The sequence below is a fragment of the Undibacterium sp. 5I1 genome, assembly GCF_034314085.1.
Lineage (GTDB): Bacteria > Pseudomonadota > Gammaproteobacteria > Burkholderiales > Burkholderiaceae_D > Undibacterium.
Map to the genome: position 1 here is coordinate 4,555,878 of NZ_JAVIWI010000001.1, position 57,671 is coordinate 4,613,548.

The 57,671-nt window shown below is 46.5% G+C and carries 50 protein-coding genes, 1 pseudogene and 1 riboswitch (2 of these 52 cut by a window edge); of the genes and pseudogenes, 36 read left to right on the forward strand and 15 right to left on the reverse strand.

Annotated features, from left to right (window positions below):
• The 10 genes from holA to lpxC all read left to right on the forward strand — a co-directional run.
• On the forward strand, positions 1-283 hold the final stretch of the coding sequence (gene holA / locus RGU72_RS19905; protein ID WP_322121402.1) for a DNA polymerase III subunit delta. It extends 734 nt beyond the left edge of the window; the window shows 283 of its 1,017 coding nt (coding positions 735-1,017); its start codon lies off the left edge, out of view; its stop codon occupies positions 281-283.
• A 156-nt stretch (positions 284-439) separates the two neighbouring features.
• Positions 440-1,705 (forward strand): glutamate-5-semialdehyde dehydrogenase, encoded by a 1,266-nt coding sequence (locus RGU72_RS19910; protein ID WP_322121403.1) that lies wholly within the window; start codon positions 440-442, stop codon positions 1,703-1,705.
• 19 nt (positions 1,706-1,724) lie between these two features.
• On the forward strand, positions 1,725-2,147 hold the full coding sequence (locus RGU72_RS19915; RefSeq protein ID WP_322121404.1) for a CopD family protein: 423 nt from the start codon (positions 1,725-1,727) through the stop codon (positions 2,145-2,147).
• Between the two features lie 30 nt (positions 2,148-2,177).
• Entirely contained in the window at positions 2,178-2,780 is a 603-nt protein-coding gene (locus RGU72_RS19920) for a 2-hydroxychromene-2-carboxylate isomerase (RefSeq protein ID WP_322121405.1), read from the forward strand.
• A 155-nt stretch (positions 2,781-2,935) separates the two neighbouring features.
• Complete coding sequence (locus tag RGU72_RS19925; RefSeq protein ID WP_322121406.1) at positions 2,936-4,147, forward strand: class I SAM-dependent RNA methyltransferase; 1,212 nt, start codon at positions 2,936-2,938, stop codon at positions 4,145-4,147.
• Positions 4,148-4,310: 163 nt separating this feature from the next.
• Entirely contained in the window at positions 4,311-5,783 is a 1,473-nt protein-coding gene (locus RGU72_RS19930; RefSeq protein WP_322121407.1) for an NAD-dependent succinate-semialdehyde dehydrogenase, read from the forward strand.
• 50 nt (positions 5,784-5,833) lie between these two features.
• Entirely contained in the window at positions 5,834-7,114 is a 1,281-nt protein-coding gene (locus tag RGU72_RS19935; protein ID WP_322121408.1) for a multidrug effflux MFS transporter, read from the forward strand.
• Between the two features lie 354 nt (positions 7,115-7,468).
• On the forward strand, positions 7,469-8,545 hold the full coding sequence (locus RGU72_RS19940; protein WP_322121409.1) for a porin: 1,077 nt from the start codon (positions 7,469-7,471) through the stop codon (positions 8,543-8,545).
• 115 nt (positions 8,546-8,660) lie between these two features.
• A complete protein-coding gene (gene trmB / locus RGU72_RS19945; RefSeq protein WP_322121410.1) occupies positions 8,661-9,380 on the forward strand; it encodes a tRNA (guanosine(46)-N7)-methyltransferase TrmB in 720 nt (239 codons plus the stop codon).
• Between the two features lie 94 nt (positions 9,381-9,474).
• Positions 9,475-10,410, forward strand: a complete 936-nt coding sequence (gene lpxC, locus RGU72_RS19950) for a UDP-3-O-acyl-N-acetylglucosamine deacetylase (protein ID WP_322121411.1) — start codon at positions 9,475-9,477, stop codon at positions 10,408-10,410.
• Positions 10,411-10,503: 93 nt separating this feature from the next.
• Here lpxC and RGU72_RS19955 read toward each other — a convergent pair whose 3' ends face one another.
• Entirely contained in the window at positions 10,504-11,007 is a 504-nt protein-coding gene (locus tag RGU72_RS19955) for a DciA family protein (protein WP_322121412.1), read from the reverse strand.
• Positions 11,008-11,161: 154 nt separating this feature from the next.
• On the opposite strand from RGU72_RS19955, the gene RGU72_RS19960 reads away from it, so the two are divergent.
• From RGU72_RS19960 to RGU72_RS19980, 5 genes and pseudogenes are all read left to right on the forward strand, one after another.
• On the forward strand, positions 11,162-12,112 hold the full coding sequence (locus tag RGU72_RS19960; protein ID WP_322121413.1) for a M23 family metallopeptidase: 951 nt from the start codon (positions 11,162-11,164) through the stop codon (positions 12,110-12,112).
• A gap of 343 nt (positions 12,113-12,455) precedes the next feature.
• A complete protein-coding gene (gene secA / locus RGU72_RS19965; protein WP_322121414.1) occupies positions 12,456-15,218 on the forward strand; it encodes a preprotein translocase subunit SecA in 2,763 nt (920 codons plus the stop codon).
• 422 nt (positions 15,219-15,640) lie between these two features.
• Positions 15,641-16,822 (forward strand): annotated as a pseudogene (locus RGU72_RS19970) (cation:proton antiporter); the annotation flags it as partial.
• Between the two features lie 271 nt (positions 16,823-17,093).
• Entirely contained in the window at positions 17,094-17,855 is a 762-nt protein-coding gene (locus RGU72_RS19975) for a substrate-binding periplasmic protein (RefSeq protein ID WP_322121700.1), read from the forward strand.
• A gap of 14 nt (positions 17,856-17,869) precedes the next feature.
• Positions 17,870-19,525, forward strand: coding sequence for a diguanylate cyclase domain-containing protein (locus tag RGU72_RS19980; protein WP_322121415.1), 1,656 nt, complete (start codon positions 17,870-17,872; stop codon positions 19,523-19,525).
• Between the two features lie 10 nt (positions 19,526-19,535).
• Here RGU72_RS19980 and RGU72_RS19985 read toward each other — a convergent pair whose 3' ends face one another.
• Positions 19,536-20,360: an IclR family transcriptional regulator gene (locus tag RGU72_RS19985; RefSeq protein WP_322121416.1), complete on the reverse strand. Its 825-nt coding sequence runs from the start codon at positions 20,358-20,360 to the stop codon at positions 19,536-19,538.
• Positions 20,361-20,558: 198 nt separating this feature from the next.
• On the opposite strand from RGU72_RS19985, the gene RGU72_RS19990 reads away from it, so the two are divergent.
• The 3 genes from RGU72_RS19990 (at position 20,559) to RGU72_RS20000 (ending at position 24,815) form a co-directional block, all read left to right on the forward strand.
• On the forward strand, positions 20,559-22,136 hold the full coding sequence (locus RGU72_RS19990; protein ID WP_322121417.1) for a 3-hydroxyacyl-CoA dehydrogenase: 1,578 nt from the start codon (positions 20,559-20,561) through the stop codon (positions 22,134-22,136).
• Between the two features lie 205 nt (positions 22,137-22,341).
• Entirely contained in the window at positions 22,342-23,538 is a 1,197-nt protein-coding gene (locus RGU72_RS19995; protein ID WP_322121418.1) for an acyl-CoA dehydrogenase family protein, read from the forward strand.
• Between the two features lie 140 nt (positions 23,539-23,678).
• On the forward strand, positions 23,679-24,815 hold the full coding sequence (locus RGU72_RS20000) for an acyl-CoA dehydrogenase family protein (RefSeq protein ID WP_322121419.1): 1,137 nt from the start codon (positions 23,679-23,681) through the stop codon (positions 24,813-24,815).
• Positions 24,816-25,403: 588 nt separating this feature from the next.
• On the opposite strand, the gene RGU72_RS20005 is transcribed toward RGU72_RS20000, so the two are convergent.
• The gene (locus RGU72_RS20005; RefSeq protein WP_322121420.1) at positions 25,404-26,312 is read right to left on the reverse strand and encodes a hypothetical protein; all 909 of its coding nucleotides are present in this window, start codon (positions 26,310-26,312) and stop codon (positions 25,404-25,406) included.
• Between the two features lie 793 nt (positions 26,313-27,105).
• Here RGU72_RS20005 and RGU72_RS20010 point away from each other — a divergent pair.
• Positions 27,106-27,573 carry a hypothetical protein gene (locus tag RGU72_RS20010; protein WP_322121421.1) on the forward strand — a complete coding sequence of 156 codons (468 nt, stop codon included), beginning with the start codon at positions 27,106-27,108 and terminating at the stop codon, positions 27,571-27,573.
• A 78-nt stretch (positions 27,574-27,651) separates the two neighbouring features.
• On the opposite strand, the gene RGU72_RS20015 is transcribed toward RGU72_RS20010, so the two are convergent.
• Positions 27,652-28,143 (reverse strand): hypothetical protein, encoded by a 492-nt coding sequence (locus RGU72_RS20015; RefSeq protein WP_322121422.1) that lies wholly within the window; start codon positions 28,141-28,143, stop codon positions 27,652-27,654.
• 261 nt (positions 28,144-28,404) lie between these two features.
• On the opposite strand from RGU72_RS20015, the gene argJ reads away from it, so the two are divergent.
• The 7 genes from argJ (at position 28,405) to RGU72_RS20050 (ending at position 36,580) form a co-directional block, all read left to right on the forward strand.
• A complete protein-coding gene (gene argJ, locus RGU72_RS20020) occupies positions 28,405-29,643 on the forward strand; it encodes a bifunctional glutamate N-acetyltransferase/amino-acid acetyltransferase ArgJ (protein WP_322121423.1) in 1,239 nt (412 codons plus the stop codon).
• Positions 29,644-29,755: 112 nt separating this feature from the next.
• Positions 29,756-30,631 carry an ATP-binding protein gene (locus RGU72_RS20025; RefSeq protein ID WP_322121424.1) on the forward strand — a complete coding sequence of 292 codons (876 nt, stop codon included), beginning with the start codon at positions 29,756-29,758 and terminating at the stop codon, positions 30,629-30,631.
• Between the two features lie 227 nt (positions 30,632-30,858).
• The gene (locus RGU72_RS20030) at positions 30,859-31,275 is read left to right on the forward strand and encodes an NUDIX domain-containing protein (RefSeq protein WP_322121425.1); all 417 of its coding nucleotides are present in this window, start codon (positions 30,859-30,861) and stop codon (positions 31,273-31,275) included.
• Between the two features lie 481 nt (positions 31,276-31,756).
• Complete coding sequence (gene alr / locus RGU72_RS20035) at positions 31,757-33,031, forward strand: alanine racemase (protein ID WP_322121426.1); 1,275 nt, start codon at positions 31,757-31,759, stop codon at positions 33,029-33,031.
• The gene (locus RGU72_RS20040; RefSeq protein WP_322121427.1) at positions 33,028-34,323 is read left to right on the forward strand and encodes a D-amino acid dehydrogenase; all 1,296 of its coding nucleotides are present in this window, start codon (positions 33,028-33,030) and stop codon (positions 34,321-34,323) included. Before alr ends, RGU72_RS20040 begins: the two co-directional genes overlap by 4 nt.
• Positions 34,320-34,955: a hypothetical protein gene (locus tag RGU72_RS20045; RefSeq protein WP_322121428.1), complete on the forward strand. Its 636-nt coding sequence runs from the start codon at positions 34,320-34,322 to the stop codon at positions 34,953-34,955. Before RGU72_RS20040 ends, RGU72_RS20045 begins: the two co-directional genes overlap by 4 nt.
• Positions 34,956-34,975: 20 nt before the next feature.
• Complete coding sequence (locus RGU72_RS20050; RefSeq protein ID WP_322121429.1) at positions 34,976-36,580, forward strand: sigma-54-dependent transcriptional regulator; 1,605 nt, start codon at positions 34,976-34,978, stop codon at positions 36,578-36,580.
• 63 nt (positions 36,581-36,643) lie between these two features.
• Here the strand turns inward: RGU72_RS20050 and yacG are convergent, their stop codons facing one another.
• From yacG to ispB, 7 genes are all read right to left on the reverse strand, one after another.
• Positions 36,644-36,835 carry a DNA gyrase inhibitor YacG gene (gene yacG / locus RGU72_RS20055; RefSeq protein WP_322121430.1) on the reverse strand — a complete coding sequence of 64 codons (192 nt, stop codon included), beginning with the start codon at positions 36,833-36,835 and terminating at the stop codon, positions 36,644-36,646.
• Positions 36,836-36,944: 109 nt separating this feature from the next.
• Positions 36,945-37,700: a cell division protein ZapD gene (zapD, locus tag RGU72_RS20060; protein WP_322121431.1), complete on the reverse strand. Its 756-nt coding sequence runs from the start codon at positions 37,698-37,700 to the stop codon at positions 36,945-36,947.
• A gap of 92 nt (positions 37,701-37,792) precedes the next feature.
• The gene (coaE, locus tag RGU72_RS20065; protein WP_322121432.1) at positions 37,793-38,434 is read right to left on the reverse strand and encodes a dephospho-CoA kinase; all 642 of its coding nucleotides are present in this window, start codon (positions 38,432-38,434) and stop codon (positions 37,793-37,795) included.
• Positions 38,434-39,300: an A24 family peptidase gene (locus RGU72_RS20070; protein WP_322121433.1), complete on the reverse strand. Its 867-nt coding sequence runs from the start codon at positions 39,298-39,300 to the stop codon at positions 38,434-38,436. Before RGU72_RS20070 ends, coaE begins: the two co-directional genes overlap by 1 nt.
• A complete protein-coding gene (locus RGU72_RS20075; RefSeq protein ID WP_322121434.1) occupies positions 39,300-40,532 on the reverse strand; it encodes a type II secretion system F family protein in 1,233 nt (410 codons plus the stop codon). The genes RGU72_RS20070 and RGU72_RS20075 overlap by 1 nt, the downstream gene beginning before the upstream one ends.
• A 12-nt stretch (positions 40,533-40,544) precedes the next feature.
• Positions 40,545-42,272, reverse strand: coding sequence for a type IV-A pilus assembly ATPase PilB (gene pilB / locus RGU72_RS20080; RefSeq protein WP_322121435.1), 1,728 nt, complete (start codon positions 42,270-42,272; stop codon positions 40,545-40,547).
• 196 nt (positions 42,273-42,468) lie between these two features.
• Positions 42,469-43,398 (reverse strand): octaprenyl diphosphate synthase, encoded by a 930-nt coding sequence (gene ispB / locus RGU72_RS20085; protein ID WP_416200170.1) that lies wholly within the window; start codon positions 43,396-43,398, stop codon positions 42,469-42,471.
• Between the two features lie 365 nt (positions 43,399-43,763).
• Between ispB and rplU the strand changes: the two genes are divergently transcribed.
• The 4 genes from rplU to proB all read left to right on the forward strand — a co-directional run bounded on the left by rplU (position 43,764) and on the right by proB (position 47,014).
• Positions 43,764-44,075 (forward strand): 50S ribosomal protein L21, encoded by a 312-nt coding sequence (rplU, locus tag RGU72_RS20090; RefSeq protein ID WP_262835192.1) that lies wholly within the window; start codon positions 43,764-43,766, stop codon positions 44,073-44,075.
• A gap of 37 nt (positions 44,076-44,112) precedes the next feature.
• Positions 44,113-44,370: a 50S ribosomal protein L27 gene (gene rpmA, locus RGU72_RS20095; RefSeq protein WP_322121437.1), complete on the forward strand. Its 258-nt coding sequence runs from the start codon at positions 44,113-44,115 to the stop codon at positions 44,368-44,370.
• A 313-nt stretch (positions 44,371-44,683) separates the two neighbouring features.
• The gene (gene obgE / locus RGU72_RS20100) at positions 44,684-45,793 is read left to right on the forward strand and encodes a GTPase ObgE (RefSeq protein WP_322121438.1); all 1,110 of its coding nucleotides are present in this window, start codon (positions 44,684-44,686) and stop codon (positions 45,791-45,793) included.
• A gap of 102 nt (positions 45,794-45,895) precedes the next feature.
• Positions 45,896-47,014, forward strand: a complete 1,119-nt coding sequence (gene proB, locus RGU72_RS20105) for a glutamate 5-kinase (protein ID WP_322121439.1) — start codon at positions 45,896-45,898, stop codon at positions 47,012-47,014.
• A 488-nt stretch (positions 47,015-47,502) separates the two neighbouring features.
• Here proB and RGU72_RS20110 read toward each other — a convergent pair whose 3' ends face one another.
• A complete protein-coding gene (locus RGU72_RS20110) occupies positions 47,503-48,048 on the reverse strand; it encodes a CNP1-like family protein (RefSeq protein ID WP_322121440.1) in 546 nt (181 codons plus the stop codon).
• A 20-nt stretch (positions 48,049-48,068) separates the two neighbouring features.
• A complete protein-coding gene (locus RGU72_RS20115; protein WP_416200140.1) occupies positions 48,069-48,698 on the reverse strand; it encodes an RNA pyrophosphohydrolase in 630 nt (209 codons plus the stop codon).
• Between the two features lie 328 nt (positions 48,699-49,026).
• Here RGU72_RS20115 and RGU72_RS20120 point away from each other — a divergent pair, with 328 nt between their 5' ends.
• The 4 genes from RGU72_RS20120 (at position 49,027) to RGU72_RS20135 (ending at position 52,919) form a co-directional block, all read left to right on the forward strand.
• Entirely contained in the window at positions 49,027-50,763 is a 1,737-nt protein-coding gene (locus RGU72_RS20120) for a proline--tRNA ligase (protein ID WP_322121441.1), read from the forward strand.
• A 165-nt stretch (positions 50,764-50,928) separates the two neighbouring features.
• Entirely contained in the window at positions 50,929-51,489 is a 561-nt protein-coding gene (locus RGU72_RS20125; RefSeq protein ID WP_322121701.1) for a lytic transglycosylase domain-containing protein, read from the forward strand.
• Positions 51,490-51,547: 58 nt separating this feature from the next.
• Positions 51,548-52,216 (forward strand): hypothetical protein, encoded by a 669-nt coding sequence (locus RGU72_RS20130; RefSeq protein WP_322121442.1) that lies wholly within the window; start codon positions 51,548-51,550, stop codon positions 52,214-52,216.
• Between the two features lie 10 nt (positions 52,217-52,226).
• Positions 52,227-52,919, forward strand: a complete 693-nt coding sequence (locus tag RGU72_RS20135; protein WP_322121443.1) for a hypothetical protein — start codon at positions 52,227-52,229, stop codon at positions 52,917-52,919.
• A gap of 242 nt (positions 52,920-53,161) precedes the next feature.
• Here RGU72_RS20135 and RGU72_RS20140 read toward each other — a convergent pair whose 3' ends face one another.
• On the reverse strand, positions 53,162-53,542 hold the full coding sequence (locus RGU72_RS20140) for an SWIB/MDM2 domain-containing protein (RefSeq protein ID WP_322121444.1): 381 nt from the start codon (positions 53,540-53,542) through the stop codon (positions 53,162-53,164).
• Positions 53,543-53,824: 282 nt separating this feature from the next.
• On the reverse strand, positions 53,825-55,195 hold the full coding sequence (gene ffh, locus RGU72_RS20145) for a signal recognition particle protein (RefSeq protein WP_322121445.1): 1,371 nt from the start codon (positions 55,193-55,195) through the stop codon (positions 53,825-53,827).
• 438 nt (positions 55,196-55,633) lie between these two features.
• On the opposite strand from ffh, the gene RGU72_RS20150 reads away from it, so the two are divergent.
• Positions 55,634-56,791: an ABC transporter substrate-binding protein gene (locus RGU72_RS20150; protein ID WP_322121446.1), complete on the forward strand. Its 1,158-nt coding sequence runs from the start codon at positions 55,634-55,636 to the stop codon at positions 56,789-56,791.
• Positions 56,792-56,903: 112 nt separating this feature from the next.
• Positions 56,904-56,990, forward strand: a riboswitch (Fluoride riboswitch).
• Positions 56,991-57,181: 191 nt separating this feature from the next.
• Positions 57,182-57,671: the beginning of a voltage-gated chloride channel family protein gene (locus RGU72_RS20155; protein WP_322121702.1), read on the forward strand. 818 nt of this gene lie beyond the right edge of the window; the window shows 490 of its 1,308 coding nt (coding positions 1-490); it begins with the start codon at positions 57,182-57,184; its stop codon lies beyond the right edge, outside the window.

The window sequence follows — 57,671 nt, forward strand, 5'->3', positions numbered from 1 at the left end:
ACTATGGGCAGTTGCCGAAGAGATCCGGACTTTGCTTAAAATCAAGTCTGGTATGGCACAAGGCAAGTCGCTTGGCATGCTGCTGAAGGAATTTCGTATCTGGGGCGCGCGTGAAAAATTGATGGAGCCTGCGCTACGCCGGGTGAGTTTGGCGACCTTAGAGGCGGCACTGCAAGAGGCAGCGCAAGTCGATAAGATGGTCAAAGGTTTACGCGCCAAGGCATTTGCCGGTGACGCCTGGGATGCCTTGCTGCAATTAGGTCTACGTGTTGCCCGCGCATAGGATAAATACGTAAAAACAGGGGAGTATGTCTAATAAATGGCATTAACTTCCAGACAATATCTGGACGTTAAAATATACAGTGGGTAGTATATATCTTCTCTTAACTCACTTTTAAAGCGCAAGCAGACATAGACAGACCGAATTAAAAGAACTGATATGGATATCAAAACCTACATGAAAGACCTTGGCATACGCGCTCGTAAAGCGTCGCGCGCCATGGCAAAAGCAAATACGGCTGCAAAGAATCAGGCGTTGTTATTGATTGCCGCGGCGATCCGGCGCGACGCAGCGATTTTGCGCGGAGCCAATGAGTTAGATCTTGCTGCCGCCCGCACAAATGGGATGGAAGCGGCGATGCTAGATCGTCTGACCTTATCCGACAAAGCCATCGCCAGCATGGCGGAGGGACTGGAGCAAATCGTCAGTCTGTCAGACCCGATAGGCGAAATCTCGAATATGAAATTCCGCCCGACTGGGATTCAGGTTGGTCAGATGCGCGTGCCGTTGGGCGTGATTGGTATTATTTATGAAGCCAGACCAAACGTTACAGTCGACGCGGCAGGCTTATGCATTAAAAGTGGTAATGCCACAATTTTGCGCGGCGGTTCTGAGGCAATTCACTGCAATCAGGCACTTGCACAATTGGTCAAAGAAGGTTTAGCCGGTGCTGGTTTGCCATCCGACGCCGTTCAGGTAGTTGAGACTATCGACCGTGCTGCGGTGGGCGAGCTGATCACCATGCCAGATTATGTTGATGTTATCGTCCCGCGCGGTGGCAAAGGTTTGATCGAGCGCTTAATGCGTGAATCCAAAGTGCCAATGATCAAACATCTGGACGGCATTTGCCATGTGTATATCGACGATAAAGCAGATATGCAAAAGGCGCTGGATATTGCGTTCAACGCTAAATGTCATCGCTATGGCACCTGCAATACGATGGAAACCTTATTGGTGGCGCAAGCTATTGCAGCGCAGGTATTGCCCGCCTTAGCCAAACTCTACGCCAGCAAACAAGTCGAATTACGTTGCGACCCTGCTGCCGCAGCAATACTCAGCGACTATCCTCATTTGGCGGCTGCGAATGAAGAGGACTGGAGCACAGAATATCTGGCAGCGATTCTTGCTGTTAAAGTAGTCAAAGATATGGATGAGGCGATTGAACACATCAATCACTATTCATCGCAACACACTGAGTCCATCGTGACGGAAGATTACACGCGCGCCATACGCTTTCTGCGTGAAGTTGATTCAGCCTCGGTCATGGTCAATGCATCGACCCGTTTTGCAGATGGCTTTGAATATGGCTTAGGTGCAGAAATCGGCATCTCTAACGATAAACTACATGCACGTGGACCAGTTGGATTAGAAGGTCTGACTTCACTTAAGTATGTGGTATTTGGTAACGGCGAAGTTCGTCAATAATAAGTAACAGGAGAAATGCATGCTCTGGATTAAAGCACTACATATCGTTTTCGTGACGTCCTGGTTTGCAGGCTTATTTTATTTGCCGAGGATTTTCGTCAATCTGGCGATGGAGAATCAGCCGGTTACGACCGAGCGACTGCTGCTGATGGCCCGCAAGCTGTACCGGTTTATGACCATACTGGCCATTCCAGCGATAGGTTTTGGGTTGTGGTACTGGATTGCCACAGGTATCGGGCGTGGTCCCGGCAGCGGTTGGATGCATGCCAAGCTTTTTATTGTGGTGTTGCTGATTGGCTATCACCATGCCTGTGGCAGTATTCTGAAAAAGTTTGAACAAGGCAACAATAAACGCGCGCATACTTGGTTTCGCTGGTTTAATGAAGTGCCAGTCGTTTTGTTATTAGCTGTTGTGGTGTTGGTGGTAGTGAAGCCGTTTTAGTCCGCTCGTTAAATTCTCAAGGAAATATTGATGAACAGAGTTTGTGAATACTATTTTGCACCGCAGTCTCCTTGGGCGTATTTGGGGCATCAGCGCTTTGTTGATCTGGCAAAAAAACATGCAATCCGGATTGATCTTAAACCGATTGATTTAAGCAAAGTGTTCGCCACTTCGGGTGGTTTGCCTTTAGCTAAACGTGCAGCACAAAGACAAGCCTATCGTCTGACAGAAATGCAGCGCTGGAGTACGCATCTGGATTTGCCGATGAATTTGCAGCCGACCTTTTTTCCGGTCGCAGGCGATTCTTCTGCACACTTGATTATTGCAGCGCAATTGGCACACGGGACTGAGACCGCACTCAAACTGACTGGTGCGATCATGCGAGCGGTCTGGGCAGAACAAAAAAATATTGCTGATACGGATACCTTGGCCGCGTTAGCACTTGATTGCGAGCTCGACGGTAAAGCTTTAATCAAATCGTCAGAAACCGCCAGCGTGTTATCTGAGTATGAGCGCTTTACTAATGAAGCAATCGCCAACAATGTATTCGGCGTGCCTTGGTTTGTATTCAATGGCGAGAGCTACTGGGGGCAAGATCGCTTAGATTTTTTGGAGCGCGTTTTTCCGGAATAGTGGTTAGCAGTTGGCATTACGATCAATAGAATGAAGTAATGAGGCGAGCGAATGCTGCACGCACTCACCTTAGTTTTAGTGCTGAGAAGCAGATGTAAATACCGGCTAGGCAAGAGCTTTAGCCTTTAAAAATTAACTTGGATAAAAGGTTCCCCATGACACGTTACTCGTATTTTTGCCCTTGCCCCCGTGGCCTGGAAGTCGCTCTCGCTGAAGAGTTGAATGAAATTGCCCAGCTGGATAAAACTTTGCATGTCCACACGCAAGTTCCCGGCGGTGTGCATTGCTCTGGTGAATTGCGCGATGCCTATAGCATCAATTTGCATTCACGCATTGCTTCGCGTGTGTTATTACGGATGGCGCATTCTGGCTATCTCAACGAAAACGATATTTATGATCTGACCCTAGAGCAGCCATGGGAAGATTGGTTTGGCTACCACCACACGATTCGTGTCGATGTGACCGCAGTCAAATCGCCATTAAAAAGTTTGGAATTTACCACCCTCAAAATTAAGGATGCGATCTGCGATCGTTTCCGCGATCAATTTACACAGCGTCCTTCGGTTGATACCAAAAATCCGGATATGCGCATCGTCGGTTTTGTGGATGCACGCAACTTTACTTTGTATCTCGATACATCAGGCGAGCCTTTGTTTAAACGCGGCTGGCGCTTAGAGACAGGCGATGCCCCTTTGCGTGAAAACCTGGCAGCGGGTTTGTTGCGGACTGCAGGCTGGAAACCCGGCGTGCCTCTGTTTGATCCTATGTGTGGCTCGGGCACTATTTTGATTGAGGCGGCACAAATGCTTGCTGGTATTCCGCCAGGTTTGCGTCGTGAATTTGCGTTTGAAAAGTTTGCCGGTTATAAGCAAGACGAATGGCAAGCGATCAAGGACAGTGTTAAGCCAAATCACGTGCCGGAAGAGCCGACTATTTTCGGCAGTGATATCTCCGGCGACATGATCAGCATGACGCGTAATAATTTGAATAAGGCAGGTATTCGTTTTGACGTGCCGTTGAAGCAAATTGAAGCGCAAGAGATCAAAGCGCCAACTGAAGTACCAGGTATTTTGCTGACCAATCCGCCCTATGGCGAACGTATTGGCCTACGCGGTGATAGTTCGGTAGAGCCTGATGCGATGGCGACCGATTTTTTCAGTGCATTTAGCAGCACGTTAAAACAAAGGTTTGCTGGCTGGAGTGTTTTCTTGTTCACCGCTGATCTGGGTTTGCCAAAGATGCTGCGTTTAAAAGAGTCGCGCAAGACACCTTTCTTCAACGGTGCCCTGGAATGTCGCTTGTTCCGGTTCGATATGGTGGCGGGCTTTAACCGCCGTGAAGAGGCCAAGCCTAAAAACTTGTCCTAACTCCACATAAAAACGGGCGAACGCTGCACAGCAGGTTCGCCCGTTTTACTTTATGCTTTGCCATCTACGTCGCGTCATCAATCATAATTTACGCTGTTTTATATAATCCGGCCGAGATCTAGATTGGTCTCATCTAAAACAAAACACATCAGGAGATTAATCTATGTCTAACGCTTTCCCCCTCGATTTAAAAGACAGTAGTTTATTGCGTAATCAGGCTTACATTAATGGTGCCTGGTTTAGTTTTAGTGATAATTTTGAAGTCAATAATCCAGCGGATCAATCAATTATTGGTACCGTTCCCAACCTGAGTGCTAGCGCCGCACAAACGGCAATTGACGCTGCGCAAGCGGCTTTCCCAGCTTGGGCTGCCAAGACCGGCAAAGAGCGCGCTGCGGTAATGCGTAAATGGTTTGATCTGATGATTGCCAATGCCGATGATTTGGCGATGTTAATGACTGCTGAGCAAGGCAAACCTTTAGCCGAAGCCAAAGGAGAAGTAATTTACGGCGCCAGTTTTATCGAATGGTTTGCCGAGGAAGCAAAGCGGGTAACTGGCGATGTCATGGCATCGACCTGGACTGACAAACGCATGGTGGTGTTAAAACAGCCTATCGGCGTTTGCGCATCAATCACGCCTTGGAACTTTCCGATTGCCATGATTACGCGCAAAGTCGCTCCCGCGATTGCGGCTGGTTGCAGCATCGTAATTAAGCCAGCGGAACAAACCCCGCTATCTGCCTTGGCAATGGCGGAGTTGGCACATAGAGCCGGTCTGCCAGCAGGCATTATTAATATCGTTACCGCTGATTCAGAGCGTTCTATTGCCGTTGGTAAAGTATTGTGCGACAGCCCGGTTGTTCGGCATTTATCTTTTACTGGATCAACTCCAGTAGGGCGTATTTTGATGCAGCAATGCGCACCGACAGTAAAAAAATTAGCTCTGGAATTGGGCGGGCATGCGCCATTTATCGTATTTGATGATGCTGATCTGGACGCGGCGGTGGAAGGTGCGTTGCAATCAAAATTCCGTAATGCCGGACAAACTTGTGTGTGTACCAACCGCTTCTATGCTCATGAGTCGATTTACGACGCCTTCGTTGCAAAACTGGCTGCGGGCGCTAAGAAAATCCAGGTCGGTAACGGTATGGAGTCAGGCATCAGCCAAGGTCCGATGATTGATGAGCAGGCGGTAGCCAAAGTAGAAGAGCACGTTGCTGATGCGCTGGCGAAAGGCGCTACGATTTTAGCTGGTGGTAAAAAACATGCAGCCGGCGCTTTATTCTATGAGCCGACGGTACTGTCTAACATTACCAATACGATGAAAATTATGGTCGAGGAGACCTTTGGCCCAGTAGCTGCCGTCATCAAGTTTACAACCGAAGATGAGGTGATTGCGGCGGCTAACAATACTGATTTTGGACTGGCATCGTATTTCTATTCCCGTGATATTGGTCGCGTATGGCGCGTTGCTGAAAAGCTGGAATATGGCATGGTCGGTATTAATACTGGTTTGATTTCGAATGAGGTCGCGCCGTTTGGTGGGGTTAAGCAATCTGGCCTGGGACGCGAGGGTTCTAGCTATGGAATGGATGAATATCTTGAGATGAAATACTTGTGCATGGGCGGTATTTAAATTTCCCTTGATGATCCTGATGAATAAAATTCTGCTAATTGCGATTGAATATGTCTAATAGTCCTACACCAGAAGCGACTCCGCCAGCAGCACTGCCTTCTCACTTGCAAGTGGTGAGCGCTGGCGCTCTCGCAACGCTGCTCGCAGCGCTGGCAATGTTGGGGCCATTTTCAATTGATACTTATCTGCCCGCATTTCCGGCAATTCAGTCGAGTTTGCAGGCGAGTCCAATTGAAGTTCAGCAGACGTTGACTGCCTACATGCTGTCTTTTTCCATCATGACCCTATGGCACGGCGCTTTGTCGGACGCGTTCGGGCGCCGGAATGTAATTTTGGTGTCGCTGGCTGTTTTTGCCGTAGCTTCCTTTGGCTGTGCATCTGTCCATACGATTCATTATTTGTGGGGCTTTAGGATTTTGCAGGGTGTTTCTGCGGGCGCTGGTGTGGTGGTTGGACGCGCAATTATCCGTGACATGTACTCAGGTGCTCCCGCTGAGCGCTTGCTTTCTCTGGTAACAATGATTTTTTCTATTGCTCCGGCAATTGCACCTATTTTAGGCGGTTGGATAGTCAGCTATTTCAGCTGGCGTAGTATTTTCCTCTTACTTTTTGTCTATACCCTGATTTTATTTTGGGCGTGCTACAAGCGGCTGCCAGAATCTTTGCCTATCGAAAAGCGTCAGCCTTTCAGTGCAGAGTTTTTGTGGAAAAGTTACAAGATGGTGTTTAAGTCCCCGCTATTTCATCTTAAAGCCGGCACGATTGCGTTTAATTTTGCAGGCCTTTTTTTGTATGTTTCCGCCGCGCCAGCGTTTATTACTCAGCATTTAAAGCTGGGGCCAGATCAATTTGGCTGGCAATTTATTCCCTCAGTCGCAGGCATATTTTTAGGTGCACTGGCGGCGAATCGCCTTGCAGGGAGAATTTCTGTTTGGAAGCAAGTCAATATCGGCTTTTGCTTCCTGATCGGAGCCTCTTTATTTAACGTGATTTACCACGCGATTTGGCCAGCTATGCTGCCCTGGTCAGTGATGCCCTTGTTTTTCTACTGTTTTGGTATGTCGCTGGTTGCTCCTGGCGCTACCTTGCTTGTCCTCGATTTATTTCCTACAATCAGAGGGATAGTGGCCTCTTGCCAGTCTGCTGCTGTTACGATGCTTGGAGCAGTAGTGGCGGGTATGGTAGCGCCTGCACTGGATCATTCCAGCCTGACCTTGGCTATCGGGCAATTGGTATTTGCATCTCTGGGAATGATCTCTTGGTACTCGGGGCGTTTGTACTGGCGCAGTATGACAAATCAGAAGCAAAATGCATGGGAGACCGTGGGATAAAAACATTTAATTTATCGGACTTGAAATAAGTACACATTGCCTTACTTAGTTGGTGCTCTGCAGCATTTTGAAATTTTGACTATAATGCGAACCAAATCGAAGTTAAGCAGTCCAACGATTTAGCACGTTGTAGTTGAGAAGGGCTCGTGTGTGTTTTGTGCGACAGCTTGTTGAACGTAGGTAGTTAATATCACTTATTTCATCAAGTTGTCATTTTCCGCAGATATGCTAGAACATGTCATTGGGTTATTTTTAAGGACTCAAGGCTGTTAAAGACCTGCAAATTTGTTTTTGTGCACTCGATTTGTTGTGTTGCAGCAAAGACTAAACTTACTATTTTCTGGATATTACCCTATGAAAAAATCATTACTCGCACTCGCTCTAATGGGTGCTTTCTCTGGCGCAGCATTCGCTCAATCTTCCGTCACGATCTACGGTATCGCTGATGCTGGTTTCCAAAGCCTAGATACCGGCTTGGCAGCAGGTAAGACATCTAAGATTCAAAGTGGTCAAGAAAGTGGTTCCCGCCTTGGCTTTAAAGGTACTGAAGATTTGGGCGGCGGTCTGAAAGCCAACTTCGTGTTGGAAATGGGATTGAATATTGACGACGGTAGTTCGGCTCAAGGTGGTAAAGCATTCGGTCGTCGTTCATTAGTCGGCCTGTCTGGTGATTTTGGTGCTGTTGACTTAGGCCGCGATAAAACGCCAGCTTTTAAATTCTTCGACAATTTTGATCCGTTTGCATCTGGTTTCATTAACAGCGGTAACGGTTTGTCCGGTAATACGGTGTACTTCGTTGGCGGCGATACAGCGAATACAGCTGGTGCATCTAATGGCCGTATCACAAATGCAATTATTTACTCTACACCAAGCAACCTGAATGGTTTCTCCGCTTTGGCTGGATATGGTTTTGGCGAAGTCGCTGGCGATACATCTGCTGGCCGCTCCTTAGGTTTGAATCTGCGCTATACGGCAGCAGGCTTTGATATCGGATACAACTACACTAAAGATAATCAGCAAGCAGTTGTTGGTGGTCCAATCAACGGCAAAAAAGCAAACACAATCGCAGCTACATATGATTTTGGTATTGCTAAGCCAATCGTAATTTATCAAAAAGTACAAGATGATGCAGCTTTGGCTTTGGATAAGAAAGTATTTACAGTTGGTGCAACAGTTCCAGTTGATGCTTCTAACAAAGTAATCGCAACTTATTCCAAAGTTAAAGATTCAACACGTATCAATACAACAACGTTCAACACAGTTGGCGATGCTAAACAGTTCGCATTGGGTTACCAATATGCGATGTCCAAGCGTACTGATTTGTACGCTGCTTATGCACGTACAACTCAAGATGCTAACTCTAAAGTATTGACCACAGTTAGCGGTGCTGACGTTAAAGAGCTGACATTTGGCATTCGTCATCTGTTCTAATCACATTGTGGCTTAGGCCTGAATTGATTTAAAAGTAATTGATGGGGTAGTCAGAAATGGCTACCCCATTGTCTTTGTTGTATTCTCGCGTTAACTCCATTTTAATTTCCTAAGTATGTCTGACACCAAACCTGCCGACGTTACATCCAAACCACTTTTTTATGATCCGGCTGAGCGCCGTATTCGTAGTTTTGTGACACGTGCCGGGCGCTTATCTGATGCGCAGGCGCGTGCTATTGCGACGCTGGGGCCACAATTTTTAGTCCCTTATCAAAAAACTATATTGGATGTAAATAGTCTTTTTGGTCGCACGGCACCTACCATTTTTGAAATTGGTTTTGGTATGGGCGAAACGAGCGCCAAGATTTCTGCCAGCATGCCCGAGAAAAATTTTATCGGCGTTGAAGTGCATACGCCAGGTGTTGGTAGCTTGCTCAAGCTGACGGATGAATTGGGTTTGTTGAATCAGCGCATCATCCAACATGATGCGTTCGAAGTTTTGACTAATATGATTGCGCCAAACTCTTTAGCAGGCGTCCATGTCTTTTTTCCGGATCCATGGCATAAAGCGCGTCACAATAAACGTCGTTTGATCCAAAGTCCTTTGGTCGCTTTACTAGCCTCGCGGATTGCTCCCGGTGGTTATTTGCATTGTGCAACGGATTGGGAAGAGTACGCAGTACAGATGTTAGAAGTGCTAGGCGCAGAGCCAACTTTACAGAATACGTCTGAAGGCTATGCTCCGCGTCCGGATTACCGTCCTGTGACTAAATTTGAAAATCGTGGCTTAAAATTGGGCCATGGTGTCTGGGATTTGGTATTCAGTAAAATATAAAAAGAGCGTTGCTCTCTGCTATGTTGAGTCAAAATCTTGCTCTGCAAAAATATGGTGATACATAGCAACTGTAGTAAATCGTTATAATGATTTCATGCTAAAACAAAGAACTATCAAAACATCAGTCAAAACAATCGGCGTAGGCGTGCATTCTGGCACCAAAGTCGATTTGATTTTGCGTCCGGCACCCGCTGATACGGGTATCATTTTTACCCGCATTGACCTTGACCCACCGGTTGTTTTCCACGCTACGGCACTCAATGTCGGCGACACCCGTATGGCATCGACCTTGTCGAATAATGGCGCTAAAGTTTCTACTGTTGAACACTTATTGTCGGCTTGTGCTGGTCTTGGTATAGACAACTTATACATTGATGTGAGTGCTGAAGAAATTCCTATCATGGATGGCTCTGCCTCTTCTTTCGTCTATTTATTACAGCAAGCAGGTATGCAGGAGCAGAATGCTGCGAAGAAATTTATTCGTGTTTTAAAGCCTGTTGAAATACGTGAAGGTAGCGGGAAAAGTGAAAAATGGGCACGCCTCGAACCATTTAACGGCTTCAAACTGCATTTTTTTATCGAATTTAATCATCCTGCAGTCGATGGCACGACCCAAACGGCCGAAGTCGATTTCGCCAAAGTCTCGTATGTGAAAGATGTTGCGAGGGCGCGTACTTTTGGTTTTATGCAAGATGTGGAAATGTTGCGTGGGATTGGTCTGGCGCGTGGTGGTTCTATGGAGAATGCCATTGTGATGGATGAATATCGTATCCTTAATGCAGATGGCTTGCGCTTTGATGACGAGTTTGTGCGCCACAAAATATTGGACGCCATTGGCGATCTCTATCTGATCGGCCATCCTTTTTTAGCGAGTTACACAGCGCATAAGTCAGGACATGGTTTGAATAATCAGCTGTTGCGGGCTTTATTAGCTCAGCCAGATGCGTATGAAGTTGTGACGTTTGATGAAATAGAATCCGCGCCAGATTCTTATGGTTTGCAAGAGCAGCGGGAATGGGCTTTAACCTGATATCTTGACTATACTCCTGCCTTGTATAGTAAAAATATGCCGTATCGTGCAGTAATTCTCTGGACGATTAAAAATACTCCCCATTTTTATTGATTATGTTTCACTCTGATGCCGCTTCACCAGATTGTGTAAAGCGGCAATCAGACCCGCATTTTGCGGCGTATTTTCCAAGGTATTCTCAAGCACATTAAACGCATTCACCGCCTGGTTCGACAGGCTACATTGCTTGACGTAAGGTTTGGGCTCGACTTTTCTCTTGACTTGTACTTTGATACGGATTGCGTTAATCTGCCATCCCCGCTGTACTAAAGCGTCTTGTAATTTTGGACATTGTTGTTTCAGCTTGGTGGCTAGCGCAGCGTTAGGCGCGGATAGAGTTAACTGCCCTTCCTCCAGTTGCAGCACATCACAGGCATTGAACATCGCGGGCAACAAGTTTCCACAGTCTTTTTGTAATTTGGCATTGCGCCTGATCGTAGGTAATAAAGGCGAAATTTGATCGTTGCTACGTAAAAAGTCAGCGGCGCCAGTGGTTACTGGCAACTTGCGGCCGCGCTTGATGTTGAGTCTATAGGGAGGTGGTGAAGATGCTTGCATGGATGGAACCTTACCACAAACAACCAGATTTGATCGAGTTGCCTGCTCACGAGCGGATGAGTGCTTTGCCGACACTCACATTGCTGCCGGATTATCTGCTAAATAGTTGTTTTATTTCTTCTCTTATTTGTTCTATTAGTCATGGAGTGAATTGATGCAAATCATCGTCATGCATTCACGCTTTACCCAAGCCAAATCCATCACCCTCAGTTCCCGACATATTATCGTAGCCGTTGTTGGCTTTTTATTGCTGACCATTTTGTGCTCCGCTTTGATGGCGGCATTGACGTTACGCCTTGCCAGCGGAGAAATACCGTTTTTAAGCAACTACGTCCCAGTCGCGCTGGTCAATGACCCCAATGCTAAAGACCGTTATGTGAAAGAAAATATTGCCGCAATGGCAGTCAAGCTAGGGGAAATGCAGGCGCAGTTAATACGTTTAGATGCCTTGGGCGAGAGAGTGCAAGGCTTGGCAGGCGTCAAGCCCGAAGAATTTAATTTCCGTGAAGTCCCAGGTCGCGGCGGACCAGAAAATTCCTCAGCTCCCGCAAAAGAACTGAATATGAGCGAATTCCAAGCCGCATTAGATGCGATGGGGAAAGATCTTGAGAATCGCTCTGATTACATGAATGTGGTGGAAACCAAGCTCATGGGTTTTAAAGTGCAATCCAAATTATTGCCGACCATTACACCAGTTAATGTCAGCTACAACGCGTCTGGCTTTGGCTGGCGGCTTGATCCATTCTCAGGGCGCAGCGCTTTTCATGAAGGTATTGATTTCCCCGCGCCAACCGGCACGCCTATAGTCGCCGCGGCAGGCGGCGTGGTAATTGCGGCTGAATTTCATCCAGAATTTGGCAATATGATTGACATCGATCACGGTGGAGAAATCATTACCCGTTATGCCCATACGTCCAAAGTCTACGTAAAAGTAGGGGATATCGTGAAACGCGGCCAACATATTGCCGACATCGGTTCGACTGGGCGTTCCACTGGTGCGCATTTACATTTTGAGGTGCATGTCAAAGGCATACCGCAAAACCCTCATAAATTCCTAAGTGCCGGCGCTAATCAAGCTAGCATGGCCGAGCTGGGGCAAAAATAAGTCTCAAATAAAGATGCCTGAGTGGCAATCCTGAATTTTTCGCCTCTAGCCGTAATCCAGCGGGTTTAATCAGTTTGTTGTTTAAAAAGTAATCATTGGCTTGCAACTACTTTGTAAGCTAACAAGATAATTTCGAGCGATCTCCACTTGATATTGTTGCCTTTGTCTCCAATTCTTCCATCATGCTTAATTTTGTCATTGTGCAATTGTTAGTAAATGATGCGCGCATGGTAAAATCGAAAGTTAGTCTATTGTTGTTGCTGTTGTAAATTCGTAGCGCTAGTGTTAACGATGTACGGGCGCCGTCAGCAATTTTTTCAGAATTCACTCATCCATTCATAGCATGTCATTCCTGACCAAAATATTCGGTAGCCGCAATCAGCGCCTTCTGAAGCAATACCAAAAAACCGTGCTTGATATCAACGCACTGGAACCTACGCTGGAAGCCTTGTCGGATGAGGCATTAAAAGCCAAGACGGAGGAGTTTAAAACCCGCGTTGCTAATGGCGAGACACTAGATGCAATCCTGCCAGAGGCGTTTGCCGTTTGTCGTGAGGCAAGTAAGCGTGTTTTAAAAATGCGCCATTTTGATGTGCAGATGATAGGCGGTATGGTGCTGCATTACGGCAAAATTGCAGAGATGGGCACCGGCGAAGGTAAAACTTTGATGGCGACTTTGCCAACTTACCTGAATGCCTTGTCCGGTAAGGGTGTGCACGTGGTAACCGTCAATGATTATCTGGCGCAGCGTGATGCCGAGTGGATGGGCAAATTGTACGGCTGGTTGGGCTTGACTACCGGTGTCAACTTATCGCAACTCGATCATGATGATAAGCAAGTTGCTTACACATCCGATATCACTTACGGTACCAACAACGAGTTCGGCTTTGACTACCTGCGCGACAATATGGTGTATGAAGCCAAAGACCGTGTACAACGTGGTCTGAACTTTGCCGTCGTCGATGAAGTCGATTCAATTCTGATCGATGAAGCGCGTACCCCACTGATTATCTCTGGTCAGGCTGAAAATCACACAGAGCTGTACTACAAAATTAACGAAGTCCCTAAGCTGCTGACGTTGCAAATCGGTGAAGAAAAACATGACGGCACCGGCAATGTTGAAGTTCCTGGCGACTACACTAAAGATGAAAAAACGCATCAGGTATTACTGACCGAAGCTGGTCACGATCACGCTGAACGTATTTTGACGCAGATGGGTTTGCTGCCAGAAGGCGCGTCCCTGTACGACGCTGCCAACATCACTTTAATTCATCATCTGTACGCTGCTTTGCGTGCGCATGCTTTGTATTTCCGAGATCAGCACTATGTCGTACAAGATAATGAAATCGTGATCGTCGATGAATTTACTGGTCGTATGATGACAGGACGTCGCTGGTCTGATGGCTTGCATCAAGCTGTTGAGGCCAAAGAAGGCGTGAAGATTCAGAATGAGAATCAAACGTTGGCATCAATCACCTTCCAAAACTACTTCCGTATGTATAACCGACTGTCCGGTATGACTGGTACAGCCGATACAGAAGCGTATGAATTCCAGGAAATCTACGGACTGGAAACGGTCGTGATTCCGCCAAACCGTCCATCCCAACGTAAAGATCGTCAGGATCAGGTTTACAAGTCAGCCCAAGAAAAATACGGCGCGATGCTGGTGGATATTCAAGATTGTTACGAGCGCGGTCAGCCGGTCTTGGTGGGTACGACATCGATTGAAAACTCTGAACTCTTGTCTGGCATTTTGGAAAAAGCCAAGTTGCCACATAATGTGTTGAACGCCAAGCAGCATGCGCGTGAGGCAGAAATTATTGCCCAGGCAGGTCGTCCAAAAGGCATCACCATCGCCACCAACATGGCGGGTCGTGGTACGGATATCGTCCTCGGCGGTAACGTCGCCAAGCAAGTGCAGCTGATCGAAGCAGACGACAAACTGTCTGACGCGCAAAAGCAGCAAAAATCTCAGCAACTGCGTGATGAGTGGCAGTCTTTACACGAGCATGTTGTCAATGCCGGTGGTTTGCATATCGTCGGTACTGAACGTCACGAATCACGTCGCGTAGATAATCAATTGCGCGGCCGTTCTGGTCGTCAGGGCGATCCTGGATCTTCCCGTTTCTATTTGTCTTTGGATGATCCGCTCTTGCGCATTTTTGCAGGTGATCGCGTACGCGCCATCATGGACAGACTCAAAATGCCGGAAGGCGAACCGATTGAAGCTGGTATCGTCTCCCGCTCGATTGAATCTGCTCAGCGCAAAGTAGAAGCGCGCAACTTTGACGTGCGTAAGCAATTGCTTGAGTACGATGACGTCGCCAATGATCAGCGCAAAGTGATTTACCAGCAGCGTAATGATTTGCTGGAAGCACAAGACATGTCCGAACTGATTTCTTCTTTGCGTGCGGGTATGTTCGCCGACGTGGTGCGCACTTATGTGCCAGCAGAATCGGTGGAAGAGCAATGGGATATTCCGGCATTGCAAGCAACGCTGGCAAGCGAATGGGCGCTGGATTTGCCTTTAGACAAAATGCTGGAAAATGAGCAAAGTCTGAATGATGAAGACATTTTAGAGCGCGTACAAAAAGCAGCGGATGAAGCTTACGAGGCAAAAGTAGCCTTGGTCGGTAAAGATTCTTTCGCAGGATTTGAGCGTAGTGTGATGTTGCAGAGTATCGACAGTCATTGGCGCGAACATCTGGCAGCGCTCGATCATTTGCGCCAAGGTATTCATTTACGCGGTTATGCGCAGAAAAATCCTAAGCAAGAATACAAGCGCGAAGCGTTTGAATTATTTGGACAGATGCTGGATTTGATCAAAAATGAAGTCGTCAAAACGGTTTCGACAGTGCGTATCCAATCACGTGAAGAAATCGAAGCTGCTGAAGAAAAAATGACACAATCACAAGTTGAGAATGTTCATTTTCAACACGCAGATTTTGATGCAAATGCGACCCCGGAAGAAATGTTGGCACCGACCGCTTTGGCTGAAAACAATGATCAGGCCCAAATGGAATACGCTCTCAAGGTTGGGCGTAATGATCCTTGTCCTTGCGGTAGTGGCAAGAAATATAAGCAGTGTCACGGTAAGCTGGCTTAAGTTGATTATTTAGGTTGATGATTTAGCTTGTTTGCACTGATGCAATAGAAGCATGTGGCACAAAATAAAAAAGGCGGAGATTTCCGCCTTTTTTATTGCCTGCTACTTTTTCAGAATTTTTAACTGAGTTCTTAGTAGATACGATTCTATACATCCAAAAATCAGTAAATTATATACTCCCTATTAGTATAATTAATTGTCCATATATTTATTGGTCATTAAGGTAATTTTATGAAAAAACTGGGGGAGTATATTTAAATTTAATCGCCGAAGATATCGTAAAAAGAAATATTTTTCCGTGTTGCAACGTAAATTTTAAAAATACGACCCCTGCGTACGCTTGTTTTAATGTTGTTTGTCAGAATTTGTATACACTCAAGCCTGTTGCATTCAATTGCTGTATTTAAAATAATCATTTGCCTATGCCACATAATATTTCCCTCATCACAACGATTGCCTCCGCCTTTGGATTGGCGTTGCTAATCGGCTTTATTGCTGTCCGTCTCAAACTGCCCGCATTAGTGGGTTATCTGATTGCCGGTATTTTGATAGGTCCTGCCACGCCCGGCTTTGTGGCCGACGTTAATCTGGCAGGGCAACTGGCAGAAATTGGTGTGATGTTGCTAATGTTTGGCGTTGGCTTGCATTTCTCGTTAGAAGATTTATTGTCGGTAAAGCGAATCGCCTTGCCCGGCGCGATCGTACAAATTGTTGTTGCTACTGCGATGGGGGCAGGCGTGGCGTATTGGTGGGGCTGGGACTTGGGGGCGGGGATCGTATTTGGCCTGGCATTGTCGGTTGCCAGCACGGTAGTCTTATTACGTGCGCTGGAAAGTCGTAATGAGCTGGATTCAGAAAATGGCCGGATTGCAGTCGGCTGGCTGGTGGTAGAAGATTTAGTGATGGTGTTAGTGCTGGTCTTATTGCCGCCGCTGGCTGGTTTGCTCGGTGCAGAAGGTGCTGATCATGCTGCCGTACCAGCGCCACATCACAGTCTGGGAGTGACGATCTTAATCACGCTGGCGCAGGTGGTCGCCTTTATCGCGTTTATGCTGATTGTGGGACGACGACTCTTCCCTTGGATATTGGCGCAAGTAGAACGGACTGGTTCGCAAGAACTGTTCACGCTGTGCGTGGTAGTTGCCGCAATCGGAATTGCTTATGGGTCGGCGATGTTGTTTGGCGTGTCGTTTGCACTCGGCGCTTTTTTTGCCGGGATGGTGCTGCGCGAATCCGAACTGAGTCTGAGAGCTGCCCAAGAAACCTTACCCTTGCGTGACGCCTTCGCCGTGCTGTTTTTTGTCTCAGTCGGGATGCTGTTTGATCCACGTATTTTGCTCGCCCAGCCTTGGCAAGTATTAACGGTAGTGCTGATTATTATTTTTGGAAAATCAGTTGCCGCTTTCTTGTTAGTACTGGCATTCCGCTACCCGCTCAATACGGCACTGACAGTCTCTGCCAGTCTGGCGCAGATCGGGGAGTTTTCATTTATCCTTGCAGGCTTGGGAGTCTCGCTAGGATTGTTATCAATGGAAGGGCAAAACCTGATCTTGGCTGGAGCGATTATTTCGATTGCGCTCAACTCCTTGGTATTTAAAGGCTTGGACTTATTTAAACACAGCAAGGCAATCAAGTCATAAAGCAAGCCATGAAGTAAATGGATACAAAACTCAGCAAATAATGTTGTAAATAATGACTACGCCACAAGTCAACACTACAAGTCAATACACCTAATCAATGACGCATTTTTTTGCTCACTCCAAAGCTCGCAGCCATGGATTTTATGGTTGGGTATTATCGTTGGCGTTACCGTTGGCCTTATTGCTGGCCTTATTGCTGGCATTACTGCTGATATTTATTTCGTTGCAGTTATTGATGTGCAGTTTAGCGCAGGCTGAGGAAGTTTCAAAAGCAGTTGCGCAGCCTGACTGTAATCGCCCATTTACTCTTGCACTGCATGATCACGGCTTGCTGTACTCGGCAAAAACAGGCGAGGGAATTGATAAAGATATTGCGGACGAAATGAGCCGGCGTAGCGGTTGCAAAGTCATTATCAGCGTGTTGCCACGTGCACGTATCTGGCAATTGATTGAGTCCGGTGCATTAGATTTTAGTTTGTCCGGTATTAGTAACGCAGAGCGCGATCGCTTTGCCAGTTTCGCTTGGTATTTTTCGAACAAATATTATTTACTGGTACGCAAAGAACTCAATATCCAGCAACTGAAAGATTTTGAAAATAATCCTGATCTGCAACTGGGGGTGATCCGTTCTTTTCGATACAGTCCTAACGCGAATCGTTTATTGGATAAATTACACGCAGAGCAAAGAGTCCGCTATGCATCGGATTTAGACCCTTTGTATCAGATACTGGAAGCCAACCGGATTCAGGCAATGATCATTGAGCCTTTTGATTATTCTCAGGTCGCAAATACAGCGATACGTGATCACACGATCGTGATTGATATGGACGATTCTTCAGTGCCGCATGGGTTGATTATGTCCAAGCGATCTTTGTCTGCCAAAGAACAAGAAAAATGGCGTGCCTTGATAAAAGGCATGCGCGAAGACGGCAAAGTCCTCACCATTTTTGAGAAATATTTTCAGCCAGAACTGGCTAAAGCGATGGTCAATTTTTAAATATAATGAACCGGATGAACCATCAAACTAGTCACTATCTAAATCATCAACTGAGTCGTCACTTTAGCCGCCAGTTAGTGGTTTTGCTCATTCTGAGCATGTCTTTAGGACTCAGCTATTTACTCTGGAAACATGAGAAAAATAATGCCTTGCTAGAGGTTCGCGCCACATTAGATTTTAATGTACGTGATATTTCTGGCCGCATACAGCAGCGTATGGCTTCGTCCGAGCAAGTGTTGCGTGGTGCGCAAGGTGTGTTTACGATTTCAGAATCGGTACAACGTAAAGACTTTGCTAATTACATCAATATGCTGCAGCTGGGTGCTGATCATGCCGGGATGGAAGGTGTCGGTATTATTTTATCGGTTGCTAGCGATAGTTTTGAGCAGCACATTGCCGTTATGCGGCAACAAACATCCGGCGAGTATCAAATTTATCCGCTACCCAATCCGGCAATCACATTTGCTGCGCCCATCATTCAGTTAGAACCTGCAATAGGTCGCAACCGCAAGATGCTTGGCTTTGATACCTATTCAGACCCCGTGCAGAAAGTGGCGATGGAGCGCGCCCGTGATTCTGGTGCGATTGCCGTCACAGCGATGCTTAAGTTGCCGGCAGCAGACAATGTGCCCGCACAGAATGGCTTCTATATTTATCTGCCGATTTACAAAGATGGCAGCCCGCACGACACGCAAGAGACACGGCGCGCTAATTTATTGGGCTGGGTGTTCGCCCCTTTTCGTGTTGCCGAAGTCATGGCCAGTTTGTATGGCGAAAATCCGCGTGCAACCGATATATGTATTTACGATGGGGTTGAGCCGACTGTCGCCAATTTGATGTATGACTCTGCCACTCTGCGTCGTGATGCCAGCGTAACTAAGCCAGCACGACTAGATCTGAACAAGGTGATTAAGCCCCAGTTGCTGCAAGCGACTGAGTATGTCAGCAACGGTGGTCGCTCCTGGACGATTGTGATGACCAGCTCATCGGGGGTGGAAAAAGCAATTGGTAACGATAAATCGACCTTGATCGCAGCCAGCGGTATTTTGCTTAGTGCGTTGTTGTCCGTGCTGGCCTGGGTGTTGTTGTCCGGACGTGAACGGGCGTTGACACTAGCGCGAGAAATGACCAAAGAGCTGCGCGAAAGCGAAGCACGTTTCCGGTATCTGGCGCAGTACGACGAGCTGTCTGGTTTGCCAAATCGTGCGATGTTCAAGGATCGTCTGAGGCATGCGATTGTGCAGGCAAAACGTGACAAAAGTTTACTAGCACTGATGTATCTGGATCTGGATAAATTTAAACCCATCAATGACAATCTCGGCCATCACGTCGGGGATATGTTATTGCGTGCGGTAGCAGAGAGAATGCAGCAATGTGTACGCGAGTCAGATACCGTTGCCAGAATGGGCGGTGACGAGTTCATGATTCTGTTACCTGTGATTGAGCTAGAGCAGGACGCCTTACTCGTCGCAGAAAAAATCCGTGCCACTATCAGCGAACCATTTGAAGTCTCGGGCGGCCACATCTTGCAAGTCTCTTGCAGCATCGGCATCGCATTGTATCCGCAACATGGCAATGATGAAATTGAGTTGTCGAAGAATGCCGACAATGCAATGTACCGTGCCAAGGAATTAGGGCGTGATCGGGTTAAAGTTTTTGACCCGGCTTGACACCTCTTTGCTAGTTGGTATTCCCCAAAGCGATTCGCAAACGTTGTACTAATTCCAGCAAGCGCGGTCTGACTTCGTTCAGCAAAAAATCGGGCGATAAGCTAAACGCCGGACCGCCACAATTGACCGACACAGGCGCCATGCCATTGCCGGGATAAAACGCTACCGCAATCGCGTTCACATCTTTTTGCCAGCTACCAAAGGAGGTGCAACAAGTGAGTTGGTCGTACTCGTCCAGCGATTGTTGTATGCCTTCTTGCACCGCAGGCCATTGCGCCTCGTCGGCCTGGCGTATCAATTCTAAAATCTCATGTCGCTCATCGGCCTTGACTGCGGCCAGATATGCCCGCCCCATTGCGGTACTTGCTAGTGGAATCCGCGAGCCTATATCTAGGCTCAAGGTCAATGCAGTCTGGCTGCGGCAATTCTCGACATAAATCATGCTAAGCCGGTCGCGCATACCCAGCGACACCATGCCTTGCGAAAAATCTGCCAGCTCCTGCATCAGCGGTCGCGCCAGTTGCCTCACGTCTAGTCGCGCCAGCATCGCGCTGCCCAGCGCCAGTGTGGCCGAACCCAAGCGGTATTTGCCCATGCTTGCGACGTAATCCAGATGCCCGGTTTTGGTCAGTGTGTAAGTCAGGCGCGACACCGTCGATTTAGGTAACTTGCAGCGTTCTGCCAACTCCTGATTTCCCAGCGCCTTATCCCCGGATCTAAAGCAAGCCAGTAGCTCCAGTCCACGTGCTAAAGCGGTGACAAAATGACGATCTTCTTTGGCTTGGGTGCTTGCTGCACTGAGGGATTTTTGGTCTGGCTTGATCAGATTTTGCATGCGTCTTGACAGGTGATGTGGGAGGAAATACAGTGAATTATATTTGCGGAACTTAATTCTGCATAGCGGAATTGTCGTTGTTGATAGATGCAGACAAGACAAAGTGATTAGAACGAATTGATTAGAACGAATTGATCAGACAGAGTTGATGAGGCCAAGCGCTCAGGCTACGCGATCAAACCAAATAACAGGATTCTTATGAATGAAAACAAACAAGCCGCTGGCGCACCCAGTACGCGCCCCGCGTTTAATTCCGGTGATCTGATTGTCGGCGTCATCGGCTGTGGAGTGATGGGGCGAGGCATCGCGCAAATCGCTGCGCTCGCTGGCACACAAGTCAAGCTGGTAGATAGTCGCGCCGGTGCAGCTGAGGCCGCACGTCAAGAGTTGATCGTCACTTTTAGCAAGCTGGTAGAAAAAGGTCGTCTGACGCAAGCCGCCGCGGATGCAGCCGAGCAGTGTTTGCACGCCTGCAATCAGTTGCCCGATCTTGCTGATGCGCACATGATAGTTGAAGCGATTGTGGAAGATTTGACGGCCAAGAAAACGCTCTTCCACCAACTTGAATCCATCATCAGCCCGACCACGATTTTGGCGACCAATACATCCTCCTTATCGGTAACGGCCATCGCTGCGGGTTTGCAATTTCCGCAACGGGTTGCTGGCTTCCATTTCTTTAATCCGGTACCGCTGATGAAGATCGTCGAAGCCATTGGTGGCTTTTTGACTGATCCAACTATCGTCGACTATCTGATCGCTCTCGGCACACATTGGGGACATGCCACAGTACGCGCCAAAGATACGCCTGGCTTTATCGTCAATCATGCAGGTCGTGGTTATGGCACGGAAGGTCTGCGGATTTTGGCGGAAAATACGACGGATATTCCGACGCTGGATCAAATTTTGCGGGACTGTGCGGGCTTCAAATTAGGCCCGTGTGAACTGATGGATTTGACCGGGCTGGATGTCTCACATCCGGTGATGGAATCAATTTATCAGCAATATTATGAAGAGCCACGATTCCGGCCGCAAGGATTGACGCGTCAGATGTTGACTGCTGGTGTGATCGGTAAAAAAGTCGGGCAGGGCTTCTATCAATACGATAATGCCGGTAAAAAAATCAGTGTTGATAGCGCAAAGCAATCAAGCCTTTTGCCATCATCGATCTGGATTAGTCCGGCAGATAAAGCGACCAGCGCAGAAATACGCACGCTGATTATCCAACTGGCGACACAAGCAGGCGTAGCAATCGAGCTCCATGATAGACCGAGTACCACGGCCTTATGTATTGTCACGCCCTTGGGTGAAGATGCCAGTACCTGTTGTGCCGATCACGCATTGGATGCTAGCCGCACTGTGGCGGTCGAAAGTTTGTTCGACTTCAGCAAGCGCCGCGTCGTGATGACAACGCCTGCGACAACACCTAGTTACCGCGCCATGGCGTGTGGTTTACTCGGCGCAGATGGCGCTGCTGTCAGCGTGATCCGCGACAGCGCTGGTCTGGTCGCGCAACGAGTAGTAGCGCACATCATTAATATCGCCAGTGATATTGCGCAACAAGCGATCGCCAGTCCGACCGACATTGATCGCGCCGTCAAATTGGGATTGGGTTATCCGCATGGTCCGTTGGCTTGGGGTGATGTCATCGGTGCCAAGACCGTGTTGACGATACTCGACAATTTGCTCAAACAGACAGGCGATCCGCGTTACCGCGCCAGCCCTTGGCTGAAACGCCGGGCGCACTTGGGACTGTCTTTGCATCATGAGGAGGCTTGAGTTTGTTAGCGTTTAGCGCAATCCAAGCGGGTATAAATAGCGAATGCAGTATTGAGCAGATGCCAGGCGACAAGCCTAATTAATCAACGTTAATGGATATACTCCCATTAAAATTTTATAAATATGGTTGATTGTCCAGACTTTATATGGACGATTAAAATATACCCAGTCAGAGTATATAAATAACACTAAGAGCGAGACAACGATGAATCTTCATTTCACCCCAGAAGAACAGGCATTCCGGCATGAGGTAAAACAGTTTATTGCCGCGTCCTTGCCTGCCGATATTCAACACAAAGTCCACAACGGCCTCATCTTGGAGCGCGACGATTATGTGCGCTGGCAGCAGGCTTTGCATGCGCGTGGCTGGGGCGGATCATCCTGGGCAAAAGAGTTTGGTGGGACTGGCTGGTCGGCGGTACAAAAGTATATTTTTGAAGAAGAATGTGCCGCCGCCGGTGCGCCACGCATCGTGCCCTTTGGTGTGAAAATGGTCGCGCCGGTGATCATGGCGTTTGGTTCGCCCGCACAGCAACAACGGTTTTTGCCCGGCATTTTATCGGGTGAAGAATGGTGGTGCCAGGGTTATTCCGAACCGGGCTCTGGTTCGGATCTGGCTTCAGTCAAAACATCGGCACAACGGGAGGGCGATCACTACCTGGTCAACGGTCAAAAGACCTGGACTACCCAAGCCCAATATGCCGACTGGATATTTTGCCTGGTGCGCACTGATAATGAAGTCAAACCGCAGCGTGGCATTTCATTTTTGCTGATCGACATGAAGTCCCCCGGCATTACCGTGCGTCCCATCATCACCATGGATGGCGCGCATGAGGTCAACGAAGTCTGGTTCGACAATGTGAAGGTACCGGCAGAGAATCTGGTCGGGGAAGAAAATGCTGGCTGGACTTATGCCAAATTTTTGCTCGGCCATGAGCGCACCAACATCGCCGGTATCGGGATCGCCAAGCGTGAGTTAGCGCGGCTTAAACGTATCGCCAGTCAAGAGACCAAAAACGGAAAGCCATTGATTGAAGACCCGCATTTTTCTCTCCGTATCGCGCAAATCCAAATCGACTTAAACGCACTAGAAATCACTAACCTGCGGGTATTGTCAGCAGAAGAACAACGCCGCACACCGGGGCCCGAAGCCTCTATCCTAAAAATTAAAGGGACAGAAATCCAGCAGGCGATTACCGAGCTGATGACCCAGGCAGTAGGTACTTATGCCTTACCATTACGCCGCGAGGCAATGGCGGCTGGTTATGACGGCGAACACGCAGGACCAGCTTATGCCAGTTCACTCGCCGCCAATTATCTGAATATGCGCAAGTTATCGATCTACGGTGGCTCTAACGAGATTCAGAAAAACATTATTGCGCAGATGATCTTGGGTTTGTAGGACGTCCAACTATCTCAACGAATTTGATCACCGATATCCGAGCACGTCTGATCCATCGCAGCAGAGAATTGTTGGTAGACCTTGGATGCTTCAGCTTCGTTTAGCGTTATCACAAAAAGCAAAATCATCAGGAGTAAAAAATGGACTTCATTTTTACCGAAGAACAAACCATGTTGCAAGACGCAACGCGTCGTTTTATCGCCAACGAAGCTAGTTTTGATATCCGCCGCAAGACGTTAGAAAAGCCTAGTCATGGCTTCAATCCCGCGATCTGGCAAGGCTTTGCCGACCTCGGTTTGTTAGCCTTGCATATGCCAGAAGCGGAGGGTGGCCTGGATGGCACGGCAACAGACACTTTGCTCGTCATGTCCGCAATCGGCGAGGGATTAGTGTTGGAACCTTATCTTGCCAGTGCCGTCCTAGCGAGCAAAGCCATCGCCGCTATGGGCAATGCGCAGCAGCGCGCCAACTACCTGCCGCAACTCGCCAGTGGCGCGATCACAGCCGTGCTGGCGCATGACGAGGTCAGCACACGTTTCGATCGCCTCAACGTCCAGACTAGGGCTACACCTGTGGCTGGCGGCTATTTATTGAACGGTCATAAAAGTGTCATTCCTCACGGCGGGTCCGCCGATATTTTATTGGTCACAGCACGTTTGCCTGACCAGCAATTAGCTGTCTTCATTATCCCTAAAGACGCAGCGGGTTTACGCGTATTGTCATATGCTACGGTCGACGGTGTCGCTGCCGCCGAGCTGGAATTGGATCAAGTCAGTGTTAGCGCTTCGGTGATGTTAGACGCTGCCAGCGATACAGAAGTCGCCATTGGCAACTTACTCGATATTGGTCTCGCTGCGGTTTGTGCAGAAGCCATCGGCGTCCTCGACAAGCTGCTGGCAGCGACCATCGACTATGCAAAAAATCGCAAGCAATTCGGCATCGTCATCGGTAAATTCCAGGCGCTACAACATAAAATGGCCGACATGGTGCTGCACATAGAACAAGCCCGGTCGATGGTGTATCTGGCCGCAGTCAGTTGCGAAGACCCGGATTTAAAAAGCCGCAGCATAGCGCTGTCCTCAGCCAAAGTCGTGATCGGACAAGCCTGCCGTTTTGTCGGCCAGCAAGCGGTGCAACTACACGGTGGTATGGGAGTGACAGATGAACTCAATGTCAGTCATTACTTTAAGCGGTTGATGGCGATCGAGTTGCAGTTTGGGAGTACTGATCATCATTTGGAAATGGTGGCTAGGAGTTTGACGGAGAGTTTGACTTAAGCAATGGCAGCGATGAACAGTTGCCATTCTGCAGCAGGAAAAATCTACAATCTCAAGAAGTGGCACTGACAAGAGATTTGATATTGACATGCTGGGCAACATCTTTTGCGTTCCACTCATGTTAATAAATCGGATGTGCATCGTTTGCCGGAGTAACTGTATATTGATCATTGAGTATTCATCAAATTTGGAAACGAAGAATTGATCAAATAAACACAATGCATAACAGTTTAGATATTAAACCTATATTTTTTACCTCATTAGACGAACGTCTATAAATATCATTTAACGATAGTATGGTGTTCTTAGCAGGCGTCAAATATTGCTAAAAAAGCAATATTATTTGATGTGACAAACTAAAAAAATTTCACCAAAAAGTGTTTTAGTTACAAGCCGTTATGATGATCGATGCATACAAAGCAATCGCACAAAGTTTAAAATTAAGATGCGGCCTAAGCAATTGGTGACATCAGTCCTATGTAAATTCGATTTTTAAGTAACTTAATATTGACAATAGATTGGGCATAAGTTCATCTTGAACATCTTAGAATCAGCCCTCACTCAGACAGTCAAACGACTTAATCGCGATCAATTATGCGTCTCTAGCCAACCTAAAACGCCCCTATGGACCGGAAAACTACCGACACTATTCATAAGTGTTTCTGCATCGACCCAGGCCTCGTCTCCGAATTCTTTATCCCAGTCTCCACACCATGAGTTTTGCACCCGTACTATATTTCGACATACTTTTTTTTCACCATCTTTGCAAACTTCTTTGAAACCTGTAAGAACAACGGTGTGGTAGCTTTCTTTAAGGCATGAACCATCAGGTAGCACAACAGTACAAATTTCATTTAAAAGAACTGGGATATCTTTTGCTAAAATTTCTTTTGCTTTACCAACAAGATCAATTTTTTTTATTCTACTTTGCTCTTCAGAACTATTTGGGAAGCGACCAACATAAGGCTTCGGTATAATGTTAAGGTCGTTACAGGTAGCATCGCCAAATAAAACTTTATAGACAAACTCATCAAAGGTTTTCTTTTGCATCGCAGATCTAAGACCTTCGGATGTAAGACTTATTCCAAAACTTTCTTCAATACCTTGTAATATACAGGATTCGCAGGCTTCTGTTTCACCTTTAGCTTTGTTACTAGCATACAAATTTTCTAATTCGGCCAACTTTTTAACTAACGACTCATTCGTCTTATATTTATTAGCCAGCTTGTCTAATGGATAGCAAGCTTCAGATTTGAATTTAAAAGCAGCAGCTGCATTTCCAAGAGCAATTGTTGAAGCAGAACCACCTCCTAGATTCACATTCGTGTAGCTGTTAGGTAAATTATCAGGTCTAGTTGGCGAATTTTTTTTATTCCAGCTCATTACACTTATTGACGAAACTTCTTTATCCAGCGTTAAAGAGGCAGCACAGTTAGGTATATTATTAGCTTTGCAGTTATAAGCATCTATTACAAAAGCACCACTAGCCCCCCGCATGCTGGCACCTCTCCTTGGCATCTTTTTCTAGGCAAATTTTCAATTGTTTTTGAATATTTTATGTATGAATATTCGGCGCTGACCTTTGTAAAAGCCTTCGGTAACGTTATAGCATTAACATTACTGGCAATAGACCAAAGGAAAATAATAGAAAGATAGTTAAAAATTCTCATATTGTATTGAGATACCTTTATTCAGATAAATAATGAATATTCGACCACAGCCCAGCATACTGCTTTCGTAATGTACTTATTTTCAGCTTTTACTTTTTTAAATCCAAATACATTAGCCAGTAAAAACTTGAACGTAACTCTAGATCTTGATCGCGATTTCAATAATTTTAGAGCATTTAAACTGAAAAATTACTACTTTGATTCGAAAAAATAAGCTCGATCAACAACTTATGTTATTGAAAGGCGTCTGAACTTTCTAAGCAACCCAAAACAGCTTTCAGGCTCCCTTTGAATAGTAAATTAAGGGTCGTATAAAAAATTATTTTATTTTCGTTGCTGCTTCAAAATCAAAAAGACGAAATTTGCGTTTTACTCAAAGCCTTTTTCAAAAGCACTATAGCGTAAAGAAAGTATGGCATGTCCGCTGTTCTCAACGTCATTAGACAAAATTTATACAGCATCCCTTTCATGAAAATTTGCTGAGTCTGTAGTTGAAAAGATGTTTGGCATACAGCGCTGTAAAAAAATCGCCAGCGATACATTAGCCGACTTAAAACAGGCTGTAAGACTGGTACAAAAATTAGGTATTTCTCAAATATCTCATCGTAAATCCGCACTTTATGAAGCAAATTTTTCTGGACATTGCTTTCCTTACTACCAGTCTTCCATCCTATGCCCGTGATGTGAGTAGTAGCGACAGGCAGGTGATTTTGGATGCCGCTCGTTCTGTTGCAAGCACCAAGGCGGGTCAACCAGTGCGCTTAAAGGCGAGTAAACTCAATGTGGATCGAAATTGGGCAGTCTTGGTCGGGAATATTGTTCCCGTCGACGGTAAAGGCTTAGATTGGGATTTGACGTATGGTGAGTGCAACCCCCATTTAGACAAAATGTTATGGGTGGTACTGAACCAAAAACACAAGCGATGGACAGTTAAATACATCGAGATTTGTGCAGCCGAGCCACCTTATTGGAGCATGGAACAATACGGTGGTTTAGTCTGGCCGTGTGGTGTTTACAAAGGGCTGGAGGATGGTAGTGGCGAGACGCTGGATGTTCAGTGCCGCAAACAGATTAATGCTAGGCACTAACTGCCGTTTGGCGAGTAGTCAATTGGCGGCGTTGTCATCAGGGGGCGGGTAACCCCGCCCTGAGAGCGGAGTCACAAATTATTTAGTAACAGTAGCAGTAGTTGCTTGAGCTGGAGTCTGACTAGCTGATGCTGTTGGCGCAACTGGAGCTGTCGTTGCCGCAGGTGTTTGGACGCCGACTACTTCACCGATTTTGCGCAATATTATCGTTACAGATGATGGGTAATCAAAGCCTGCGCCTGTGTTTCTATCCACGATGTAACCAATTCCACCACCGAGCAAGATATTGCCCCAGACCGCGCCGTTAGATTTTGATACTAGCGCTGTGTTACCAGCTAAGTCGTCTTTTTTGCAGTCAATTGCCAAATCACCTGTGCTTTTATGCACGACAACACTGGCTGGTGATGTGACGAACCAAGAGCCTGCATCGTTTTTCAAAGTACAACCGATGCCAGCTACTTCTTTATTATCTTGGACGGTAATGACAGAAACTGGTTGCAGTTTTTCACCGGAAACAGATGCGCAGCCAGTCAGGACTAAAGCGGAGGTAATCACCAATAATTTGAACATGAAATCTTTCTTTTAGTTATTAGTAACGAATTGTTACCGTGCAGATAATAAATGAGATTATTTCCTGAGAAAATGGCATAGAAGAAATAGCCTAAATTTTGCGCTCTGTTCTTTCATTTTTGAGGCAAAAGTGTCGTATTTTGAGCTTTAAGATGAGTGATACGGATAGGATGCAACTACTTGTTTGCCTGTTTAGAAACTCATTTGCGGCCCAACAAAATACCCTACAATAACGGCTCGATCTCATTGCTAGGAAACCTCATGGCCGTTAATTCTCCCATCCCTGTCGCCGCTGATTTAAAACCTGTTGCGGGTATCCAGCTTGGCTATGCCGAGGCAGGTATTAAAAAACCGAATCGTAAAGACATTGTGGTGATGGTACTGGCACCTTCTGCCACCGTCTCTGGTGTGTTTACCACAAATCGTTTTTGTGCTGCGCCGGTCCAAGTATGTAAGGCGCATCTGGAAGGTCTGCACATCACGGCCGGTCCCATCCGTGCGTTGGTGGTAAATACGGGTAATGCCAATGCCGGGACGGGTGATGCTGGTCTGGCTGCGGCTAATGCCACTTGTGCCGCGCTGGCGGAACTGATGCAGTGCGAGGCATCACAGATTTTGCCGTTTTCAACGGGGGTGATTCTGGAGCCGTTGCCGGTAGATAAATTAATTGCCGGCTTGCCGCAAGCACTTGCTAATCTGAAAGAAGACAACTGGTTTCTGGCCGCAGAAGCGATCATGACGACCGACACTCAGCCAAAAGCTGCATCCGCTACGGTGGTAATTAATGGTCAGACTGTGACCATGACGGGCATCAGTAAAGGTGCTGGCATGATCAAGCCGAATATGGCGACAATGCTGGGTTACCTGGCGCTGGATGCGAAGGTCGCGCAACCTGTGCTGGATCATCTGGTGAAACAGGCGGCGGACAAATCGTTTAATTGCATTACGATTGATGGCGACACCTCGACCAATGATTCTTTCATGCTGATCGCTACTGGTGCTGCCGACGTAGAAGTCACAGAGATCGATTCGCCAGAATATAAATTATTGGCGGATGCGGTGATCGCCTTGTCGCAAAAACTGGCGCACATGATTATTCGGGACGGTGAGGGCGCAACTAAGTTTATGACGATCGCGGTAGAAGAAGGTCGTGATGTAGAAGAGTGCCGCAAGATTGCCTATTCGATCGCGCATTCTCCTTTGGTCAAAACGGCATTCTTCGCATCGGACCCCAACCTTGGCCGTATTCTGGCTGCGATTGGTTATGCTGGCGTGCTGGATTTAGATGTTAGCAAACTCAACTTGTATCTGGATGATGTCTGGGTTGCTAAAAACGGCGGGCGCAATCCTGATTATCGTGAGGAAGACGGTAAGCGCGTGATGCAGCAAAGCGAGATCACGATTCGCGTCAAACTGGCGCGCGGTGCGGCAGAGGCTACCGTCTGGACTTGCGATTTGTCGCATGATTATGTATCGATTAATGCTGACTATCGTTCTTAAATCTCGCTTTTAAATCTGGTCTTTGATCCTGGTTATTAAGCTTGGTTTTAAGGCAGGCGATTAGCTGCACCAAAATTCTCAATAAATTTGTCCCTAAAACTCGCCGGACTGTATGACTCAATTAGATCAATTTTTAATCCGTGCCGAGCAGGTATTAAACCGTTTAGAAACACTATTACCACCTGTAATGCCTGTGCCAGATTTTTCCTTGGCGACGGCATTTCGCTGGCGCAAGCGCGGCGGCAGCGGCAGTAGCGCAGCCTATTTGCAAGCGGTGCGTCATGCGTCTCATATTGCCTTAAGCGATCTGCATAACATCGCTAATCAGAAGCATCAGATAGAGCAAAATACTTTGCAATTCGTGAATGGCAAACCTGCCAATAATGTGTTGCTAACAGGCGCGCGTGGCACGGGTAAGTCGTCTTTAATCAAAGCTTGCCTGAACCAATTTGCCGATCAGGGTTTGCGTTTGATTGAGGTGGATAAATCGGATCTGGCCGATTTGCCGGATATTGTCGATCTGGTGGCGGAACGTCAAGAGCGCTTTATCATTTTTTGCGATGATCTGTCATTTGAAGACGGCGAAGCAGGTTACAAGGCGTTGAAGGTTGCACTCGATGGCAGCATCGCGACGCAGTCTGATAATGTGCTGATCTATGCGACCTCAAATCGGCGCCATTTGTTGCCGGAGAAGATGTCGGATAACGCTAGTTATACCCATGGTGATGATGGTGATCTGCATCCCGGTGAGACGGTGGAAGAGAAAATCTCTTTGTCCGAGCGCTTTGGCCTGTGGGTGTCGTTTTATCCGTTTAAGCAAGATGATTACCTCAACATCGTGGCGCATTGGTTGGGCAGCATGGGTTGTAACGCCGAGCAAATTACCGCAGCACGCGGTGATGCTTTGCGCTGGGCTTTGCAACGGGGATCGCGCTCGGGCCGTGTCGCCTGGCAATTTGCCCGTGATTACGCAGGCAAGTTAGCCTAATTCTTTTGGTATGTATTTATATACCGGGGTAGAGTACAAGTGTTTTATTGCCTATCGTCCAAATAATACTTGGACAATTAAAAATACTCCCCTTATTTCTTTAATTTGATTAGGACTTATGCAAAACCGCCCCAGCTGCGTTGCAGCGACTAGCCGTACTAAAGTATCGTCGTCGCTACGCCTTGCTGGGACAATTTTGCGTAAGTCCTGCTGATATTGGCTCATTTATGACAAAACCCCCGATTGATGTTGCTGTTGGTATTTTGATGAAACCCAACGGTGACGTCTTGCTCGGACAGCGTCCGGCTGGCAAGCCGTATGAAGGTTACTGGGAGTTCCCAGGCGGTAAAGTTGAGGCGGGCGAAGATATTCTGGCTGCGCTGAAGCGCGAGTTTGTCGAGGAATTGGGTGTGCATATCCAGACGGCTGAGCCTTGGTGCGGAGTAGAGCATATTTATCCGCATGCTCATGTCCGGCTACATTTTTATATTAGCCGCGACTGGCAAGGCGAGCCACAAAGTCTGGAAGATCAGGCATTTGCCTGGCAGGGGAGTGTGGCTGTGTCCCCATTATTGCCAGCAACGATCCCGCTGCTAGAATGGTTAGATGTTTTGCGGGCAGAGTTGGTAGTCCGCCAAGCCTGATCAAGCTTAATTTGTAGAGCTGATACAAAACCGTCACCATTACATAAGCCTTAATCGGTCATATTTATCCGAATCTGAATCTGAATATGAGCACGTTTCTGTTGTGGTGAACTATGGATTTATACCGTTTTCCTGTGTGTATTTCACTACAGTGAGTAATTCCACGTATTGTTTCTTATTGCCAATACTGAAATCATCCAAATTCAAATCGATTTTTTGAAGGTTTTCTCGTCTTTTCTATTGTGTCGTATTAGAATTGATACACTGTATTTAAATCAATACGGCAGATGGATTGCAATATGCACTAGAAGAAAATCTCTAAATTTGTTCTAATCCCTATTAGATGTATTGAAAATGATACACGTCGGATTGGTTGACTCAGATTAAAATTTTCTAAGTCCATGAATTGATTCAATAAAATATTGTGGCACGGCGATTGCTAAGAAGAATCCCATGTGATGATCACAACGGAGATGCGCAGATGCAGCTAATAGCAGAACAGTCAGCGGAATATTCAGTAAAACATTCTGGAGCAGCTGGACGTGCCGGCGCCGTGCTGACAATTAATCTGCAAGCTCTGCGCTATAACTATCGCTTTCTTCAAAACAAACTAGGGCGGGCTCGATGCGGCGCAGCCGTTAAAGCAGATGCCTATGGTCTGGGCGCTGTAAGAGTCGCCTTAGCTTTGCAAGAAGAAGGCTGCCGAGATTTTTTTGTGGCACATCTTGATGAGGCAATTGCACTCCGTCCCCACTTGTTAAAAGACAGCATGTTGTATGTCATGCACGGGCCGCCAGTGGGATATGAGGCTGAATTTTTAGAACACGCCTGTACACCCGTTTTAAATAGTTTGGAGCAAATCGCCGCATGGCGTCGCCTTGCTCAGGCCAAACAAACCTCCTTGCTTGCATTTATTCAAGTCGATACAGGTATGTCGCGCATGGGCTTATCGACTAAAGAGGTCAATGCCTGGATTGCTGATCCCTCCTTAACCCAAGGCATTGCTATTAGTCACCTGATGAGTCACCTGGCTTGCGCCGAAGATCAGCAGCATCCAATGAATCAGCAGCAATTACAGACCTTTAAAACCCTGCGCGCTCAATTGCCCGCTTGCGCCGCTAGCTTGGCAAACTCTTCCGGTATTTTTTTAGGCTCTGACTTTCACTTCAATCTTGCTCGTCCCGGTGCTGCTTTATATGGCGTAGCACCCGTTGCCGGGCAAGCAAATCCTTTGAAGGCAGTCGCTTTATTGCAAGGCAAAATCATCCAGATTCGCGATATTCCTGCAGGTACTGGCGTTGGCTACAGTCTGACGTATCGCAGTCAGCAGCCGCGCAAGATTGCGACCGTGGCCGTTGGTTATGCCGATGGCTGGATGCGTAGCCTGAGCAACCGTGGCGTGGCATATATCGCTGGCCAGCCTGCGCCTATGGTCGGCAATGTGTCAATGGATACGATTACGCTGGATGTCAGCGATATTGCCCCGGAGAGTTTATATCCTGGTGCAGCGGTAGACCTGCTATCTGCTACTAACACAGTCGATATGGTTGCCAAACTGGCTGGCACGATCGGCTATGAAATCCTGACCAGTCTGGGGCAGCGTTATTATCGTGAATATACCGATGCCGTTTCTTCTGGATCTTCCAGCTCAAGTTTGTCTATCGATTCCGAATTACAGCATCAAAAATCTCAGCATAAAGTAACAAGTCATTCCGGCACTGTCAATACAGACGCCATTAAGGGAGAAGCACAATGAAAGTAGTCATACTCGGCGCAGGTGTGATTGGTACGGCATCGGCTTATTATCTGGCGAAGGCGGGGCATGAGGTTACGGTCATAGAGCGTCAGCCTGCTGCAGCTCTGGAAACCAGTTATGCCAATGCAGGTGAGGTTTCTCCTGGTTATTCGGCACCGTGGGCTGGTCCTGGTGTGCCAATGAAAGCTATTAAATGGCTAATGATGAAACACAGTCCGCTGGCGATACGTCCTAGTTTAGATCCTCATATGTGGCGCTGGGTAACCCAGATGCTGTTTAATTGCACAACCAAGCGCTACGAAATCAACAAAGGTCGTATGTTGCGGATGGCAGAATATAGCCGTGACACTTTGCAAGAATTACGTGCCGAGACAGGTATCCATTACGACGAGCGCACCCAAGGCACTTTGCAATTGTTCCGGAATCAGGCTCAGGTGGAGGCAGCGCAAGCAGATATCGCTATTTTAAAAAGTTATGGCGTGCCGTATGAGTTACTGGATAAAGCAGCGTGTCTGGCAGTGGAGCCAGCTTTAAAGCATGTGCAAGAGAAGTTTATCGGTGCTTTGCGTTTGCCCGGCGATGAGACTGGCGATTGCTTTAAATTTACTCAAAATCTAGCCAAATTGGCTGAGGATTTGGGAGCCCAGTTTAAGTACGGCGTAAGCATAGAAAAATTGCTGCATGAGGGCGATAAAATCACTGGTGTGAAAACCTCAGCAGGTACTTTTCAGGGTGATTCTTATGTACTTGCTCTTGGCAGTTATTCGCCAATATTACTACGTGAGCTGGGTATTAAAATCCCTGTTTATCCGATCAAAGGTTATTCAATCACTGTCCCTATCACCGATGTGTCAGGCGCACCGGAATCCACCGTGATGGATGAAACCTATAAGGTCGCGATTACGAGACTGGGAGATCGTATCCGCGTTGGCGGCACGGCTGAAATTACTGGTTATGACTTGCGACTGCGTGAAGATCGCCGTGCAACGCTGGTGCACTCTGTTACCGATTTATTCCCGCATGGCGGCGATGTAGAAAAGGCCGAATTCTGGACTGGTCTGCGTCCGATGACGCCAGATGGCACGCCAATTGTTGGTCCCACACCTTATCGTAATTTGTATCTTAATACTGGTCATGGCACCTTAGGTTGGACGATGTCTTGTGGCTCTGGCCGCTTCATCGCTGATGTCGTATCCAACAAACGCCCGGCAATTTCTACCGAAGGCTTGTACATGGATCGTTATGGCAGCGTCAATCGTCCCATCATTGTCTCTAAGGAGTTGCAAGCATGAATTTAATTGAACGCGAACATTTGGTCTCTACTACAGAGATATTTGCTGACCCGACTTTAAATATGCGTTTTTATATCGCAATTGAATTATTAGCGCAGATTGTGATGGTAATGCCCCGCACAGCGACGGTCGCTTCATTAGCGCAGGCTACCGGTAAAACACCAAGGTTGGTACGTTCGATATTGTCCACTCTGAGCAAAGATGGCCTGGTCGCACGCGATGTAAAAGAGAAGGACGCCTGGCATTGCCGCTCTTGTAACGGGATTATTACGCTGGCCGATATTTATCGTTGCTTTTGTCTGGCAGAGGAAAAAGCAGTCGCTAAAGCAGAAGAAAAAGCACGTATAGAATCCGATGCAAAAGCAGAGCAAGCAGCGATTGATGCTGAGGCTAATGGAGATTCTGAGCAAATAGCGGATCGTGCTTCAGAGCGTGATAAGCAAACCAGACCCCGTAGCTCAAACCAACAAAGTGTTGATCTGCTGATGATGCAAGTCAAAATGACGGTTAATCGTGCGGTGTTCCAGCAACTAGAGCAATTTGATCTTGGGCGCTTGCGCGGTTTGGCATCGACTACCAGCTTCCGCAGTCATAACGCACGGCCGCGTGGTTACATTCCGGAACCGCATTAAACATGATTTGATCGGCTCCAATGCGCATTAATATTCAGTTTAAAGACAGAGTTGGTATTGCGCATGAAATACTGGCAGTGTTTGCTCTGCGTGGTTTGAATGTAGTTGGCGTAGAGGTTGATCCGCCGAATATTTATATCGATAGTCCAGAGTTGCTAGAGTTCATGCTGCCATCTCTGCAGCAAGACTGTGACCAAGTGCGTGGTGTCGGTAAGATTAACGTTCTGGATATTTTGCCTGGTAAGCGCCGTCGTCTCAACTTAGATACTGTGATGGCGGTGATGGAAGATCCCGTACTTGCTATTGACGCTAATGGCAAAGTTGTCATTGCTAATGCCGCCGCCGCTGCCGTGTCTGGTATGACGGAAGACATTCTTTGTCAGAAAAATCTACGTGATCTGCTGGAAGATCCTTTGGTCGAGCATGAATTGATTACCCATTCTTTTCATGTACCAAGTCGAGAAGTCATTCTCAATGGCGAGCCGTTTTGGATGGACGTAACACCCGTCTCTGAGACTTTGTCAAATCCACAAATATCCAGTCTAACAATCAGCCAGACAACCAGTCCAATTAATATAAAACCCAATGGTCAGACTGTGGGTGCCGTACTGACTTTGCACGCCCCAAAGCGTATGGGAGGGCGGTTACATGCGCTACAGCATTCTGAGGGTAGCGGTTTTCATTTCATTATCGGTGAGTCCGAGCAAATCAAGGCACTAAAAGTACGTGCAGCTAAAGTGGCTGTCGTGGATGCACCCTTGCTGATTACCGGTGAGACAGGGACCGGTAAGGAGTTATTAGCGCAAGCTTGCCACGGTGTCAGTGCTCGTAGCAACGCGCCTTTTCTGGAATTGAACTGTGCCGCTTTACCTGAGAGTTTGGCTGAGAGTGAATTGTTCGGTTATATGTCCGGCGCCTTCACCGGTGCGCAACGTGGCGGTAAACCAGGCCTGATAGAAATGGCGGACGGCGGTACCGTATTTTTGGATGAGATTGGCGAAATGTCGCTCTACTTGCAAGCGAAGTTATTGCGCTTCCTGAATGACGGCAAGTTTCGTCGCATTGGTGGTGATAAAGAGGTTAAGGTTAACGTTCGCATTATCAGCGCCACCCACCGTAATTTGCGCAAGATGGTACATGAAGGCTTATTCCGTGAAGATCTGTTTTATCGGCTGAACGTACTTCATTTAGAAATGCCAGCCTTACGCGAAAGACCAGACGATATTTTGCAATTAGCCCGGCATTTTATTGAACGCGCCTGCACTCAGGCGCAAAAGCCCGTGTGTCGTTTGAACTCGGCCGCTTGCGCCGCGTTGTTGTCTAATCGTTGGCCTGGTAATGTCCGCCAGCTTCAGAATGTGGTTTTTAGAGCGATCACTATGTCTGATCAGCGTGTATTAGACGCAGCAGATTTAGATTGGGCTGAGGGTAGTATCACGGCAGACGAGGTTCATATTGATGCTGCCGAAAGCTGGGAGCTGTCCGTTAGAGAGTTTGAATCAGCCTTGCTAGAAAAGCTCTACTCACAATATCCATCTAGCCGCAAACTTGCTGCCAGATTAGATACGTCACACTCAATGATCGCGGCTAAACTCAGGAAATACGGCATACCTCAAAAACGCTGATACTTATCCCAAACATTGATTTTTGAATGGCAATCAAGAGCGAGCAGGTAGATTTAATGAGAGTTAATGACTTGATTGTGATAAATCTTCGTCAGGCTCTTCTGGTAAGTTGACTGCAGGGATTGTATATTTTTCTTCAGCCCATGCGCCCAAATCAATTTGTTTGCAGCGATCAGAGCAAAAAGGCCGGTAAGGACTCGCTTCCGACCAAACCACTTTTTTGCCGCAAGTAGGGCAATCTACAACTGTACTCATATAATTAATTCCAACTAAAGACGATCAGCGCATTGCACGATATCGCCATACAAAAACTTTTATAAGCACTCAACTCAAGGTTTATGAGTAGTGCGTAGCAAACAAAAAATTAAAAATTACAAAGTGTCAGATCAAATGGAATATCGCTTTCAAATGCCTTAGGTTTCATCGTTCCATCTTGCGACATAAAGCGTATCCAAAGCATATATTTATTAGCAGAAATTTCTGGAATAGCGCCCATATCTTGTACTAAAGTGACGCGTAACAGCTGATAAATTTTCCCTTGTAGCATTTGCTGATAACTGCCTGTTTGTGCAATCACTTTTGTAGTTACGCCAGACTCACGTAATAACCTCAGCACAATATTGATCGCATCAAATAGAGGAGCTATAGGTGCAAACCAGTTAGAGATATCGGAAAAGCGTTTTTCAGAGGTATTTTTTTGCCAGGCATGATAGCTAGGGAGATCAAATTCGCAAGCGCCGCCTGGAATAATGGTACGACCGCGAATACTCATCAACCATTCGTTATCGCGAACATTTTGCCCAGTCTTACCTGTGGAGGCAATTAGAGCACTACTTGCACGATCAACTTCATCCAGAATTTGATCCAGCATATCCGCTTGTACATTTGGATTTGATTTGAAGCTGATGAGAGTATGTTTTTGTCGTTCTAGTTCTTGGAGTAAATCAGACTTAAGGTCGGCACGACCAGCAACCTCCAGCATTTCAAAAATGGTGGACAGTGCGACGTGATGCTGCATAGGATCAGACTGATGTAGAAAAAAAGTGAATTTTTCATACAGATCTTCTAGCCGCAATAACGTGCGAATACGCTCGTTAAAAGGGTATTCGTAAACAATCAAAATAATGTCCTTGTTTAAATTGGTGCCAACGCGCAAGTGCCATATGATTCTGAACCATGCTGACTAAAATTACAAACGTTGTATGAGGATTATCAGTCATTTTCCTCGAGATTAATCAAGGATGATTTGGCTAATTGCAGATATTGACTGTGTAACTTTATAACCTGCTTATGAATCTGCGTTAAATCGCCCTCATTAAAAATAATATCGTCGGCGGCTTCAAGTCTTTGTTCTCGACTGACTTGAGCGTGCATGATGGCTAGTACTTGCTCTTGACTCAATCCATTTCTTGCCATAACACGGCTAATTTGAGTTTCTTCTTGGCAGTCGACTACTAATATTCGGCTGACTTTTTGTCTCCAATTGCTAGATTCGACCAATAGGGGAACAACAAATATAGTGTAAGCGCCATTTACGTTTTTTGCCGCTCGATTTGTTTCTTGACGTATTAACGGGTGAAGAATATTCTCAAGTTGTAATTTCTTTGCTGGATCGGCAAATACGCATTCGCGCATTTTTGCTCGATCCATTGCTCCATCAGGTTGAATAAATTCTGCACCAAATTCATTTTGGATTGGTTTAATAGCTATTCCATTGGCTGCAGTAAGTTCATGGGCGATTAGGTCGGTATCAACCAGACTTGCGCCAAGCTCTGCGAACATATTGGCAATAGTAGTTTTACCACTTCCAATACCCCCAGTAAGTCCTAAACTAAAGGCGCTTATTGCATGCATTAGCCTAGTAATCCCAAATAGTGTTGAGACAGCGTTTTCCCCCAAATTAGCGCAATTAAACCCGCCCCTGCCAAATAAGGGCCGAATGGAATGGGATTATTTCTACCCATTTTTTTAAAAACGATCATGCTAATACCAACTACAGCACCGACGGCCGAGGAGAGCAACACAATCACTGGTAGCATGCTCCAACCCATCCACGCGCCAAGCGCTGCGAGTAGTTTGAAATCACCATAACCCATGCCATCTTTTCCAGTAGCTAGCTTAAACAACCAGTAGATCGACCATAGACTTAAATATCCAGCAACCGCGCCGATCACTGCATCAGTAAGTGGTGTAAAGGTAGTATTCAGGTTAATTAGAAGACCGCACCAAAGCAATGGTAGCGTTAGATCGTCAGGCAACAATTGAGTATCGGCATCTATAAATGTCATGGCAATTAGAAGCCAGCCAAATAACACTGCTCCCAGTCCTGCAAGCCCACTGCCAAAATGCCAGACCAACAAAGCGGATATCGCGGCAGTTAGTAATTCTACTATTGGATAACGGATAGAAATTGGTGCTTTGCAACCTGCGCATTTACCACCGATCATTATGTAGCTAATGACGGGGATATTTTCTACGGCCGTAATTTGATGTCCGCAATTAGGGCATGCAGAGCGCGGTACCATTAAATTATAGCGATCTGTATGAGGCAGTACTTCACCTTTCTCACTGGCCACGTAATTGTCAGATTCACGCTGCATCATCTTTGGAACTCGATGAATTACAACATTGAGGAAGCTACCAACTAACAAGCTAATAATACCTACCGCACCAGTGCTGATCCAGTTGTTTGGCGTAGTAAAGAAAATTAATTCCCACATTAAACGACTTGTCCTAATTTGAAAATTGGCAAATACATTGCAACGACTAGACCACCAATTATTACACCAAGTATTACCATAATCATTGGTTCCATCAGGCTTGACAGCGATGAAACAGCTTCATCTACTTCTTCTTCATAAAAGTCAGCAACTTTACCCAACATTTGATCTAACGCACCTGACTCCTCTCCAATAGAAACCATTTGCGTCACCATATTGGGAAAAACATTAGAGTTTTGCATTGCAACAGTAAGGCTTGTACCTGTGCTTACCTCTGTTTGAATTTTAATTGTTGCATCGAGATAAACAGCATTGCCCGCTGCACCACCGACTGAGTCTAGTGACTCAACCAAAGGTACGCCGGCAGCAAACATAGTTGCTAAAGTACGCGTCCAGCGTGCAATGGTTGCTTTTCTAATAACTGCGCCAAATACCGGGGCTTGTAGCAGTAATCTATCCATCGTTCGCTGCATGCTAAGCGAGCGTTGCCAGGATTGAAAGAAAAAATAGATACTTCCGAAGATGCCTCCAAATATCAGATACCAATTTTTTACGAAAAAATCAGAAATTGCCATAACAAAAAGAGTTGGTGCTGGAAGAGTGGCTCCAAAGCTTGAAAATACGTCTTTGAACGCTGGTACAACCCAAATCATGATTACAGCGGTGACAATGAATGCAATTGATAAGATTGCTATTGGGTAAGTTAATGCAGATTTAATCTTAGCCTTAATCGCTAATGTTTTTTCTTTGTAAATAGCAAGCCTAGTCAGCAAATCCTCTAGTATACCTGCTTGTTCGCCTGCATCAACTAGATTGCAAAATAAAGGGTCGAAATACAGGGGAAATTTACGGAATGCTTGACTTAGGCTTGTTCCGGTTTCAACGTCCCCCCTAATATCTTGCAAAAGTTTGGAAACAGATGGATTTTCATTTCCCTTCGCGACAATATCAAAAGATTGCAATAGAGGAACGCCTGCTCGCATCATAGTTGCCAGTTGACGCGTAAATAAGGTAATGTCTTTATCAGTAACTCTTTTGCCCGAAGTATAACTTTTTTTCTTAACTTTACTAACTAGAACACCCTGACGTCTTAACGTTGCGTTGACTATGGCTTCACCTCCGGCGCGTATTTCACCGCGTACCGTTTTGCCAAATTTATCTTTGCCCTCCCAAGCGTATAAATATTCTTTAATTTGCGGAGTTTTTGGTGCTGTTTTTGGTGTGGTAGCCATATTGCTATCCCATTATTCGTTGGTACAGCCTAGGACTTCTTCCAAGCTTGTGAGTCCTTGCTTAACTTTTTGTAATCCAGATTTTCTAAGACTTCTTACACCTTCTTTTTCGGATTGTTTTTCAATTTCTAACGATGTGCCGTTTGAAAGAATAATACGTTCAATTGCTTCAGTAATTGGCATTATCTGATAAATGCCTACTCGTCCTTTGTAGCCACTACCGCTGCAGCGTTCACAACCTACAGGATGGTAAGGTTTCCAAGTTCCGTCTAGCTCCTCATCTTTAAATCCAGCCTGAAGAAGAACTTCGTCTAATACATCGGCAGGCTTTTTACAGGTGCAAAGACGTCTAGCTAATCTCTGCGCAGTTATCAAAATGACTGAAGATGCAATATTAAACGGTGCTACGCCCATGTTCATGAGACGAGTCAGGGTAGAGGGGGCATCATTGGTATGCAAGGTTGAGAAAACCATATGGCCAGTTTGCGCCGCTTTGATCGCGATATCTGCAGTTTCCAGGTCACGAATTTCACCTACCATAATGACATCGGGATCTTGTCGAAGGAATGACTTTAAAGCGACCGGAAATGTTAAGCCCGCTCTGTCGTTGATATTAACTTGATTGACTCCTGGTAAGTTGATCTCAGCTGGATCTTCAGCGGTTGAAATATTGATGCCCGGTTTGTTAATCACGTTAAGGCAAGTATATAAAGAGACGGTTTTACCTGAGCCTGTCGGTCCGGTAACTAATACCATGCCATATGGACGTTGTATGGCATTCATCAGAATCTCTTTTTGATCAGGATCGTAACCTAGCGCATCAATACCCATTTGCGCTTGAGATCCATCCAAAATCCGCATAACTATTTTTTCGCCAAATAGCGTCGGCAGCGTACTCACTCGAAAATCAATTGCTTTGGACACAGATAAAACTAATTTCATACGCCCATCTTGGGGAACGCGCTTTTCAGAAATATCCAATTTAGAAATGACTTTTATCCGTGAAACTAGCTTGTCTTTAATTGCAATCGGTGGCTGTGCTATCTCACGAAGTTCTCCATCAACCCTGAACCGAATACGATAGAATTTCTCAAAAGGTTCAAAATGTAAATCGGAGGCGCCCATATTGATCGCATCGATCAACATTTTTTGTAAAAATTTTACGATTGGCGCATCGTCAACTTCGGCTGCCTGAGCATCAGCAGCGCCAGTATTAATGTCTTCCTCTTTAAATTCAATATCGTAGTCATCGCCGGATATATCACTTAAGCTTTGTTCCGACGTTTTACTCAGTTTTTCTAATAGTTTAAGCAGTGCATCGTGTTGTACAACCACAATTTCTATACCTAAACCCGTTTGAAATTTAATTTGATCTTGAGCGGAGACATTGGTTGGGTCGGAAACAGCCAAAGAAATTTTATTACCACGCTTGGCTAACGCTACGATGCGTTGTGTCTGCATCAATTTAGAATCAACAATTTTTTCGGGTAAGGTCGCCTCATTAAAAACGCCCAGATCGACTAAAGGATAGCCAAATGTTTCAGAACAAAATGCAGCAAGATCTCTCGCGTTGATTAGACCGCTTTGCAGTAAGCTGTCAACGAAGGGTTTTTTTTCTAACTGAGATTTTTTTTGTACGTCATCTATTTGTGATGCTGGCAAAACATTACCTTGGATTAGCGCTCTGGCAAGTCCTGAGGTTGGTAAGGCTGGAGTCGTATTCGGTAGAACTGCTGACATAAGATCTCACATAGGGCTCTTGCTCAAATTAATCGATGTTATCGTTGCTTTAAGATAATGCAACCAAGCACCTCTTTTGTAAAGGAGCGCACATCATTTGTTTGATGCATTTTGCCTAAAAAAATATAAAGAAGCACAACTGCTTAAAATAACCCATCCTAAATAATTTATATCGCGATCTTCATATCAATAAAAATTAATGATTTCTATCAACCGAAAATTTACAAAGCGCTAATAATGCATCTTTGTATTGACTGTCTTGGAGATGCTGGATAGATTGAATCGCACGATCTGCAGCTTTTATTGCTTTTGCACGCGTAAAGTCAAGTGCACCTGATTTAGTGATTGCTTCGAGTATCACATCAAATTTGGATTCATCTCCTTGTTCTATGCAGCTGCGGACAAGCTTTTTTTCTTCGTCGGTACCATTTTTCATTAAGTAAATTAGGGGCAGTGTTGGTTTCCCCTCCCTTAGATCGTCGCCTACGTTTTTTCCAATATCAACCGCGTTACCGGAATAATCCAGTACATCATCAATTAACTGAAATGCTGTTCCAAGGGAGCGGCCATATTCTGCGGCAGCCTCAATTTGTATAGGGTCTGCGCCAGCAATCAATGCGCCTACTTGTGCGGCTGCTTCAAATAATTTTGCAGTTTTTGAGCGAATTACTTGCAGATAGCGCTCTTCATTTACATCGGGGTCATGCATATTAAGTAGCTGTAATACTTCACCCTCTGCGATCACATTTGTTGCATCCGCCAGGATTTGCATGATTTGCATACTATTAATTGAAACCATCATTTGGAAAGCACGGGAATACAAGAAGTCGCCAACTAACACTGAGGCGGCATTACCAAACATGGCATTTGCAGTTTTTCGCCCGCGACGCAAAGAAGATTCATCAACTACGTCATCGTGCAACAAGGTTGCCGTATGAATAAATTCAATAATTGCAGCTAGTTCGTGGTGCTGAGTGCCTCGATATTGATAGGCGTTAGCAACCAACAATACCAACACCGGGCGTATTCTTTTGCCGCCAGCATTGATAATATATTCAGCAATCTGATTGACTAAAGGTACTTCGGAGTGAAGCTTATTTCGAATCACCTGATTAACCGCAGTCATGTCGGTTGCGATGGATTCTGTGATACTTATTTGACGTGATGTTGTGGCAGACAAGGCGGTACCTGCTAAAAAATGCGTGTGAGTACTTAAGATAAGCATAGATTATACGATGCCAAGATGATTTCGCGTCAGGCCGAAACACTACGAGACTTATTCCCGCAACGACTTGCTGACGCAGGCTCTAATTTGGACGTTGATTTGTAAGAATTGCCCGCGGTTATCAGCCTCAGCGACAATTTGAGGAAAGTTTTGACGTCGTAGCTAAGTCTATGTATAATTGGAGGTTTTCCCGATTTATAAGCTTAATTTTTGGTTTATTCGGGGAATAAAAAATCGATTATTAATATCATTTGATGAGGTTTCACATGTACGCGGTCATAAAAACCGGTGGCAAACAATACAAAGTTGTCGCTGGTGAAAAACTTAAAGTAGAACAGATACCTGCAGACATTGGCTCCGAAATCACCATTGATCAAGTGCTCGCATTGGGCGCTGGTGACACCATTAAATTTGGTGCTCCCTTGGTCGCAGGTGCTACGGTGCTGGCTACGGTAATTTCGCAAGGTCGTCACGACAAAGTGCGCATTTTCAAAATGCGTCGTCGTAAGCATTACCAAAAGCGTCAAGGCCATCGCCAAAATTACACAGAACTGCAAATCGTTTCTATCAACGGCTAATCCTGTTTGATTTAATCAGAACCCAAGGAGCTAATAAATGGCACACAAAAAAGGCGGCGGCACCACGCGAAATGGTCGTGACTCAGAGTCAAAACGCTTAGGCGTTAAAGTTTACGGCGGCCAAACTATCAATGCTGGCGGTATCATCATTCGTCAACGCGGTACACGCGTTCACCCGGGTGAAAACGTTGGTATGGGCAAAGATCATACTTTGTTCGCATTGATCAACGGTAAAGTACAGTTTGCAATCAAAGGTGCAGCTCAGCACCAATACGCGATTGTTGTAGCAGCGTAATAGCTCGTTACAGACAGTACAATAAGGCGTAAGCCTGACGAAAAAGGCTCTGCCGTTGGTGGAGCCTTTTTAGTTTCAAAAGATCCTGTATAAATCTGTTGTCGGTATTTTAAACACGGTTTACACAAAGATTTATACAAGCTCTTTTTAGTAAGTGGTCTTGCATTGCTTGTTTTAATGGCAGGTTTTAAGCATCAAGCTACAGTTCCTGCTACTTTTTTTGACAAGGGTAGAGGATTAAGGCGCATTCGCTATTGATATTGAATTAATAATTAATTTATAACGAAGCGCGCCGAATTTATAGGTGAAACAAATGAAATTTATCGACGAAGCACGAATTGAAGTGATTGCTGGTGATGGCGGAAATGGTGTCGCCTCCTTCTGTCGTGAAAAATTCCGCCCATTTGGCGGCCCTGATGGCGGTGATGGCGGTAAGGGCGGCAGCATTATTGCGGTAGCTGATCGCAACATCAATACGCTAGTTGATTTTCGCTACGCAAAATTACACAAAGCGCGCGATGGGGAAAACGGTCGTGGTGCAGATTGCTATGGTAAAGGTGCAGACGATATTTTGCTACGTATGCCAGTCGGTACCTTGATTATTGATCGAAATACGGACGAATTGATTGCTGATTTAACCGAGCATGAGCAGCAAGTTGTATTGGTCAAAGGTGGCGAGGGTGGATGGGGGAATATTCACTTTAAATCATCTACCAATCGTGCGCCACGTCAACGTGGTGACGGCAAAGAAGGAGAACGTCGTGAATTACGTTTAGAGCTGAAAGTGCTGGCTGACGTTGGTTTGCTCGGCTTGCCAAATGCCGGTAAATCTACGTTTATTACTGCAGTATCGAACGCACGGCCTAAGATCGCTGATTATCCGTTCACGACATTGCATCCTAATTTGGGTATGGTTCGTGTCAGCCACGAAAAAAGTTTTGTGATTGCCGACATCCCTGGTTTGATCGAAGGCGCTGCGGATGGCGCTGGCCTGGGTATCCAATTTTTAAAGCATTTACAACGTACTGGTTTGCTACTGCATATAGTTGATCTGGCACCATTTGATGATAGCGTTGATCCGGTCAAAGATGCAAAAGCGTTGATCAAAGAACTGCGTAAATACGACGAATCTTTATACGAGAAGCCGCGCTGGTTAGTGTTGAATAAGCTCGATATGCTGAACGAAGAAGAGCGTAAAAAGAAAGTCAAAGACTTCGTAAAACGTTTTGGCTGGAAAGGTCCGGTATTTGAGATTTCCGCCTTAAATCGTGAAGGCTGTGAAGATTTAGTCACTGAAATTTACGCCTATCTTGCTGAAAAACGCATGCAAGAACAGCGTTCGCAAGAGACTCAGATGAAAGAAGAAGCGCAAGGCATTTTGTCGATCGATCCTGACGATCCTCGCTTTAAAGTGCTTGATTGAGTTTCAACTGAACTTCAACTGAATTTTAGCTGAGCTTCATTCCCCGTCGTCGCTGCACTCGCAGCGACGTTCCACATACAGTTTTGTTCGTAGCGCACACCTATGCATTCTGTCATCCAGCAAGCCAAGCGGCTTATCATCAAAGTTGGTTCTTCTCTAGTGACCAACGATGGTAAGGGGCTAGACCATCAAGCGATACAAAAGTGGGCCGCGCAAATTGCAGAATTGCGACAGATGGGCAAAGAGGTTGTGCTGGTTAGTTCCGGTGCGATTGCTGAAGGTCGTCAGCGCCTAGGATTTGATAAGCGCCCGACCGGCATTCACGAATTACAAGCCTGTGCCGCAGTCGGCCAGATGGGGCTCGCGCAAATTTATGAAAGTAGTTTTCGCGCACATGGTATAGGCACCGCTCAGATTCTGCTGACCCACGCCGACTTGGCGGACCGCGAACGTTATCTGAATGCGCGCTCTACCTTATTTACGCTGCTGCGTTTTGGCATCGTCTCGATCATTAATGAAAACGATACGGTCGTCACTGATGAAATCAAGTTTGGTGACAACGACACTTTGGGCGCATTGGTAGCGAATTTGATTGAAGGTGACGCGCTGATTATTCTGACAGATCAAAAAGGTTTGTACACTGCCGATCCGCGCAAACATCCCGATGCGCAATTTGTGCATGAAGCTAAAGCGGGCGATCCCGCATTGGAGGCCATGGCTGGCGGCGCTGGTTCCAGCTTAGGAAGCGGCGGTATGCTGACTAAAATCCTGGCAGCCAAACGCGGCGCTAGTTCTGGTGCGCATACGGTGATTGCCTGGGGACGTGAAGAGAATGTTCTGATTCGTCTGGCACAGGGCGAGGCGATTGGTACGCAATTAATTTCTCAGATGGCACCGTTGGCAGCGCGTAAGCAATGGATGGCAGATCATTTGCAAACCGCCGGACAATTGATATTAGACGCTGGCGCAGTTCAAAAATTGAGCCGCGAAGGTAAATCTTTGTTGCCTATCGGCGTGTTGGATGTCAAAGGTGAGTTTGGTCGAGGTGCCGTAGTCACTTGTTATAACGAAGCAGGGCAGGCAATTGCCCGCGGACTCAGCAATTACACCAGCACAGAAGCGCGCCGGATTAAGCGCCACCCGTCCACCGAGATTGCACAAATTCTTGGCTTTGTGGAAGAGCCAGAATTGATCCATAGAGACAACATGGTGTTGCTTTAACCAAGATTTTCCATTAGGCGCACCAGAGGTGCTATCTGAATGCTGGCGGCGCATTTTCGGTCATTTTTGGCGTTCTTCGTTGCTCATGGCTGGTGATGAGCGCCTTATTTACGACAAACTCACATCAAAACTGCCTCGAAAAGTCCATCCGTCATCAACTCAAATCCTAATGGAAAATCTCGGTTTAATCTGGTTTCAGCTGAAAGCGAATCAAGTAAAACGAAGATGTGGATGTTAGTAGGTTGCTGGCGCTATTTCTTCGGATACTTAAAATGAAATGAAAAAAATGAGGGGGCGTATTAATATACTCCCCCTCATTTTGTTAAAAATTGCTCTATTGTCCAATGATTCTCTGGGCAATTAAATATACTACTGATGAGTATATTTAATTGTTCTGATTATCGTCATCTCAAAAAATGCTAGAGCTGTATGTAATTAATGGTTATCCGTTGCGGCTACAAAGCCACTGCAAAGTTGACTTCAAGGAGTTAAAGCGGTTTCAGTGGTTGCCGTTTTTTCAGCCGTTCTAGCATTGCCGGTGCTTTTCCTGCGATGGTATTGCCCTCGCAAAAATAATCCGTGAATAAAGTCGAATGTTGTTTGTTCGCTGCTAATGCTTGAATGCTATCCCACTGATTGCGGCGAGAACGTGACCAACTGCCATCTGCGCGCCCGAATGCGTACAGTTTTTTCTCGTATGTGCTGCAGCGAATTCCCTCGTAACTGACATTCTTCGCACCAGAACTGCTGATCGATACCAGTGTGTACCTGACGATCCCATCGCTAGTAATCGTCAGCGATTTAGCATCGACAGAAAATGCCTGATTATCACTGTTATAAAACGGCAGCAGATTCGTGGCCTGAGGCGCTTCAGGAAGTTGCAAGGCAACTTCTTTCCACTCCTTCTCCGCATCCTCGTCGTCCATGGGTTGCGCATGCAAAGGTGCAAGCAAGCTAGCCATCAATATCAAACCTAACATCGAGTTTTTGATCATAGTGCGTGAAGTTATTTTTCGCGTCGTTGTTTGTGTCATCTTTTGCGCCATCATCATAGTCACTCAGGTTTATCTTGCGCAGCAGGTAGCTCTACTATTGCCGGAGCGATCTTGATCTCGATTTCGATCTCACTTTTGTCTGCGTCTGAAACGGTATCTAACCCGGCTTGTAGCTTGGCGGGACCATTAGCCTGGCGCGCAGTTCCCAAGCGCTCAGTACGATGGACAAAGCGCGACAATTCCTGCAGAGCCAATTGATAAACACCCCGTTTAAATTCAATCACTACGTCCAGCGGCACCCAATACTCGTGCCAGCGCCAGGCATCAAACTCAGGATGATTGCTGGCACGCAGATTAACGTCACAATCGCGCCCCAGCATCCGTAGCAAAAACCATATTTGTTTTTGCCCACGGTAATGTCCACGGATTTCACGTTTGATGAAATGATCGGGCACCTCATAGCGCAGCCAGTCGCGGGTGCGACCGATGACTTTGACATGCTCAGGCAACAAACCGGTCTCTTCTTCCAGCTCGCGAAACATCGCTTGCTCGGGTGATTCTCCGTATTTGATACCGCCTTGCGGAAACTGCCAGGAGTGCTCTCGCACCCGTTTGCCCCACCAAACTTCGTTGTTGGCGTTGAGCAATATAATGCCTACGTTAGGCCGGAAGCCTTCACGATCTAGCATGATCTTACCTCGAAACTTTCTGCCACTAAACGTTCTGTTACCCCAATTTGTCATTGGAATTGTTATGACACCAATCAACAAAGTGCTTGTAAATACACAGAAAAAATTGGCCGTTTTGATTTTATAAAAACGTCATTTTTTTCACTTCAAGTCGTCACTCTGTCGATATCACGTCGATGTCATATCGATCTAACGCTGATTTCAGGTTTATTTCACACCTATCAAGCGTTTTTCCATCATCAAATTGGTAAACAGTGGGCGCATTAGTCAGCTAATCCTTTAAAATTGAGTCGATTATAACCCTCAATTTTTGAAAAGAATCATTGTCATGCGCGCTACACGATTTTTTATTTCCACTTTAAAAGAAGCTCCTGCCGATGCTGAAATCGTCAGCCATAAACTGATGATGCGTGCCGGGATGATTAAACGTCTTGGTTCCGGTATTTATAACTATATGCCGATGGGTTTGCGTGTGATCCGCAAAGTCGAAGCGATCGTCCGCGAAGAGATGAATCGTGCCGGTGCGATTGAAATGTTAATGCCCGTGGTGCAACCTGCAGAGCTGTGGCAAGAGACTGGCCGTTGGGACAAAATGGGGCCGGAGCTGATGCGCGTCAAAGACCGGCACGGTCGTGACTTCGTAATCCAGCCAACGTCGGAGGAAGTAATGACGGACGTTGCCCGCGCTGACATCAAATCCTATCGCCAGCTGCCGCTGAATTTTTATCATATCCAAACCAAGTTTCGTGATGAACGTCGCCCCCGTTTTGGTTTGATGCGTGGTCGTGAATTTACGATGAAAGACGCCTACTCTTTTGATCGTGATGTCGAAGGCATGAAAAAATCCTATCAAGCGATGTATGACGCTTATGTCAGAGTATTCAACCGCTTTGGCTTAGAGTTCCGCGCCGTGGCTGCGGATAACGGCGCGATTGGCGGCTCTGGCTCGCATGAATTTCACGTTATTGCAGAGACCGGCGAAGATGCTTTGGTGTATTGCCCGACCTCCGATTACGCAGCGAATATGGAAGCTGCCGAGGCCGTATCTTTGTTCTCGCAACGTCAGGCTGCAACACAAGTCCTGACTAAAACGGCGACACCAGGCAAGGCCAAGTGTGAAGACGTAGCAGCTCTGTTGAATATCCCGCTGGAGCGCACAGTTAAATCGATTGTGCTGACAGTCGAGACAGAAGAAAAAGAAAAAATCACTAAACAAGTCTGGCTCTTATTATTGCGCGGCGATCATGATTTGAATGAAATCAAAGCTAATAAAGTCGCCGGTTTAGCCAATTATCGCTTTGCCACAGAAGATGAAATTGTGGAGCATTTCGGAACCAAGCCAGGCTATCTCGGACCTATCAACACTAAATTACCCGTCAACATTGTGGCAGATCGTACCGTCGCCATGATGGGGGATTTTGTGTGTGGCGCGAATGAAGAAGACTTCCATTACACCGGCGTGAATTGGGAACGTGATTTGTCAGAGTCTTTGGTCGCGGATTTGCGTAACGTAGTTGCTGGCGACCCCTCTCCAGATGGTAAAGGTGTATTAGCGATCCAGCGCGGGATTGAAGTTGGTCATGTGTTCCAACTAGGTACGCGTTATTCGCAAGATATGAAAGCCACTTTCTTAGATGAAAACGGCAAACCGCAGTTTTTACAAATGGGTTCTTACGGCATCGGCGTGACCCGGATTTTGGGTGCAGCGATTGAGCAAAATTTTGATGAAAAAGGCATAGTCTGGCCGTTGGCACTGGCACCTTTTGAAGTCGTACTTTGCCCGATGGGTATGGATAAAAGTGAAGCCGTCAAAGCAGAAGCAGAAAAGCTATACCAAGCTTTGCTGGATGCAGGCGTTGATGTTATGTTTGATGACCGCGGCGAGCGCCCGGGTGCGATGTTCGCTGATTGGGAGTTGATCGGCGTGCCGCTCCGTGTCGTGATTGGTGACCGTGGTCTGAAAGAAGGCAAGCTGGAATATAAAGGTCGTCGGGATGCAGAGGCGATCGAATTACCTGTTGCCGAGATGCTTGCGTTTATCCAATCTAAGATTCAAGGGAAATAAGATATTAGGATGGAGTATTTTATAAGGTCCATATCTTTCCTGCTTAATAAGCCAGTTTTTAATGATACTCCTGTAAAAATCGGTAATTTTCATAGAAAATCTGGTTTCTTGAGTCGCTTGCTTAGTGCGTTTGGTCTGTGTGCTTTTCTGGTTGCCGGTCCGGCAATGGCTGGTAATCAGAAAGAAGAAGCGATGGCAGATTCGGTACGGCTGGCTTTGTCCAAAGCCGTTACCGATTCGCGCCCGCCCAAACCCAGTTTCGACAATATCAATGAGCGCATCGATTATTTGCTGTGGTTGGGCGAGATGTCCGACCGCCTTAAGCGCAGGATTCCTGACGCGAAGACAAGGCAAGAATTGCTGGAAGCGATATGGTACGAATCCAAACGAGCAGGGCTAGAACCGGCGATGGTGTTAGGACTGATCCAGGTCGAATCCGCTTTTCGTAAATACGCGACATCGGTGGTCGGCGCCCGCGGCTTTATGCAGGTCATGCCGTTTTGGTCGAAGACGATTGGTGACGGTGACGCACAAAAGCTATTCCAGATGCAAACCAATCTACGCTATGGTTGCTCGATTCTCCGCTTGTATATTGATATGGAAGCAGGCAATTTATATCTTGCTTTAGGGCGCTATAACGGTAGCCGTGGACGCCCGGAATATCCGAATGCGGTATTAGCTAATTGGAAGAATTGGGAGTACAAAAAAGACGCAACTAAAAACTAAAAAAGAAGTCAGACAAGTATGGAGCTGGAATAAAAATGGACTAAAAAAAGGTGAAGCATTGCGTTTAAATGAAAAAAATCCGGTACGCTGGACGTGGTTTTTAGTCATTATCGGAGTGCATATTGCCTTTCTCTTTTTGTGGCCAAAAGCAGAACCACGGCATGAAAAAAAGCCAGCATTGACGGAGCTGGTAATTCAATTACTGCTCCAGCCCACATCTCTTCCGCCCTTAAATCAACTACCACCGGTAGCGAATTCCCGCCAGATTAAGCCGATATTACCGATTGACCCAAAAAATAATCCATCTAAAAAAGATTTAGCGAAGCCATCAGCATCGCAAAATATTTCTATACCGATCACAGACGAAAGTCTGGCGAATACGCCGATTGCGCCGATTACGTCGACTACTAATCCGGCGATCAGCTCAGAGACTAAGCTTAATTTAGATGTACGTAGGATCAGTAAGGATCTGTTAGCAGAGCAACGTCCCACCCAATTCCCTGCCAGGCCCGCCGCATCTTCTTTCATTGCTTTTGCAAATAATGTGGCAGCGGCAGCGAGACCGCGAGACACCTCCGCACAGAATTTTGTGATGCCAGACGGTACTCGTATCACCAAAATGATTACACCCAGCGGTACCTATTGTGTGATCGCCGCTAACGCAGCCGGTGGCAGCACAATCATTGCGCGAGAAGTTTCCAGAGTGGTTAATTGCGGTAATTTATAAAGGAGGCGCTTTGGATTTAAATCTTACAAAACCACTGCGCTGGCCCTACTTACTATTGATTGCCGCAATCCATGGTGCTTTATTTTTTGTATGGACGGACACGACGGCTCATAAAAAAGCGAACGAGCAATTATCTGCACTTTTTGTGCTTCTGATTCCTGGCAATGCATTAGTGGTGCCTCAGAAAAAAGATGTGCATGAGTCAGAGAGCAAGCCAGTTTTCAACGCGCAAGAGAATGTACTAAAACATCATGAGCAAAAAATAATCGCATCCTCGGTTACTGTCATCAAAAACGAGAAGATCGCTAAGACCAAAACAACTACTGCACCTGTCAATACACTAATGATAGCGACTGAGAGCCAAGCAATGCCCACAGCACCAGCAAGTCAGGCGATGGTTGATAAAGGCCTCAACACCGATATAACTAACATCACCAAGGGATTAAAAACCGATTTTGAAGCCCGTGATCGCGTTACCCTAAAACCACCCGCATCTCCGATGAGTAAGCTGGCGCAAAATATCGCGGCGGCAGCGACCACGCAAAGAGAGGGCTATCACGAAGAGCGTGTGCTCCTAGGCGATGGTCGCCCAGTCACCAAAGTTATTACGCCATATGGGACTTACTGCATATTGCACAGAAAACCAGGAGAAATCATTGGCAATGAGTTGGCCGCGGTGCCAGTAACTTGTGGCAATTTGTAGGCGATCAATCTAAGTAGCGGAGATCGGGCTCGGAAGGGGTGGATTGAATATACTCCCCGTTATTTTTTTAAACATATGCCTGATTGTCCAAATATTATATGGACAATTAACAAATACCCTACCCGAGTATTTTCTTATTAAAAACAAAAAAGCCCGCGCGATGCGGGCTTTTTTGTTTGGGATTGGGATTGCGATGAAGCTTGCAATACGCCAATAAGTCGCCCAAAACGACTGCGGTCAAATTAAGACAGGTGACCGGAAATCAACTTTGTCATTTCAAACATAGAGACTTGAGCTTTGCCGCCGAAGACAGCTTTCAATTTGTCATCTGCATTGATGTTGCGTTTGTTTGCTTCATCTTGCAGCTTGTGCTTCTTGATGTATTCCCATACTTTTTTAGTGACTTCAGTACGAGGAATCGGCGCTGCGCCGATGACTGCTGCCAAAGTTGGCGAGATCGTCATTGGTTTCATAAATGCTGCATTTGGCTTACGTGCAGGTGCGTCTGCCTTAGCTGCTTTAGCCACTTTAGCTGCTGGTGCGGCCTTAGGTGCTGCTACTTTTTTAACTGCTGCTGGCGCTGCTGGTTTTTTTGCCACTGGTTTTTTTGCTGCTGTTGCCATATTGAGGCTCCTTCACAAGTATCTTGGAAAATGCGCCGTTTCACGCATCGCTAATAGTGGTGCGCTTTGCAGAGTGATGCAAGTGTTTTTTGTGGCTTTTTGTATAAAATGTGTCGTAATTAGCAGAGTGCAGTGCTGTAGAGTGAAAAAAACCGAATCACGCCTTAAATTTACATATTTTCAGGGCGGTATTCGGTCTGTAGTCTTGCGGTGTTACTGTTTGTGTCGGGGTTAGCAGAGGGCGCCATAGAGCACCATAGAGCGCTGGTATTGCTTTTGCGCTTATCTCGATTTGCCCGGCATCATGCCTTTCATGCTGCGCATCATCTTCATCATGCCGCCGCCTTGCAGCTTTTTCATCATGCTTTGCATTTGTTCAAATTGGGCTAGCATGCGGTTGACTTCTTGAATCTGGACGCCTGCACCCATTGCAATCCGGCGTTTGCGCGATGCTTTGATCAGATCTGGTTTTGCTCTTTCTCTTGGCGTCATGGAATTGATCATACCTTCCATGCGACGCACACTTTTTTCTGCCTGATCCATATTCGCGCCACTCGCAGCTTGCTGCATTTGCGCAGGCAGTTTGTCCATCAAATTGGACAAACCGCCCATCTTTTTCATTTGCGATAGCTGTAGCTTGAAGTCATTCATATCAAACTTACCGCCACCTTTGATCTTGTGCGCCAGATCTTGTGCTGCAGCGACGTCCATGCCTTTTTGAGCGGATTCGACCAATGCCAGAATATCGCCCATGCCCAAAATACGGTTCGCCATGCGGACTGGATCGAAGGCTTCTAAGCCATCTAGTTTTTCCGCTACACCCGCAAATTTAATTGGTTTGCCAGTGATATGACGTACCGACAATGCAGCACCACCGCGCGAATCGCCATCTAGTTTGGTCAGTACGATACCGGTTAGGGGCAAAGCATCGTTAAAGGCTTTTGCCGTATTGACCGCATCTTGGCCAAGCATGGCATCGACCACGAACAGGGTTTCTATTGGCTTGACCGCGGCATGTATCGCGGAGATTTCTTGCATCATTGCTTCATCAATACCCAGACGACCGGCGGTATCAATAATCAGCACATCGTGGTAATGCTTTTTTGCAAAATCCAGCGCAGCTAAAGCGATATCAACTGGCTTGTCGGTCGGCAGCGTCGGGAAGAAGTCAGCGCCTACTTGCGCAGTCACAGTTTGTAGCTGACCAATCGCAGCCGGGCGATACACGTCGGCAGAGACGGTTAAAACTTTTTTCTTTTTTTGCTCGCGTAAAAATTTAGCGAGTTTACCGACTGTGGTCGTTTTACCGGCACCTTGCAAACCTGCCATCAAAATAATTGCCGGAGGTTGGGTCGCAAAGCTGAGTTGATAGGCTTCGGGGCCGAGATCGGCACCCATTAAGCTTGCCAATTCCTTTTGCACCACGCCGACCAGCGCCTGGCCCGGCGTGAGCGAACTGATGACCTCTTCGCCCAAGGCTTTTTCTTTGACGCGGGCGATTAAATCACGCACCGCAGGCAAGGCAACGTCGGCCTCCAGTAAAGCCATACGTACTTCGCGCAACATCTCGGCGGTATTGGATTCAGTTAAACGAGCTTCGCCGCGCATGGTTTTCACCACTTTGGCAAGGCGTTGGGTCAGATTATCGAGCATGGATGAGATTTAATTTTCAGATAAATTATGGATGCAGCAACATTTAGAGCGAAATTCGGGTGCGCTAATCAGGCTAGCATTTTACCTGATCGAGCGTTCTGCTTGTTCCAATTCTGGAATAGGGCGGCAAACCCTTCGTACAACTTGTAAAAATCCCAAATAGTACGGTGTAGTTGCCTAAGATTAAACACCGATGCGTAGTATTACCGATGTTGGACATGGTTTTGTCCTGTTTAATCCTAGCGGTGTATTGCGGGGTTTGATTGCTGTTCAATATTGCCTAATATTGTGTAAGGCAGTGCGAGTGTTTGAATTCAAACAGATGTGTCAAAAAACTCAAACCTAGCTAATTACACTTAAACACAAAAAATAAAATATAAAAAAGAGAGTTCATTTCACTCATGTCGAGGAAATTTTCTCTCATAACAGGAGACAAATATGCTGCGATCTACATGGTATTTTTCGGCCAGGCTGTGCGCATCCCTGGCTTTGGTGTCCTCAACGCTGGGTGCTGGCGGTCTTGCCTATGCCGAAGATGGCGTAAGTGAGAGCACGATTTTACTGGGGCAGACGGTTGGTTTGACAGGGCAAATTGCCGGGCCCGTTAAAGAGATGAATGCAGGCGCAAATGCCTATTTTGCTTACATCAATAAAAATGGTGGCGTGAACGGGCGAAAGATCGAAGTCCGCACACTCGATGATAAGTTTGAGCCAGCGCTTGCCGCCGGTAATGCCGGGACATTAATCAAAACAGAACATGTGTTTGCTCTGTTTCAGTCGCGCGGTACGCCACATACCGAGGCTTTGTTGCCCCTATTGGCTGAAAATAAAATCCCCCTGATTGCACCAAGCACGGGTGCGACCTTATTTCATACACCGAATAACCGCTATGTCTTCAATGTCCGCGCCAAATACCGGGATGAGGTCACGCGAGGTGTGGAACAGTTTAATACGGTGGGTATCAAAGAGATCGGCGTATTGCATGTAGACGATAGTTTTGGCAATGATGGATTGATCGGTTTTAATCATGCAATGGCGAAATACAATCTGACACCAGCAATCGTCTTCAAATACGATCGCACAAAACCTGATGTTGCTGCTGTCGTAGCTACGTTGAACCAAAGTAAAGCAAAGGCCTTGATTATCGTCGGTTCTGCAACGACTACGGTAGACATCATTAAAGCCGTTCGTGCACAAGGCAATGCTGTGCAAATCATGACCTTATCCAACAACTCCTCTCAATCCTTTGTCGAGGCTCTGGGCAAGGCTAGTGCTGGCATTATTGTGTCGCAAATTATGCCTGCACCTAATTCGACCTCTACCAAGCTAGGACAGGAATTTAAAGAGATAGCTGCTCCGCAGGGCGTCAATTCTTCTTATGCCTCAATGGAGGGGTTTGTCGGCGCTAAAGTGATGGTGGAGGCTTTACGTCGTGCGGGTCGTAACTTGACACGTGATAGTTTGATTCGCGCTTTAGAATCAATGCGTCGTTTTGATCTTGGTGGAGTAGTGCTAAGTTACACCGACCAAAATCACAGTGGTAGCGAATTTGTAGAGTTGACGATCATCAGCAAAGACGGCAAGTTCCTTCGCTAAGCCTTGGTTTTGGAAAATGAAGTTTTGTCGTAGCGCTGAAATCCTCGCTTAATGATACAAGCTTTATTTTCGTCGCTAATAGCAAAGATATAGAAGAAATGATGCGTTAGAATTCACGCTCGGAGATGGCATTCCTCCTGCATTTTTCGCTAACCGCTTTAGGTCAACACACCCTAGTGCTAATGATGCCTACATTTGTCCCTGATCAATTGGGAAGGTGTAGGCGCATAGTCAACACAGCGATTTTCAATTGATCCGGTTTTGTCTTATAGTCCAAGATAAAGATATAACAGGATTCGCATGAAAACCTCAAAACAAACCAGACCTCCGAAATCTCTTCAAAGTATTAATTCATCTCGCCCGATTGAGCAACTGGCGATCGTGCCTTACATGGTCAAATGGATTTTATTGGCCACCGCAGTCGCGGCGCTGGCAGGGACGGCATCTGCTTTTTTTCTGTTCGCGCTGGAGTGGGCTACCAATACCCGGCTGACACACCGCTGGCTGATTGCTTTATTGCCTGTGGCTGGTTTTGTTGTAGGTTGGCTGTATCTCAAATTGGGGCAGCAGGTAGAGGCTGGTAATAATCTCTTGATCGATGAAATCCATGATCCTAAAAAACTGATTCCATTGCGTATGGCACCGTTGGTACTAGCTGGCACAGTAGTGTCACATTTGTTTGGCGCCTCTGTCGGACGCGAGGGTACGGCGGTACAAATGGGCGGTGCTCTGGCGGATCAATTAACACAGCTATTCAAACTTAAACACGAAGACCGCCGGATTATTTTAATGGCAGGCATCAGCGCAGGTTTCGCTTCGGTATTTGGGACGCCTTTAGCCGGTGCGATTTTTGGATTAGAAGTGTTGGCGATTGGTCGCT

Coding starts and splice junctions, on each gene's coding strand:
- RGU72_RS20140 (WP_322121444.1), bottom strand. CDS start 53,542: ATGGCAACAGCAGCAAAAAAACCAGTGGCAAAAAAACCAGCAGCGCCA.
- yacG (WP_322121430.1), bottom strand. CDS start 36,835: ATGAGTACAGTTGTAGATTGCCCTACTTGCGGCAAAAAAGTGGTTTGG.
- RGU72_RS19935 (WP_322121408.1), top strand. CDS start 5,834: ATGTCTAATAGTCCTACACCAGAAGCGACTCCGCCAGCAGCACTGCCT.
- RGU72_RS19995 (WP_322121418.1), top strand. CDS start 22,342: ATGAATCTTCATTTCACCCCAGAAGAACAGGCATTCCGGCATGAGGTA.
- RGU72_RS20030 (WP_322121425.1), top strand. CDS start 30,859: ATGACAAAACCCCCGATTGATGTTGCTGTTGGTATTTTGATGAAACCC.
- RGU72_RS19930 (WP_322121407.1), top strand. CDS start 4,311: ATGTCTAACGCTTTCCCCCTCGATTTAAAAGACAGTAGTTTATTGCGT.
- RGU72_RS20070 (WP_322121433.1), bottom strand. CDS start 39,300: ATGTGGGAATTAATTTTCTTTACTACGCCAAACAACTGGATCAGCACT.
- pilB (WP_322121435.1), bottom strand. CDS start 42,272: ATGTCAGCAGTTCTACCGAATACGACTCCAGCCTTACCAACCTCAGGA.
- RGU72_RS20025 (WP_322121424.1), top strand. CDS start 29,756: ATGACTCAATTAGATCAATTTTTAATCCGTGCCGAGCAGGTATTAAAC.
- alr (WP_322121426.1), top strand. CDS start 31,757: ATGCAGCTAATAGCAGAACAGTCAGCGGAATATTCAGTAAAACATTCT.
- RGU72_RS20115 (WP_416200140.1), bottom strand. CDS start 48,698: ATGCTAGATCGTGAAGGCTTCCGGCCTAACGTAGGCATTATATTGCTC.
- RGU72_RS20050 (WP_322121429.1), top strand. CDS start 34,976: ATGCGCATTAATATTCAGTTTAAAGACAGAGTTGGTATTGCGCATGAA.
- RGU72_RS19915 (WP_322121404.1), top strand. CDS start 1,725: ATGCTCTGGATTAAAGCACTACATATCGTTTTCGTGACGTCCTGGTTT.
- RGU72_RS20075 (WP_322121434.1), bottom strand. CDS start 40,532: ATGGCTACCACACCAAAAACAGCACCAAAAACTCCGCAAATTAAAGAA.
- RGU72_RS20040 (WP_322121427.1), top strand. CDS start 33,028: ATGAAAGTAGTCATACTCGGCGCAGGTGTGATTGGTACGGCATCGGCT.
- argJ (WP_322121423.1), top strand. CDS start 28,405: ATGGCCGTTAATTCTCCCATCCCTGTCGCCGCTGATTTAAAACCTGTT.
- RGU72_RS20125 (WP_322121701.1), top strand. CDS start 50,929: ATGGCTGGTAATCAGAAAGAAGAAGCGATGGCAGATTCGGTACGGCTG.
- proB (WP_322121439.1), top strand. CDS start 45,896: ATGCATTCTGTCATCCAGCAAGCCAAGCGGCTTATCATCAAAGTTGGT.
- rpmA (WP_322121437.1), top strand. CDS start 44,113: ATGGCACACAAAAAAGGCGGCGGCACCACGCGAAATGGTCGTGACTCA.
- obgE (WP_322121438.1), top strand. CDS start 44,684: ATGAAATTTATCGACGAAGCACGAATTGAAGTGATTGCTGGTGATGGC.
- RGU72_RS19940 (WP_322121409.1), top strand. CDS start 7,469: ATGAAAAAATCATTACTCGCACTCGCTCTAATGGGTGCTTTCTCTGGC.
- RGU72_RS19985 (WP_322121416.1), bottom strand. CDS start 20,360: ATGCAAAATCTGATCAAGCCAGACCAAAAATCCCTCAGTGCAGCAAGC.
- coaE (WP_322121432.1), bottom strand. CDS start 38,434: ATGCATGCAATAAGCGCCTTTAGTTTAGGACTTACTGGGGGTATTGGA.
- rplU (WP_262835192.1), top strand. CDS start 43,764: ATGTACGCGGTCATAAAAACCGGTGGCAAACAATACAAAGTTGTCGCT.
- RGU72_RS19925 (WP_322121406.1), top strand. CDS start 2,936: ATGACACGTTACTCGTATTTTTGCCCTTGCCCCCGTGGCCTGGAAGTC.
- ffh (WP_322121445.1), bottom strand. CDS start 55,195: ATGCTCGATAATCTGACCCAACGCCTTGCCAAAGTGGTGAAAACCATG.
- RGU72_RS19975 (WP_322121700.1), top strand. CDS start 17,094: ATGTGCAGTTTAGCGCAGGCTGAGGAAGTTTCAAAAGCAGTTGCGCAG.
- RGU72_RS20045 (WP_322121428.1), top strand. CDS start 34,320: ATGAATTTAATTGAACGCGAACATTTGGTCTCTACTACAGAGATATTT.
- trmB (WP_322121410.1), top strand. CDS start 8,661: ATGTCTGACACCAAACCTGCCGACGTTACATCCAAACCACTTTTTTAT.
- RGU72_RS19960 (WP_322121413.1), top strand. CDS start 11,162: ATGCAAATCATCGTCATGCATTCACGCTTTACCCAAGCCAAATCCATC.
- RGU72_RS20150 (WP_322121446.1), top strand. CDS start 55,634: ATGCTGCGATCTACATGGTATTTTTCGGCCAGGCTGTGCGCATCCCTG.
- RGU72_RS20120 (WP_322121441.1), top strand. CDS start 49,027: ATGCGCGCTACACGATTTTTTATTTCCACTTTAAAAGAAGCTCCTGCC.
- RGU72_RS19910 (WP_322121403.1), top strand. CDS start 440: ATGGATATCAAAACCTACATGAAAGACCTTGGCATACGCGCTCGTAAA.
- RGU72_RS19980 (WP_322121415.1), top strand. CDS start 17,870: ATGAACCATCAAACTAGTCACTATCTAAATCATCAACTGAGTCGTCAC.
- RGU72_RS19955 (WP_322121412.1), bottom strand. CDS start 11,007: ATGCAAGCATCTTCACCACCTCCCTATAGACTCAACATCAAGCGCGGC.
- RGU72_RS20010 (WP_322121421.1), top strand. CDS start 27,106: ATGAAGCAAATTTTTCTGGACATTGCTTTCCTTACTACCAGTCTTCCA.
- RGU72_RS20110 (WP_322121440.1), bottom strand. CDS start 48,048: ATGACACAAACAACGACGCGAAAAATAACTTCACGCACTATGATCAAA.
- RGU72_RS20015 (WP_322121422.1), bottom strand. CDS start 28,143: ATGTTCAAATTATTGGTGATTACCTCCGCTTTAGTCCTGACTGGCTGC.
- RGU72_RS19990 (WP_322121417.1), top strand. CDS start 20,559: ATGAATGAAAACAAACAAGCCGCTGGCGCACCCAGTACGCGCCCCGCG.
- secA (WP_322121414.1), top strand. CDS start 12,456: ATGTCATTCCTGACCAAAATATTCGGTAGCCGCAATCAGCGCCTTCTG.
- RGU72_RS20000 (WP_322121419.1), top strand. CDS start 23,679: ATGGACTTCATTTTTACCGAAGAACAAACCATGTTGCAAGACGCAACG.
- ispB (WP_416200170.1), bottom strand. CDS start 43,398: ATGACTGCGGTTAATCAGGTGATTCGAAATAAGCTTCACTCCGAAGTA.
- RGU72_RS20005 (WP_322121420.1), bottom strand. CDS start 26,312: ATGCGGGGGGCTAGTGGTGCTTTTGTAATAGATGCTTATAACTGCAAA.
- RGU72_RS19920 (WP_322121405.1), top strand. CDS start 2,178: ATGAACAGAGTTTGTGAATACTATTTTGCACCGCAGTCTCCTTGGGCG.
- lpxC (WP_322121411.1), top strand. CDS start 9,475: ATGCTAAAACAAAGAACTATCAAAACATCAGTCAAAACAATCGGCGTA.